At 54.1% G+C, this 40,741-nt stretch carries 35 protein-coding genes, 1 tRNA gene and 1 other RNA gene; 26 read left to right on the top strand and 11 right to left on the bottom strand.

From position 1 onward, the window contains the following. The first annotated feature begins 370 nt into the window (after positions 1 to 370). The 6 genes from epd (at position 371) to JJB97_RS13610 (ending at position 6,541) form a co-directional block, all read left to right on the top strand. On the top strand, positions 371 to 1,390 hold the full coding sequence (epd, locus tag JJB97_RS13635; RefSeq protein ID WP_238714541.1) for an erythrose-4-phosphate dehydrogenase: 1,020 nt from the start codon (positions 371 to 373) through the stop codon (positions 1,388 to 1,390). A 49-nt stretch (positions 1,391 to 1,439) separates the two neighbouring features. Then, entirely contained in the window at positions 1,440 to 2,603 is a 1,164-nt protein-coding gene (gene pgk / locus JJB97_RS13630) for a phosphoglycerate kinase (protein WP_238714540.1), read from the top strand. Between the two features lie 91 nt (positions 2,604 to 2,694). Next, positions 2,695 to 3,771 carry a class II fructose-bisphosphate aldolase gene (gene fbaA / locus JJB97_RS13625; protein ID WP_238714539.1) on the top strand — a complete coding sequence of 359 codons (1,077 nt, stop codon included), beginning with the start codon at positions 2,695 to 2,697 and terminating at the stop codon, positions 3,769 to 3,771. A 187-nt stretch (positions 3,772 to 3,958) separates the two neighbouring features. Continuing rightward, positions 3,959 to 4,828 (top strand): small-conductance mechanosensitive channel MscS, encoded by an 870-nt coding sequence (gene mscS, locus JJB97_RS13620; protein ID WP_238714538.1) that lies wholly within the window; start codon positions 3,959 to 3,961, stop codon positions 4,826 to 4,828. Positions 4,829 to 4,974: 146 nt separating this feature from the next. Further along, the gene (argO, locus tag JJB97_RS13615) at positions 4,975 to 5,610 is read left to right on the top strand and encodes an arginine exporter ArgO (protein WP_238714537.1); all 636 of its coding nucleotides are present in this window, start codon (positions 4,975 to 4,977) and stop codon (positions 5,608 to 5,610) included. Positions 5,611 to 5,779: 169 nt separating this feature from the next. Continuing rightward, entirely contained in the window at positions 5,780 to 6,541 is a 762-nt protein-coding gene (locus JJB97_RS13610) for an oxidative stress defense protein (protein WP_238714536.1), read from the top strand. 138 nt (positions 6,542 to 6,679) lie between these two features. Here JJB97_RS13610 and JJB97_RS13605 read toward each other — a convergent pair whose 3' ends face one another. Continuing rightward, positions 6,680 to 7,573: a LysR family transcriptional regulator ArgP gene (locus JJB97_RS13605; RefSeq protein ID WP_238714535.1), complete on the bottom strand. Its 894-nt coding sequence runs from the start codon at positions 7,571 to 7,573 to the stop codon at positions 6,680 to 6,682. Positions 7,574 to 7,743: 170 nt separating this feature from the next. Here JJB97_RS13605 and rpiA point away from each other — a divergent pair, with 170 nt between their 5' ends. Further along, entirely contained in the window at positions 7,744 to 8,403 is a 660-nt protein-coding gene (gene rpiA, locus JJB97_RS13600; protein ID WP_238714545.1) for a ribose-5-phosphate isomerase RpiA, read from the top strand. A 280-nt stretch (positions 8,404 to 8,683) separates the two neighbouring features. Then, entirely contained in the window at positions 8,684 to 9,922 is a 1,239-nt protein-coding gene (gene serA, locus JJB97_RS13595; RefSeq protein WP_238714534.1) for a phosphoglycerate dehydrogenase, read from the top strand. A 102-nt stretch (positions 9,923 to 10,024) separates the two neighbouring features. On the opposite strand, the gene JJB97_RS13590 is transcribed toward serA, so the two are convergent. The 3 genes from JJB97_RS13590 to zapA all read right to left on the bottom strand — a co-directional run bounded on the left by JJB97_RS13590 (position 10,025) and on the right by zapA (position 11,193). Continuing rightward, positions 10,025 to 10,621 carry a 5-formyltetrahydrofolate cyclo-ligase gene (locus JJB97_RS13590; RefSeq protein WP_238714533.1) on the bottom strand — a complete coding sequence of 199 codons (597 nt, stop codon included), beginning with the start codon at positions 10,619 to 10,621 and terminating at the stop codon, positions 10,025 to 10,027. A gap of 16 nt (positions 10,622 to 10,637) precedes the next feature. Then, a non-coding RNA gene (ssrS, locus tag JJB97_RS13585) (6S RNA) lies at positions 10,638 to 10,821 on the bottom strand. 42 nt (positions 10,822 to 10,863) lie between these two features. After that, complete coding sequence (gene zapA, locus JJB97_RS13580; protein ID WP_238714532.1) at positions 10,864 to 11,193, bottom strand: cell division protein ZapA; 330 nt, start codon at positions 11,191 to 11,193, stop codon at positions 10,864 to 10,866. A 164-nt stretch (positions 11,194 to 11,357) separates the two neighbouring features. Here zapA and JJB97_RS13575 point away from each other — a divergent pair, with 164 nt between their 5' ends. The 7 genes from JJB97_RS13575 to gcvP all read left to right on the top strand — a co-directional run bounded on the left by JJB97_RS13575 (position 11,358) and on the right by gcvP (position 20,780). Beyond that, a complete protein-coding gene (locus tag JJB97_RS13575) occupies positions 11,358 to 11,939 on the top strand; it encodes a YecA/YgfB family protein (protein WP_238714531.1) in 582 nt (193 codons plus the stop codon). Positions 11,940 to 12,179: 240 nt separating this feature from the next. Continuing rightward, complete coding sequence (pepP, locus tag JJB97_RS13570) at positions 12,180 to 13,493, top strand: Xaa-Pro aminopeptidase (protein WP_238714530.1); 1,314 nt, start codon at positions 12,180 to 12,182, stop codon at positions 13,491 to 13,493. Further along, on the top strand, positions 13,490 to 14,668 hold the full coding sequence (ubiH, locus tag JJB97_RS13565) for a 2-octaprenyl-6-methoxyphenyl hydroxylase (protein WP_238714529.1): 1,179 nt from the start codon (positions 13,490 to 13,492) through the stop codon (positions 14,666 to 14,668). Before pepP ends, ubiH begins: the two co-directional genes overlap by 4 nt. 16 nt (positions 14,669 to 14,684) lie before the next feature. Continuing rightward, complete coding sequence (gene ubiI, locus JJB97_RS13560; RefSeq protein ID WP_238714528.1) at positions 14,685 to 15,887, top strand: FAD-dependent 2-octaprenylphenol hydroxylase; 1,203 nt, start codon at positions 14,685 to 14,687, stop codon at positions 15,885 to 15,887. Positions 15,888 to 16,301: 414 nt separating this feature from the next. Further along, the gene (gcvT, locus tag JJB97_RS13555) at positions 16,302 to 17,396 is read left to right on the top strand and encodes a glycine cleavage system aminomethyltransferase GcvT (protein ID WP_238714527.1); all 1,095 of its coding nucleotides are present in this window, start codon (positions 16,302 to 16,304) and stop codon (positions 17,394 to 17,396) included. Positions 17,397 to 17,448: 52 nt separating this feature from the next. Beyond that, positions 17,449 to 17,838: a glycine cleavage system protein GcvH gene (gene gcvH / locus JJB97_RS13550; protein WP_238714526.1), complete on the top strand. Its 390-nt coding sequence runs from the start codon at positions 17,449 to 17,451 to the stop codon at positions 17,836 to 17,838. 68 nt (positions 17,839 to 17,906) lie between these two features. Beyond that, the gene (gene gcvP, locus JJB97_RS13545) at positions 17,907 to 20,780 is read left to right on the top strand and encodes an aminomethyl-transferring glycine dehydrogenase (RefSeq protein ID WP_238714525.1); all 2,874 of its coding nucleotides are present in this window, start codon (positions 17,907 to 17,909) and stop codon (positions 20,778 to 20,780) included. A gap of 951 nt (positions 20,781 to 21,731) precedes the next feature. On the opposite strand, the gene JJB97_RS13540 is transcribed toward gcvP, so the two are convergent. The 4 genes from JJB97_RS13540 to JJB97_RS13525 all read right to left on the bottom strand — a co-directional run bounded on the left by JJB97_RS13540 (position 21,732) and on the right by JJB97_RS13525 (position 26,589). Beyond that, positions 21,732 to 23,123: a cytochrome c peroxidase gene (locus tag JJB97_RS13540; RefSeq protein WP_238714524.1), complete on the bottom strand. Its 1,392-nt coding sequence runs from the start codon at positions 23,121 to 23,123 to the stop codon at positions 21,732 to 21,734. 287 nt (positions 23,124 to 23,410) lie between these two features. Continuing rightward, positions 23,411 to 24,844, bottom strand: a complete 1,434-nt coding sequence (locus JJB97_RS13535) for a 6-phospho-beta-glucosidase (RefSeq protein ID WP_238714544.1) — start codon at positions 24,842 to 24,844, stop codon at positions 23,411 to 23,413. A 338-nt stretch (positions 24,845 to 25,182) separates the two neighbouring features. Then, positions 25,183 to 25,920, bottom strand: coding sequence for a MurR/RpiR family transcriptional regulator (locus tag JJB97_RS13530; RefSeq protein ID WP_238714543.1), 738 nt, complete (start codon positions 25,918 to 25,920; stop codon positions 25,183 to 25,185). Between the two features lie 60 nt (positions 25,921 to 25,980). Next, positions 25,981 to 26,589: an HD domain-containing protein gene (locus tag JJB97_RS13525; RefSeq protein WP_238714523.1), complete on the bottom strand. Its 609-nt coding sequence runs from the start codon at positions 26,587 to 26,589 to the stop codon at positions 25,981 to 25,983. Positions 26,590 to 27,153: 564 nt separating this feature from the next. Between JJB97_RS13525 and trhA the strand changes: the two genes are divergently transcribed. Beyond that, positions 27,154 to 27,807, top strand: coding sequence for a PAQR family membrane homeostasis protein TrhA (gene trhA / locus JJB97_RS13520; RefSeq protein WP_238714522.1), 654 nt, complete (start codon positions 27,154 to 27,156; stop codon positions 27,805 to 27,807). 41 nt (positions 27,808 to 27,848) lie between these two features. Here trhA and ygfZ read toward each other — a convergent pair whose 3' ends face one another. Continuing rightward, complete coding sequence (ygfZ, locus tag JJB97_RS13515) at positions 27,849 to 28,835, bottom strand: tRNA-modifying protein YgfZ (protein WP_238714521.1); 987 nt, start codon at positions 28,833 to 28,835, stop codon at positions 27,849 to 27,851. 257 nt (positions 28,836 to 29,092) lie between these two features. Between ygfZ and sdhE the strand changes: the two genes are divergently transcribed. Then, on the top strand, positions 29,093 to 29,359 hold the full coding sequence (gene sdhE, locus JJB97_RS13510; RefSeq protein ID WP_238714520.1) for an FAD assembly factor SdhE: 267 nt from the start codon (positions 29,093 to 29,095) through the stop codon (positions 29,357 to 29,359). Further along, complete coding sequence (locus JJB97_RS13505; protein ID WP_238714519.1) at positions 29,340 to 29,735, top strand: protein YgfX; 396 nt, start codon at positions 29,340 to 29,342, stop codon at positions 29,733 to 29,735. The genes sdhE and JJB97_RS13505 overlap by 20 nt, the downstream gene beginning before the upstream one ends. An 11-nt stretch (positions 29,736 to 29,746) precedes the next feature. Here JJB97_RS13505 and fldB read toward each other — a convergent pair whose 3' ends face one another. Continuing rightward, complete coding sequence (gene fldB / locus JJB97_RS13500; RefSeq protein ID WP_238714518.1) at positions 29,747 to 30,268, bottom strand: flavodoxin FldB; 522 nt, start codon at positions 30,266 to 30,268, stop codon at positions 29,747 to 29,749. A gap of 281 nt (positions 30,269 to 30,549) precedes the next feature. Between fldB and xerD the strand changes: the two genes are divergently transcribed. From xerD to JJB97_RS13460, 8 genes are all read left to right on the top strand, one after another. Further along, a complete protein-coding gene (gene xerD, locus JJB97_RS13495; RefSeq protein WP_238714517.1) occupies positions 30,550 to 31,446 on the top strand; it encodes a site-specific tyrosine recombinase XerD in 897 nt (298 codons plus the stop codon). Positions 31,447 to 31,472: 26 nt separating this feature from the next. Further along, positions 31,473 to 32,192, top strand: coding sequence for a bifunctional protein-disulfide isomerase/oxidoreductase DsbC (gene dsbC, locus JJB97_RS13490; protein WP_238714516.1), 720 nt, complete (start codon positions 31,473 to 31,475; stop codon positions 32,190 to 32,192). 3 nt (positions 32,193 to 32,195) lie between these two features. Continuing rightward, positions 32,196 to 33,926, top strand: a complete 1,731-nt coding sequence (gene recJ, locus JJB97_RS13485) for a single-stranded-DNA-specific exonuclease RecJ (RefSeq protein ID WP_238714515.1) — start codon at positions 32,196 to 32,198, stop codon at positions 33,924 to 33,926. Positions 33,927 to 34,057: 131 nt separating this feature from the next. After that, positions 34,058 to 35,156, top strand: a protein-coding gene (prfB, locus tag JJB97_RS13480) for a peptide chain release factor 2 (protein WP_238714514.1) whose coding sequence is annotated in 2 segments (ribosomal slippage) — positions 34,058 to 34,132 and positions 34,134 to 35,156 — 1,098 coding nt in all. Because the reading frame shifts where the segments join, the coding sequence is not laid out codon by codon here. Positions 35,157 to 35,165: 9 nt separating this feature from the next. After that, entirely contained in the window at positions 35,166 to 36,683 is a 1,518-nt protein-coding gene (lysS, locus tag JJB97_RS13475) for a lysine--tRNA ligase (protein WP_238714513.1), read from the top strand. Positions 36,684 to 36,957: 274 nt separating this feature from the next. Next, the gene (locus JJB97_RS13470; protein WP_399198549.1) at positions 36,958 to 37,722 is read left to right on the top strand and encodes a peptidoglycan DD-metalloendopeptidase family protein; all 765 of its coding nucleotides are present in this window, start codon (positions 36,958 to 36,960) and stop codon (positions 37,720 to 37,722) included. A gap of 83 nt (positions 37,723 to 37,805) precedes the next feature. Beyond that, a tRNA-Gly gene (locus JJB97_RS13465) sits at positions 37,806 to 37,879 on the top strand. Between the two features lie 89 nt (positions 37,880 to 37,968). After that, on the top strand, positions 37,969 to 39,909 hold the full coding sequence (locus JJB97_RS13460; RefSeq protein ID WP_238714512.1) for a site-specific integrase: 1,941 nt from the start codon (positions 37,969 to 37,971) through the stop codon (positions 39,907 to 39,909). Positions 39,910 to 40,027: 118 nt separating this feature from the next. On the opposite strand, the gene JJB97_RS13455 is transcribed toward JJB97_RS13460, so the two are convergent. Next, positions 40,028 to 40,597, bottom strand: a complete 570-nt coding sequence (locus JJB97_RS13455; RefSeq protein WP_097364360.1) for a hypothetical protein — start codon at positions 40,595 to 40,597, stop codon at positions 40,028 to 40,030. Between the last annotated feature and the right edge of the window lie 144 nt (positions 40,598 to 40,741).

Genomic DNA, 40,741 nt, shown 5'->3' with positions numbered 1-40,741 from the left:
CCGCACGCCCCGCACGCCCCGCACGCCCCGCACGCCCCGGGAAAGCGTCATTCCCTAACGGAAGAAACCCTCTGCGCCAGCCCGTTTATACTTCGTTGGCGGCACGACTTACGGGCATGATCTCTGCGTTACCTTAAAATAATTCCTCTCTTATTCCGGTAAATTTGTGATGTATGTCGGATTTTTTTGCTGTATTCCCTGTGGAACGTTCCTTTTATTCCCCGTTTCGATTATTCTCGCTGAAGCGTTTCAGTCGAGTATTTGTTCGACAACTATTTAATCGCTGGCTGTTTCATCGTCGGCAAGGTTTCCCTGAAGAGCGGGCTGCATTACTCTGTCCATCTTTTTAGCGGATACCGGCAGGAGAGTTATGACCGTTCGCATTGCGATTAATGGCTTTGGTCGCATTGGGCGTAATGTGGTGCGCGCCCTCTACGAATCCGGGCGTCGTGCGGAATTTACCGTGGTGGCGATCAATGAGCTGGCCGATGCCGCAGGCATGGCGCATTTATTGAAATATGACACCAGTCATGGCCGCTTCGCCTGGGATGTGCGCCAGGAGCGCGATCGGCTGTGGGTTGGCGATGATTCGCTTCGCCTGCTGCATCTGCGTGAAATAGCGGATTTGCCGTGGCGCGAGCTGGACGTGGATATTGTGCTCGACTGTACGGGGGTTTACGGCAGCCGGGCGCACGGCAAGGCGCATATCGCAAGCGGCGCGAAAAAGGTGCTTTTCTCCCACCCCGGCGATAACGACCTTGATGCCACGGTGGTCTATGGCGTCAATCATAATGCGCTGCGTGCGCAGGACTGTATTGTATCTAACGCCTCCTGTACCACCAATTGCATCATCCCGATTATCAAGCTGCTGGACGATGCTTTCGGCATTGAGACTGGCACCGTCACCACGATTCACTCCGCCATGCACGATCAACAGGTTATTGATGCCTACCACCCGGACTTACGGCGTACGCGTGCGGCAAGCCAGTCGATCATTCCTGTGGATACCCGTCTGGCCGCCGGCATTACCCGAATTTTTCCGCAGTTTAATGACAGATTTGAAGCAATAGCGGTGCGCGTGCCGACAATTAATGTCACCGCTATTGATTTGAGCGTGACGCTGAAGAACTCAGTAAACGCTTTAGAAGTCAATCAGTTGCTGCAAAAAGCGGCGCTGGGAGCATTTCATGGTATAGTTGACTATACCGAATTGCCATTAGTGTCGACTGATTTTAACCACGATCCGCACAGCGCTATTGTAGATGGCACGCAGACGCGGGTCAGCGGTGGGCGTCTGGTCAAAACGCTGGTCTGGTGCGACAACGAATGGGGCTTTGCTAACCGGATGCTTGATACCGCGTTAGTCATGGCTGCGCAAGGTTTCAGGTAGGGCGCGGTTTGCGTCCGCAAAACTTTAAGAATCAATGAGAGGATTCACCATGTCTGTAATTAAGATGACCGATCTGGATCTGGCTGGGAAACGCGTACTGATCCGCGCCGATCTGAACGTGCCGGTTAAAGATGGCAAAGTGACGAGCGATGCCCGTATCCGCGCCTCCCTGCCGACCATCGAGCTGGCGTTGAAGCAGGGCGCGAAAGTGATGGTTACTTCCCATCTGGGTCGTCCAACCGAAGGCGAATATAACGAAGAATTCTCTCTGCTGCCGGTTGTTAACTACCTCAAAGACAAGCTCTCTAACCCGGTTCGCCTGGCTAAAGATTACCTTGATGGCGTTGACGTCGCCGCCGGTGAGCTGGTGGTGCTGGAAAACGTGCGTTTCAATAAAGGCGAAAAGAAAGACGACGAAATCCTGTCCAAAAAATACGCGGCGCTGTGCGACGTCTTTGTTATGGACGCTTTCGGCACCGCGCACCGCGCGCAGGCGTCAACCCACGGCGTGGGCAAATTTGCAGAGATTGCCTGCGCAGGCCCGCTGCTGGCCGCTGAGCTGGAGGCGCTGGGTAAAGCGCTCAAAGAGCCGGCGCGCCCGATGGTCGCTATTGTCGGCGGTTCTAAAGTCTCAACGAAACTGACCGTGCTGGATTCACTGTCCAAAATCGCCGATAAACTTATCGTCGGCGGCGGTATTGCGAATACCTTTGTTGCCGCTCAGGGCTATAACGTGGGTAAATCCCTGTACGAAGCGGACCTGGTGGGCGAAGCCAAACGCCTGCTTGGCGAGTGCGACATTCCTGTGCCGACTGACGTACGCGTTGCGACCGAGTTCTCTGAAACAGCGCCTGCAACGCTGAAATCGGTCAATGATATTAAAGACGACGAGCAGATCCTGGACCTGGGCGACGAGTCTGCGCAGAAGCTTGCCGACATTCTGAAAAACGCCAAAACTATCCTCTGGAACGGCCCGGTTGGCGTGTTCGAATTCCCGAACTTCCGCAAAGGCACCGAAATTATTGCCAACGCGATTGCCGACAGCGAAGGATTTTCCATCGCAGGCGGCGGCGATACGCTGGCGGCCATCGATCTGTTTGGTATCGCTGATAAGATCTCCTACATCTCCACCGGCGGCGGCGCATTCCTGGAGTTCGTGGAAGGCAAAGTGCTACCGGCGGTAGCCATGCTCGAAGAGCGCGCTAAAAAATAAGACTGTAAGGGCAGGCGAACCTGCCCTGTTTTTCGCGCGCTTTGATATCATGGCGCGCAACTCTTTTCTCTCGGCTGTAGGATTACGTAACATGTCTAAAATTTTTGATTTCGTAAAACCAGGCGTGATCACTGGTGATGACGTACAAAAAGTGTTCCAGGTAGCAAAAGAAAACAACTTTGCTCTGCCGGCGGTGAATTGTGTGGGCACCGATTCCATTAATGCCGTTCTGGAAACCGCAGCTAAAGTGAAAGCGCCGGTTATCGTTCAGTTCTCTAACGGCGGCGCGCAGTTTATTGCGGGTAAAGGCTTTAAAGGCGAAGGCCAGCAGGCTGCTATTCTGGGCGCAATTTCCGGCGCGCATCACGTCCATCAGATGGCGGAGCACTACGGCGTTCCTGTTATCCTGCACACCGACCACTGCGCGAAGAAATTGCTGCCGTGGATAGACGGTCTGCTGGATGCCGGCGAAAAACACTTTGCCGCCACCGGTAAACCGCTGTTCTCTTCTCACATGATCGACCTGTCTGAAGAGTCGCTGGAAGAAAACATCGAGATCTGTTCTAAGTATCTGGCGCGCATGGCTAAAATGGACATGACGTTGGAAATTGAGCTGGGCTGCACCGGCGGTGAAGAAGACGGCGTAGACAATAGCCACATGGACGCTTCCGCCCTGTATACTCAGCCGGAAGATGTCGATTATGCGTACACGAAACTGAACGCTATCAGCCCGCGTTTCACCATTGCGGCCTCCTTCGGCAACGTTCACGGCGTTTACAAGCCGGGCAATGTGGTCTTGACACCGACCATCCTGCGTGACTCTCAGAAATACGTTTCTGAAAAACACAACCTGCCGCACAACAGCCTGAACTTTGTTTTCCACGGCGGTTCGGGTTCTTCTGCGCAGGAGATTAAAGACTCCGTAAGCTATGGCGTAGTAAAAATGAATATCGATACCGATACCCAGTGGGCAACCTGGGAAGGTATCCTGAACTACTACAAAGAAAACGAAGCGTATCTGCAGGGGCAGTTGGGCAACCCGAAAGGCGAAGACCAGCCGAACAAGAAATACTACGATCCGCGCGTATGGCTGCGTGCAGGTCAGAACAGCATGATTGCGCGTCTGGAACAGGCGTTTAAAGAGCTCAACGCGGTTGACGTGCTGTAAATCATTGTTCGCTTAGCCATCAGGCCCGCCAAATACGGCGGGCTTTTTTATACCGTTTTGTCGCCGGGTCACAAAAGATGAAACAGTTGTAATCTGGTATACTACGCTGCTTTTGCTTACGCTTTACGGACGTGTTGCTTTAACGGGCAGCGATTTTTACCTGATTTAACGTAAGAAGGACTCGTGAATGGATGATCTTAACGTAATAAATGGTATTAATAATGCCGGGAGTTGGCTGGTGCGCCATCAGACGCTGCTGATTAGCTACGCGGTTAATATCGTTGCAGCGATCGCCATTATTATTGTCGGCCTGATTATTGCCCGCACGGTTTCCGCAGCGGTGGATCGCCTAATGCGCAAGCGCCACATTGACAGCACCGTGGCTGATTTCCTGTCGGTGCTGGTGCGTTATGGCATTATTGCTTTTACGCTGATTGCTGCGCTGGGACGCGTGGGCGTACAGACCGCATCCGTTATTGCCGTGCTCGGCGCTGCGGGTTTAGCCGTGGGGCTGGCGCTACAGGGGTCGCTGTCTAACCTGGCGGCGGGCGTGCTGCTGGTGACATTCCGCCCGTTTCGCGCAGGGGAGTATGTTGATCTCGGCGGCGTTGCCGGCACCGTTAACAATGTACAGATCTTTTCCACCACGTTGCGCACGGCTGACGGCAAAATGGTGGTGGTGCCAAACGGTAAAATTATCGCGGGTAATATTATTAATTTTTCCCGTGAACCGGAACGCCGCAATGAGTTTATCATTGGCGTTTCTTATGATGCCGATACCGATGAAGTCCTTAAGACTCTCAAAGATATTGTTGAAGCAGACGATCGTATTCTGAAAGAGCGCGGTATAACGGTTCGCCTGAATGAACTGGGGCCATCAACGGTAAATTATGTCGTGCGCACCTGGAGCAAAAGCGGCGATCTGCAGGAGGTTTACTGGGATGTGCTTGAGCGCATTAAGCGCGCCTTTGATGAGAAAGGCATCAGCTTTCCTTACCCACAAATGGATGTGCATGTAAGTCAGGCGCCGCAATCGACGCAATCCCGCCAGCCATAGCCTGTTTATCTGGGGGCCGCTTGCAACGGCCCTTTTCATTGCGCTTTAACATTAATTTTTTTTATCGTCGATTAAAATTAACTATTTCCGCTAATGTTTTTTGCCCGTTACACTTTGCCTCATTCTGTGAAGTGAGAGAACGTAGCGTGTTGTCATATTATTTTCAGGGCTTTACGCTGGGAGCGGCGATGATTTTGCCGCTGGGGCCGCAAAATGCTTTTGTGATGAATCAGGGTATACGCCGCCAGTATCATCTGATGGTGGCGTTGCTGTGCGCATTGAGTGATTTAGTGTTGATCTGCGCCGGGATATTTGGCGGCAGCGCGCTGCTGTCGCATTCGTCATGGTTGTTAATGCTGGTAACGTGGGGGGGCGTGGGCTTCCTGCTCTGGTACGGCTGGGGCGCGCTGCGCGCGGCAATGCGCCGTGACATTAATCTGTTGCAGACCGGGGTAATGAAGCAGGGGCGGCTCAGGATAATCATTTCCATGCTTGCGGTGACCTGGCTTAATCCCCACGTTTACCTTGATACCTTCGTCGTGCTGGGCAGTCTCGGCGGGCAACTGGAGATGGCGCCAAAGCGATGGTTCGCCATTGGCACCATCAGCGCCTCTTTCTTATGGTTTTTTAGCCTTGCGCTGCTTGCAGCCTGGCTTGCGCCAAAGCTGTGTACCGTACCGGCGCAGCGAATGATTAACGCGGCGGTAGGTATCATTATGATTGTTATCGCCTTGCGCCTGGCGCACGACGCAGCGCGCCACCTTATGCCGCTGTTCGCGTGACTATCTCCAATCCAATAGATTTTCTTTTCACGCAAGCTATGTTTTTGCGAGGCATTGTCCATCCTGGACGTTAAGCTATTCTGGTTCGGCGCCAGTAATGATACATTTTACGGACTTTTCTCCGCGCAGTGGGGGAAAACCATGTGGAACAAGGTACGGAGGTAATACAGTGAAGTTTAAACTTTTAGCGTTGGTCGCCGTGTTGGGGTTCGCAACATTTGCCGTGCAGGCAAATGAATTACCTGACGGGCCGCATGTCGTGACGTCAGGCGCCGCCAGCGTTGACGCTGCGCCGGATATCGCTACTGTTGCCATTGAGGTAAAAGTATCGGCGAAGGATGCCGCCAACGCCAAAAAACAGGCTGACGATCGTGTGGCCGAATACCTCACCTTCCTGCAAAAGAGCGGCGTGGAGAAAAAAGACATCAGCTCTGCGAATCTGCGTACGCAGCCGGAATATGACTACCTGAAAGATGGCAAATCTCAGCTTAAGGGGTACGCCGCAGTGCGTTCCGTTGAAGTGACTGTACGCCAGTTGGATCGGTTAAATGAGCTGCTGGACGGCGCGCTGAAGGCCGGGCTGAACGAAATTCGTTCGGTAACGATGGGGGTGGCGAATCCGGAACAGTACAAAGATAAAGCGCGCAAAGCGGCCATTGACGACGCGACAGCGCAGGCGCGCAAGCTGGCCCAGGGCTTTAACAGTAAACTCGGCCCGGTTTACAGCGTGCGCTATCACGTGGCGAACTATCGCCCGGTACCGATGGTACGCATGATGAAAGCCGCTGATTCCGCACCGGTTAGCGCGCAGGAAACTTACGATCAGCAGACGATACAGTTTGACGATCGGGTCGATGTAGTATTTGAACTGCAGCCGGGCGGGCAGCTTAGCGAGCAGCCTGCTGTTGCGAAAAACGACGGCGCGCAGTAACGCAATGCCCGTTCCGGGCGCGTAGCAGTCGTAAAAAGCCGCCTGTTAAACCACGCCATTATTCTGCGCGGTTTAACGGGCGGGCATTCAGGCCTGCGTGGGGATGCTGGCGGCGTCGGGCCTTTTTTTTCTGTTTATTCAATCCTGGCGCAATACGCGGTGGCCATAAGACAGCAGCGCGTCGGTAACATTTCGCATCATGCGGCTTTCAGGCGCAAAACGGTGCCAGAACAGCATGCGACGCTGGAAAAGCCCCGGCGTCAAATCAATCAACTCGCCGCTTGCCAGCTCGCGCTCAATTTGCAGATGCGGGATCATACAGCAGGTGGTGCCCTGGCGTGCAAGCTGAACAAAGGCTTCGGATGAATTAACGATATGACACGGTACGCTGCCGGGAGGCAGGTCGAAATTTTGCTGCAAAAAGGCCTGATGCATATCATCAAGATGATCAAAGGCCACGGCGGGCGCTTTCAGCAGCGCCGAACGGGTGACGCCGTTTGGGAAGTACCGCTCGGAAAACGCTTTTGAACCCACAAACAGATAATCGAGCGCGCCCAGTTTATCCACAAGGCAGCTTGGCAGCGGCTGGGGCTGGATACTGACGGCGCCCACCACTTCGCCGCGGCGCAGGCGCTCCTGCGTGCGGGTTTCGTCTTCCACCTGTAAATTCAGGCGAACCGGAGAATCGACCAGCACCGGCGCCAGCGCGGGCAGAAACCAGGTCGCCAGGCTATCGGCGTTAACCGCAAGCGACAGCAGCAGCGGCGTGGAGCCGGTTTGCTCATCTCCCAGCCATTCGTCTTCCAGAAGCTCCACCTGGCGCAGCAGCGCCAGCAGCCTCTGGCCCTGTTCGGTAGGGCGAGGCGGAATGGTGCGTACCAGCAGCGGTTGCCCGAACATATTTTCCAGTTGTTTGATGCGCTGCGATACCGCAGATTGGGTAATGCACAGCTTCTGCGCCGCGCGCTCAAAGCCACGCTCGCGGATAACCGCATCCAGCGCCTGTAATGTTCTGTAGTCCGGGCGTTTCATAATGATATTGCACTCCTTCTGGTCGCTTGCCAGGCCACTATGACACAATTTTGCTGACGATCCAGCAAATTACGTCCTGTGACGCAGGCGTTATTACCGCGATCCTGGCCGCAAATTTTTACCTGATGCTTTATAATGCGCGTCATATTTCATACCACGGGCAAAGAATGATGACGCAGGATGAACTGAAAAAAGCGGTTGGCTGGGCCGCGCTGGAATATGTGCAGCCGGGAACTATTGTCGGTGTAGGAACAGGCTCGACGGCCGCGCATTTTATCGATGCGCTTGGCACAATCAAACATCAGATTGATGGCGCGGTATCCAGTTCTGACGCTTCCACGGCGAAGCTTAAAGCGCTGGGTATTGCGGTTTACGATCTTAACGAGGTGGATAGCCTGGGGATTTATGTCGACGGCGCTGATGAGATCAACGGTAATATGCAGATGATCAAAGGCGGCGGCGCGGCGCTGACCCGTGAAAAAATTATTGCCTCGGTGGCGAAAACATTTGTTTGTATAGCCGACGCTTCCAAGCAGGTAGCGATACTTGGCCGCTTTCCGCTGCCGGTAGAGGTGATACCTATGGCGCGCAGCAGCGTCGCGCGTGAACTGGTCAAGCTTGGCGGACGCCCGGAGTATCGTCAGAACGTTGTAACGGATAATGGCAATGTGATTCTCGATGTACACGGGCTTGAAATTATCGATCCCGTAGCGCTTGAAGATGCCATTAACGCGCTTGCCGGCGTTGTGACCGTGGGGCTGTTTGCCCGCCGTGGCGCCGACATTGCGCTTATTGGCGGTGCCGATGGCGTAAAAACCATTAAAAAATGATTCAACCGGGGCGCAGGCGCGCCCCGGGCTGAAGAAATTTCCCCTCTCTGATATTTGGTGACTTCTGTCACATATTTTTGACCATTGCGGGTTTTGTTCTGTTCTTAATTTCTATGTTGGTTTTTTGTGCTGCTTTCTTCTTTTACTTGCCTCTTCTTCAGTAAAGTGACGCAAACGTTCATATTGCCGCAGTCACAAATTTTGATATGTTGAGGCAAGGCTGGTTTATTTCCGCCAGGTAGAACACAACAGAACAATTCAGATAAAACAGGGTCGGGTCATGGCAAAAGTATCGCTGGAGAAGGACAAGATTAAATTTCTTCTGGTTGAGGGGGTACACCAGAAGGCGATCGATAATCTGCGCGCGGCAGGTTATACCAACATCGAATTTCATAAAGGGGCGCTCGACAGCGAAGATCTGAAGGCCTCCGTACGCGATGCGCACTTTATTGGCATTCGCTCCCGAACGCACCTGAGCGAAGAAATTTTCGCTGCGGCTGAAAAACTGGTCGCAGTGGGCTGTTTTTGTATCGGTACGAATCAGGTCGATCTTAACGCAGCGGCAAAACGCGGTATCCCGGTGTTCAACGCGCCCTTTTCCAATACCCGCTCCGTGGCTGAGCTGGTCATTGGCGAACTGCTGCTTTTGCTGCGCGGGGTGCCGCAGGCGAATGCTAAAGCGCACCGCGGCGTGTGGCACAAGCAGGCCGTGGGGTGTTATGAAGCGCGCGGTAAAAAGCTTGGCATCATCGGCTATGGCCATATTGGCACCCAGCTTGGCATCCTGGCGGAATCGCTCGGTATGCACGTCTATTTCTATGATATTGAAAATAAACTGCCGCTTGGCAATGCCACGCAGGTAAACCATCTCTCGGATTTGCTGAATATGAGCGATGTGGTTACGCTGCATGTGCCGGAAAATGCCAGCACCAAAAATATGATTAGCGCGCGGGAGTTAACGCTGATGAAGCCGGGGGCGCTGTTGATTAATGCCTCGCGCGGTACGGTGGTGGATATCCCGTCACTGTGCGATGCGCTGGCGAGCGGGCATCTTTCCGGCGCGGCGATTGACGTGTTTCCGACGGAACCCGCCACAAACAGCGATCCGTTCACCTCGCCGCTGTGTGAGTTTGATAACGTAATTCTCACGCCGCACATTGGCGGCTCCACTCAGGAAGCGCAGGAGAATATTGGTATTGAAGTGGCGGGTAAACTCAGCAAGTATTCTGATAACGGCTCGACGCTCTCTGCTGTAAATTTTCCGGAAGTCTCTTTGCCGCAGCATAGCGCGAATACCAGCCGCCTGCTGCATATTCATGAAAACCGCCCGGGCGTGTTGACGGCAATCAACCAGATTTTCGCCGCACAGGGTGTGAACATTGCCGCGCAGTACCTGCAAACATCGCCGCAGGTGGGGTATGTCGTGATTGATATTGATGCGCAAAAAGAGACGGCTGATAAAGCGCTTGATGCGATGAAAGCGATTCCGGGAACGATTCGCGCGCGGCTGCTGTACTGATTGCGCGCCATAAGTTAAGCACAGGCCTTCGCAGCGCGGAGGCTTTTTTGTGGGGCAAAACACGCAGCGGTCGGGAAGTTAAGCCATTGAACGCCTGCGGTTTTACCACTGCCACAGGCGTGATGGCGTAATAATGGTCGGCAGCGGAATATCCCAGGATTCAGAAGGCAACGCTTCTACCTGCTGGCAGTCGTGGGCGTAGCCGACCGGCGTAAAGCCGTGTTGCCGCCAGTTTTGCAGCGTTCGATCATAAAAACCGCCGCCCATGCCAAGACGTTGGCCGGTTCGGTCGAAGGCCACCATTGGCACAATGATCGTATCCAGTTTATTGAGCGGTAAAACGGCGCGTACGTCGAGGCGGGGTTCGGCAATGTTCAGCACGTTATGCGTCATTGCCGTTTGCGGCGAGTAATGCACAAAGAGCAGATTACCCCGGCTGAAGGGGTGCAGTACCGGCAGGTAAACCTGTTGGCCGTTACGCCACAGCGCATCAATCAGCGGACGCGTGTTCAGTTCACCGTCGAAGGAGAGAAAAACCGCAAGGCGACGGGCCTGCGCTATTGGCGGATATGCCAGCGCGCGTGCGCAGGCCCTGCGGGCGTAAAGCCGTTGCGCGCGTGCCGAAAGGCCGCGGCGGCGCTGGCGTACCTGCTGGCGAATTTGTTGACGTGTCGGAAGGGAAAGTACGCTTTGCGTCATAAAAGCCGTAAAAAGAGGAATCTCCGGGATGCCGCCGTGGGCTGTAACCCTTGAACCCGTGGTTCAAGGTGAATGCGTCGTCACAAGCTTAAGGCTTCCCGGGCGAACCGGGCATGCACACCGCTCGTGGAGCGTCACATTCTTGTGGTATGAAATATCGGCTCAGGGGACTGGCCCACTTGCAAACATCCCAGAGAAATTTTGTTCTTCACAGTTACTCTACCATAGCCGACCATGAAGTATTATTCAAACTTTAGTCCGGTTCTTTCCGGATTGCGACCCTGTTCGAGCAACGCCTGCTCAAGGGTTTTCTGGAGCGTGCGGATACGTTGCTCCATACTGGCGGCATAGTCGCTGGTTTTGTGCTTTTCCTGTTCAAGCTCGTAGCAAATGTTCAGCGCGGCAATGAAAACCAGTTGCTCGGTGTTGCTTACCCGAGTACGGATTTTGAGATCCTGCAATCGCCGGTCCAGCTCTTCTGCGGCTTTGCTGAGCGCTTCCCGCTGTTCTGGCGGGCAGTTTACCCGCAGCGAGCGCCCAAAAATTTGGATATCGACTGGTTGTGCAGACATGCCACCTTCCTGCTGTTAATTCGCCAGCCATTTACCACCGCCAGGCGGCAAAGGGGCGTCACTATAGCTACCCTGATATGAAGATACAAGCCCTTTTCTGGTATCAGCGGGCTGCATGATGGTAGCATAACATGAACTCTTCCTCTCAACGACGATGAATGCGCATGTCTATAAAGAACAACGGTATGCCTGGTTATCACACACTGGGCCAACAGCTTAATCAACAGGGTGTGGGGTTAACGCCTGCGGAGATGCATGGCCTTATTAGCGGCATGCTGTGCGGCGGAAACAAAGACAGTAGCTGGCAGCCGCTGCTGCACGATTTGACCAATGAAGGAATGGCATTCAGTAAAAACCTCTCTGATACCCTGCAACAATTGCATTCCGTCACCAGCGATGCGCTGGAAGACGACGGCTTCCTGTTTCAGCTTTACCTGCCGCAAGGCGAAGATATCAGCGTATTTGAGCGCGCCGACGCGCTGGCGGGCTGGGTTAATCACTTCCTGCTTGGCCTGGGCGTAACGCAGCCGAAACTGGATAAGATAACCGGTGAAACCGCAGAAGCTATCGACGATCTGCGTAATATTGCCCAACTGGGCTATGACGAAGATGAAGATCAGGAAGAACTGGGAATGTCGCTGGAAGAGGTGATTGAATACGTGCGTGTTGCCGCCCTGCTGTGCCACGATTCATTTACGCGCCCGGCCCCGACGGCCCCCGAAGTGCAAAAACCCACGTTACATTAAAGTTGCCTGATTCAGGCGGCTAAAGGCACGGGCGCTTAAACGCCTCAGGTTGTTGACAAGGAAGGAAAAAACGGGGTTTTTCCTTCTTTAAGGTAAGCAGGAGAAAATCAATTCGTTGATTTTCCATGTTTTTATTGTGTTTCATCCATCTGTCTGCGACAGGATGGGGGTTGTCGGCAGTCTCAGGCGCTTAAACGCCTCTGTCTGACGTAGAAGAAATTGTAAAACTCAGGAGGTGCCATGACACAGCAGGAGTTTCTTCGCCGCCGCCAGACGCTGCTGGCGAAAATGGCGCCCGGCAGCGCGGCGCTGATTTTTGCCGCGCCGCAAGCGCCGCGCAGCGCCGATAGCGATTATCCTTACCGTCAGAACAGCGATTTCTGGTATTTCACCGGCTTTAATGAACCGGAAGCGGTACTGGTGCTGATTAAAAGCAGCGAAAACCATAGCCATAGCGTGCTGTTTAATCGCGTGCGCGATAAGAGCGCGGAGATCTGGTTTGGTCGTCGCATGGGGCAGGAGGCGGCGCCGGAGAAACTGGCGATTGACCGCGCTTTGCCATACAGCGAAATCGGCCAGCAACTCTGGCGACTGTTGAACGGACTGGATGTCGTCTATCATGCTCAGGGGCTGTATCCTTGCGCCGATAAAATCGTTTTCGCCGCGCTGGAGAAGCTGCGCGCGGGTACGCGCCAGAACCTGAGCGCGCCGGCGTCCATTACCGACTGGCGACCCTGGGTACACGAAATGCGCCTGTTTAAATCGCCAGAAGAGATTGCCGTGCTGCGCCGTGCGGGTGAAATTAGCGCGCTGGCCCATACGCGGGCAATGACGCATTGTCGTCCCGGCATGTTTGAATATCACCTTGAAGGCGAAATTCATCACGAATTTAATCGCCACGGCGCGCGTTACCCTTCATACAACACTATTGTTGGCGCGGGTGAAAACGCCTGCATTCTGCACTATACCGAAAATGAAAGCGAGATTCGCGACGGCTCTCTGGTCTTGATCGACGCAGGCTGTGAATACCAGGGCTATGCAGGCGATATTACCCGCACTTTTCCGGCAAACGGCAAATTTACCGCGCCGCAGCGGGAGATTTACGACATCGTGCTGGCGTCGCTGGAAAAGGCGCTTGCGCTGTATCGGCCCGGCACCTCTATTCAGGCCGTAACCGGCGAAGTGGTGCGCATTATGGTGAGCGGCCTGGTGCGCCTGGGTATACTTCATGGCGACGTTGAGCAACGGGTGGCGGAAAATGCGCATCGCCCCTTTTTCATGCATGGCCTGAGCCACTGGCTGGGACTGGATGTGCATGACGTCGGCAGCTATGACCAGGATCGCTCTCGCCTGCTGGAGCCGGGCATGGTGCTGACCGTCGAACCGGGTTTGTATATCTCGCCGGATGCCGATGTGCCCGCGCAATACCGCGGTATCGGCATTCGTATCGAAGACGATATTGTCATAACTGAAACCGGCAACGAAAATCTCACCGCCGGCGTGGTTAAGCGCGCTGATGATATCGAAGCGCTGATGGCGGCGGCGCGCGTATGAGCGTCATTATCGCAGGCGGCGGTATGAACGGCGCTACGCTTGCGCTTGCGCTTGCGCACTTTAGCGGCGGCAGGCTTCCCGTTCACCTGATAGAGGCGACGCAGCCGTCTTCTGAGCGCCATCCCGGCTTTGATGCGCGCGCTATCGCGCTGGCGCAAGGCACGTGTCAGCAACTGGCGAGTATCGGCGTCTGGCCTGCATTGGCCGACTGCGCCACGGCGATTAATACCGTTCACGTCAGCGATCGTGGCCATGCCGGTTTCGTTACGATTGACGCCGGGGATTATCAAACAAATGCGCTGGGTCAGGTTGTGGAGCTGCATGACGTTGGGCTGCGCTTGTTTGATCTGTTGCGTTGCGCGCCGGGTGTAACGTTGCATTGCCCGCAGCGCGTGATGCGCAGCAATCGCACGGCTGAGGGCGTTAGCGTGACGCTTGATAACGGCGAAACGCTGAGCGGCGCTCTTCTGGTCGCCGCCGACGGCAGCCGCTCGCCGCTGGCGACGCAGTGCGGGATTGACTGGCATAAAGAAGATTATGGTCAGGTTGCCGTTATCGCCAATATCAGCACGGCGCTGCCGCACGGCGGCCGCGCCTGGGAGCGTTTCACCGCCGAAGGGCCGCTGGCGATGCTGCCTATGTCCGGCGGGCGCTGCTCGCTGGTGTGGTGCCGGGCGGCGGAAAAGCGCGATGAGGTAATGAGCTGGCATGAGGCGCGCTTTTGTAATGAGTTACAGCGTGTTTTCGGCTGGCGGCTGGGGCGCATTACCCACGCAGGCGTACGCAGCGCTTATCCGCTGGCGCTCACCCGCGCCTCGCACAGCATCACGCATCGGCTGGCGCTGGTGGGGAACGCTGCGCAAACGCTCCACCCCATTGCCGGCCAGGGCTTTAACCTGGGTATGCGTGACGTAATGACGCTTGCTGAAACAGTGGCGGCAGGGTGGCTGCGTGGTCAGGATGTGGGGAGTCGGCCGGTGCTGGCGGCATATCAGGCGCGTCGCCGCCCCGATCGTGCGGCCACCGTTGGCGTAACCGACGGCCTGGCGCGGCTGTTTGCCAACCGCTGGGCGCCGCTGGTAGTCGGGCGCGGCGTTGGGCTGGCGGCGATGGATCATTTAACGCCAGCGCGCGATGCGCTGGCCAGACGTACCCTTGGCTGGGTTGCGCGTTAACGGGAGAGGCTAAAGAGTGCAAAGCGTGGATGTGGCGATTGTCGGTGGCGGAATGGTGGGGCTTGCGCTTGCCTGTGGATTACAGGGCAGCGGGTTGCGGGTTGCGGTGCTGGAGCGCTGCGTGCCGGAAACGCTGGATGGCGATGCGCCGCCGGCGTTGCGCGTATCCGCCATCAACAGCGCAAGCGAGAAGTTGCTTACGCGGCTTGGCGTCTGGAACGCAATTATCGCACAGCGCGCCAGTTGCTATCACGGCATGGAAGTGTGGGACCGCGACAGCTTTGGGCGCATCAGTTTTGACGATCGCCGCTTTGGCTTTAGCCATCTTGGGTACATTATCGAGAATGCCGTTATTCACCAGGCGTTGTGGGAAAAGGCGCAACGCTGCGCTGATATTACGCTACTGGCCCCGGTTGAGATGCAGCAGGTCGCCTGGGGGGAAAACGAAGCATTTCTGACGTTAAAAGATGGTACGATGCTAACGGCCCGGCTGGTGGTGGGGGCCGACGGCGCGCGTTCATGGCTGCGCCAACAGGCGGATATTCCGCTTGCGTCGTGGGATTATCGCCATCATGCGCTGGTGGCCACTATCCGCACGGCGCAGGCGCATCATGCGGTAGCGCGCCAGGTTTTTCACGGCGATGGTGTGCTGGCGTTTCTGCCGCTGAGCGATCCTTATTTGTGCTCTATTGTCTGGTCGCTTTCGCCGCAAGAGGCGGAGCGCATGCGGCTGGCTGATAATAAAATTTTTAATCAGGCGCTGACGGTGGCGTTTGATAATCGCCTGGGGCTTTGTCAGCTACAGAGCGAGCGGCAGGTCTTCCCGCTGGTTGGCCGCTATGCGCGCCAGTTTGCCGCCCACAGGCTGGCGCTGGTTGGCGATGCGGCGCATACTATTCATCCGCTGGCCGGCCAGGGGGCGAACCTTGGCTTTATGGATGCGGCGCAATTGATAGCTGAAGTGCGGCGTTTGCATGAGCAGGGCAAAGATATCGGACACTACCTGTATCTGCGCCGCTATGAGCGCAGCCGCAAGCACAGCGCCGCGCTGATGCTGGCGGGGATGCAGGGATTTCGTGAGCTGTTTGCAGGCAGCAATCCTGCGAAAAAGCTACTGCGCGATATTGGGTTAAAGCTTGCCGACACGCTGCCTGGCGTGAAGCCGCAGTTAATTCGCCAGGCGATGGGGTTAAGCGATCTTCCCGACTGGTTACGCTAACTATACCGCTTGCTCCTTTCGCTACCGTAAAGGAGCATTTTCTCATTTGAAATATTCTAATCTCACCCCTGGTTTCGCATTAGATTAACTAATCCGAGCGCAATTCTTTTGTATCATTTTTGTTTTTATTTTTATCAAAAATGTTAAGTTTGCCGGGTTTTAAGACGAAATATCGCGCGTATTTGTGCGCAGTTTCGCAATTATCTGGTTAAAGAACCTGTCTTTCATTACGCATTCTATCGCTTCGGGGTAATCCGATGGGCCGGTGCGGCTTATGGTTTAGCGCAGGTTTCGGTGATAAGTTCAGTGCAAAGGTAACGTTTGCGTCTGCGCCTTTTTAGGGCGGGCGCCGGGTTTCGCCCCGTTTCATAACGGGGCGAAAAGGAAACCCCCACCGTACTGAAAGAGGACAAAATGGCTCAACAGACCCCTTTGTTTGAACAACACACGCTGTGCGGCGCGCGCATGGTGGATTTTCATGGCTGGATGATGCCGCTGCACTATGGTTCTCAGCTTGATGAACACCACGCAGTACGCACGGATGCCGGGATGTTCGATGTTTCCCACATGACTATTGTCGATTTGCAGGGCGCCCGCACGCAGGCGTTTTTACGCTATTTGCTTGCTAACGATGTCGCAAAGCTGACCAAACCGGGCAAAGCGCTCTATACCCCCATGTTGAATGCGTCTGCGGGGGTTATCGACGACCTCATTGTTTACTACTTCTCTGAAGATCGCTTCCGTATGGTGGTGAATTCCGCTACGCGTGAAAAGGATCTGGCCTGGATTACCCGTCATGCGCAGCCTTACGGCGTTTCGCTCGCTGTGCGTGACGATTTGGCGCTGATCGCCGTTCAGGGGCCGCAGGCTAAAGAAAAAGCGGCAACGTTGTTTACGCCGCAGCAGCGTGATGCCGTAGCGCAGATGAAGCCGTTTTTTGGCGTTCAGACGGGGGAGTGGTTTATCGCAACAACCGGTTATACCGGCGAAGCGGGTTATGAGATTGCTATGCCTGCGCAACAGGCAGCCGCGTTCTGGCAGCAGCTTTTGAAAGCAGGCGTTAAGCCTTGCGGCCTTGGGGCGCGCGATACGCTGCGCCTGGAGGCAGGGATGAACCTCTACGGGCAGGAAATGGATGAGGGCGTATCGCCGCTGGCTGCCAATATGGGCTGGACTATCGCCTGGGAGCCGCAGGAGCGCGACTTTATTGGCCGTGACGCGCTGCTCCTCCAGCGCGAGCGCGGCACGGAGCAACTGGTTGGTCTGGTCATGACCGAAAAAGGGGTGCTGCGCGGTGAACTGCCGGTGCGTTTCACCGATGTCAACGGCAACCTGCAGGAAGGCGTTATCACCAGCGGAACGTTTTCCCCGACGCTGGGCTACAGCATTGCGCTGGCGCGCGTGCCGCAGGGTATTGGCGATACTGCCGTCGTGCAGATTCGTAACCGTGAAATGCCGGTAAAAGTGACCAAACCTGTCTTTGTTCGCGCCGGGAAAGCCGTCGTATAAATCAATACTTTTAATACCCATGCAAGAGCGCAGGGATATCAGGAGAGAAATAATGAGCAAAGTGCCGAGCGATCTGAAATACAGTAAAGAGCACGAGTGGCTGCGCAAGGAAGCCGATGGAACTTACACCGTAGGCATTACCGAACATGCGCAGCAACTGCTGGGCGACATGGTATTTGTTGACCTGCCTGAAGTGGGGGCGACAGTCAGCGCCGGGGATGACTGCGCGGTGGCGGAGTCGGTGAAGGCAGCGTCTGATGTTTATGCGCCAGTGAGCGGTGAAATTGTGGCGGTGAATGACGCCCTGAGCGACGAGCCGGAGCGGGTAAACAGCGCGCCTTACGGCGATGGCTGGATTTTCAGAATGAAAGCCAGCGATGAAAGCCAGATTGCCGCGTTGCTCAGCGCTGAAGCCTATGAGGCATTATTAGAAGATGAGTAATGTGAAGGGGCGGGCGAAAGCCCGACCTCTTTGTTCACCCCACAGCCAGTGACCCGGAAGCATAAGTCATGACCCAGACCTTAAGCCAACTGGAAAACAGCGAAGCCTTTATCAGCCGTCACATTGGCCCTACGCCCGAGCAGCAGCAGCAGATGCTCGACGCCGTGGGCGCGGCCTCGCTTGATGCGCTGATTGCGCAAATTGTCCCGACAGATATTCAACTGCCGCAGTTGCCGCAAACTGGCGAAGCCGCCAGCGAAGCTGCCGCGTTGGCGGAGCTAAAAGCCATCGCTGCCCGCAACAAGCGTTTTAAAACCTATATCGGCATGGGCTATGCCGCCGTGCATATGCCGCCGGTTATTCAGCGCAACATGCTGGAAAACCCGGGCTGGTATACCGCCTATACGCCGTATCAGCCTGAAGTTTCTCAGGGGCGGCTTGAAGCGCTACTTAACTTCCAGCAGGTAACGCTTGACCTGACCGGCATGGATGTGGCCTCCGCATCGCTGCTGGATGAAGCCACCGCCGCCGCTGAAGCAATGGCAATGTCAAAACGCATCAGCAAACTGAAAAACGCCAATCGTTTTTTCGTTGCCCGGGATATCCACCCACAAACGCTGGATGTTGTGCGCACCCGTGCTGAAACGTTCGGCTTCGAGGTCATTGTCGATGACGCGCAAAAAGCGTGCGATCATCAGGATCTGTTTGGCGCGTTGTTACAGCAGGTGGGGACGACCGGTGAGGTGCACGATTACCGCGCGCTTATCGCTGAGCTGCAGAGCCGGAAAGTGGTCGTCAGCGTGGCGGCCGATATAATGGCGTTGGTGCTGCTGGTCGCGCCAGGTAAGCAGGGCGCGGATATTGTCTTCGGCTCCGCCCAGCGTTTCGGCGTGCCGATGGGCTACGGCGGCCCCCATGCCGCCTTCTTTGCCGTGCGCGATGAGCACAAGCGCGCGATGCCGGGCCGCATTATCGGCGTTTCGCGCGATGCGGCGGGTAATACTGCGCTGCGTATGGCGATGCAGACGCGCGAGCAGCATATTCGCCGTGAAAAGGCGAATTCTAATATCTGTACTTCGCAGGTGCTGTTGGCGAATATCGCCGGGTTGTATGCCGTATGGCACGGGCCGGAAGGGCTTAAGCGCATTGCCCGACGTATTCACCGCTTTACTGATATTCTGGCCGTGGGGCTTCAGGGCAAGGGGCTGCGTCTGCGCCATACGAGTTGGTTCGATACGCTGTGCGTGGAAGTTGCCGACAAAGCTGGCGTTATGGCGCGGGCGCAGGCGCGGGAGATGAATTTGCGCAGCGATATTCCGGGCGCGGTGGGTATTACGCTTGATGAAACCACCACACGTCAGGACGTTATTGCCTTGTTTGATGTGCTGTTGGGCGAAGGTCACGGCCTTGAACCCGAAGAGCTTGATAAGGAAGTGGCGCTTGACAGCCGCTCCATCCCGCAGGCGATGCTGCGCGATGACGCAATCCTGACGCATCCGGTCTTTAATCGCTATCACAGCGAAACTGAAATGATGCGCTATATGCATAGCCTTGAGCGCAAAGACCTGGCGCTAAATCAGGCGATGATCCCGCTTGGCTCATGTACTATGAAGCTCAATGCCGCGGCGGAAATGATTCCGATTACCTGGCCTGAATTTGCTGAACTGCATCCGTTCTGCCCGGCAAGCCAGGCTGAAGGTTATCACCAGATGATAGCCCAGCTCTCGCAATGGCTGGTAAAGCTGACCGGCTATGATGCGTTTTGTATGCAGCCGAACTCCGGCGCCCAGGGGGAATACGCGGGCCTGCTGGCGATTCGCCGCTATCATGAAAGCCGCAATGAAGGCATGCGCGATATTTGTCTTATCCCCGGCTCCGCACATGGCACTAACCCCGCATCGGCACAGATGGCGGGCATGCAGGTAGTTGTGGTGGCCTGCGATAAAGACGGCAATATCGATCTTTGCGACCTGCGTGCGAAGGCTGAACAGGCGGGCGACAGGCTTTCGTGTATTATGGTGACTTATCCGTCTACGCATGGCGTGTACGAAGAGACTATCCGTGAGGTATGCGATGTCGTGCATCAGTCTGGCGGCCAGGTTTACCTTGACGGCGCAAACATGAACGCCCAGGTCGGTATTACCACTCCGGGCTTTATTGGCGCGGATGTATCGCATCTCAACCTGCATAAAACATTCTGTATTCCGCACGGCGGCGGCGGGCCGGGAATGGGGCCGATTGGCGTAAAAGCGCATCTGGCGCCGTTTGTGCCAGGCCACAGCGTGGTTCAGATTGAAGACAGGTTGACCACGCAGGGGGCCGTTGCTGCCGCGCCGTTTGGCAGTGCGTCTATACTGCCCATTAGCTGGATGTATATTCGTATGATGGGCGCGCAGGGGCTGAAGAAGGCAAGCCAGGTGGCTATTCTGAACGCTAACTATATTGCCAGCCGTCTGAAAAACGCCTGGCCGGTGCTGTATACCGGACGTGATGGCCGTGTGGCGCATGAGTGTATTCTGGATGTCCGCCCGCTCAAGGAGCAGACCGGTATCAGCGAGCTGGATATCGCCAAACGGCTGATTGATTACGGTTTCCATGCGCCTACTATGTCGTTCCCGGTGGCGGGTACGCTGATGGTGGAGCCGACCGAGTCTGAAAGTAAAGCGGAACTGGACAGATTTATTGATGCGATGCTGGCGATTCGGACTGAGATTGACCGCGTGGCGAAGGGCGAGTGGCCGGCTGAGGATAACCCGTTAGTCAATGCGCCGCATATTCAGCAGGAGCTGGTGGCGGAGTGGAGCCATCCCTACAGCCGTGAACTGGCGGTATTCCCGGCGGGCAGCAGTAATAAATACTGGCCGACGGTAAAGCGCCTGGATGATGTCTGGGGCGATCGCAATTTGTTTTGTTCATGTGTGCCGGTAAGCGAATATCAGTAGCGGTTTTGTTTATCTGTCAAATCAAGGGCGTCGCGGCGCCCTTGATACTACCGACAACCCCCATCCTGTCGTAGACAGGATGGCTGAAATACAATAAAAATAAGGAAAATCAAAACATTGATTTTCGCCTGCTTACCACTAAAGAAGGAAAAATCCCGTTTTTGCTTCTTTGTCAACAGACTGAGGGCGCTGCGGCGCCCTTGATACTACCGACAACTCCCATCCTGTCGTAGACAGGATGGCTGAAATACAAGAAAAAATAAGGAAAATCAAAACATTGATTTTCGCCTGCTTACCACTAAAGAAGGAAAACTCCCGTTTTTGCTTCTTTGTCAACAGACTGAGGGCGCTGCGGCGCCCCTGATACTACCGACAACTCCCATCCTGTCGTAGACAGGATGGCTGAAATACAAGAAAAAATAAGGAAAATCAAAACATTGATTTTCGCCTGCTTACCACTAAAGAAGGAAAACTCCCGTTTTTGCTTCTTTGTCAACAGACTGAGGGCGCTGCGGCGCCCCTGATACTACCGACAACTCCCATCCTGTCGTAGACAGGATGGCTGAAATACAAGAAAAAATAAGGAAAATCAAAATATTGATTTTCGCCTGCTTACCGCTAAAGAAGGAAAAATCCCGTTTTTTCCTTCTTTGTCAACAAACTGAGGGCGCCGCGGCGCCCTGTTTTATCAACTTTAACCTAACGACGACAAAGGGGCTTAAACGAGCGGGCCTGATGGCGTTTATTTACGTTTAGCCGCTTCCAGCGCCAATAAACGAGGCTTCATCAGCGGTGAACGGGTTAAGGGACGCTTGCTGCGCGTCCCTTAACAAAGCCGGCGGCCCGGCAACGTCACGCCGCATTACGGCGCGTTTGCCGCCAGGCTTTCAGCCTGATGATTTTAGCAGGTTAGCCTTGCTGCACCGTGAGCGCTTACTTTTTAATAACACGTTACGGCGCCGGATACGGCGTGTACACCCCGTTGAGGGTGTGCAAAAAGGCCACGATGTCATCAACGTCCTGCTGAGGCAGACTGGCGCCGACCTGATAACGCAGCATCAGTTTAACGGCTTCATCCAGCGTCTGCACATCGCCACGGTGGAAGTAGGGCGCGGTGAGCGCGACGTTACGCAGCGTCGGCACTTTCTGGCGCAGCCTGTCACGCTCGGCTTTGGTGACGTTCATTCGGCCTATATCGGTATCGGTCAGGGCGCCAAACGCGAAATCTTTTTTCAGACCCAGCGGTTCAAACGACTTGCCGCCCAGGATCATACCGCTATGGCAGGTGGCGCATTTGTTATCTTTAAACAACTGCCAGCCGCGTTTTTGTTGTGCGGTGAGCGCGCTATCGTCGCCGCGCAAATACTTGTCGAACGGCGCATCCGGCGTAATTAACGTTTTTTCAAATTCAGCGATAGCGTCGGTAATGGCTTCGCCGCTAAATCCTTGTGGATAGACTGCGGTAAAATCCTTCGTCAATACCGGATCCTGGCTGAGTTTGCCGATAATTTGCTCCCAGGAATCGGAAGCCATTTCGATCGGATTTAACGGCGGTCCGCCTGCCTGAGCCTGTAGCGTCGCCGCGCGGCCATCCCAGAACTGCTCAATGTTGAATACGGCGTTGAATACGGTCGGCGCGTTAATGGGGCCTGTCTGATTACGAACGCCAGACGAGGTTTTTTTACCATCTACGCCGCCTGCGCCTAACTGATGGCAATGCGCGCAGGAGATGGAGTTATCGCCGGACAGGCGCGGGTCATGATAGAGTCGCAGACCCAGCGCAACTTTCCGCGCGTTAACCGGCAGCGAGTGCGGGATAGGCTGCACGGGTTCGTTGCGGCGCTTTTCTGCCATATCAGGCGTTGTGTAATATTTCAGGCGCTGGCCTTTAATCCACTCCAGCATGTCTGCTCGTTCCTGCAGGCTGATTTTTCCTGCCCAGTGCAGCGCGATGTAGCGGGTAGGCGGCATGGTTTCGTGCGTCATTACCCATTCAAGCTTGGCCAGATCGTCCTGCGGCGCGGGGCCGTCTTTTAACAGGCTTTCTTTTACGGCGCTAAGGCTGAACGATTTGTAGCCCAGCGACATATCGTAGTCCATTAACTGCTTAGCGACAGGAAATGACGAATAAAATGGCAGATCAGAGGAGACGGTGTGGCAGTAATCGCAGCCTTTTTCGCGCAGGATGCTTAATACCCGGTTGTTAACTTCAGAAGCGGACTCTTCCGGCGGTGCGGCCGAGGCGCGCTGTGCGTCGTGATGCCATACATAGCCCACTAATCCTGCATAGCATACGGCGGCGACGGCGAATGCCGCTGCGCCCAGCTTTATTATTTTGCTCATTATTGTTTCCCTTCAGAGGCATAAGTACCGACCTTGTTCGGTACGTGCACAGTGTTAATGAAGAGAGAGGAGAAATATTGATAACAGTCAATATTTGTGACTTGCGTAGCCTATCAATATGATAAGTTTTACTGATGTAAGAAGTTCCTTAAATCAGGCGGTTGTAAACGTGACGCAGGCTAAAGCGTGAAAATTAACCGGGCGTTATTTGGCGGTTAGCGATAAAGAGGGCAAAAGCACGTTTGCCCGCTTTGCCATTAAACAGGGCCGCTTAAGCGGCCAGCGCGCTACAGGCTTTCACCGTTGGAGGCAATAACCTGTTTATACCAGTTAAAACTCTTTTTACGCGAGCGCGACATGTCGCCGGTGCCGTCATCGTGTTTATTCACATAAATAAAACCATAGCGTTTGCTGTACTGCCCGGTTGTGAATGACACGCAGTCGATGCAGCCCCACGGCGTGTAGCCCATTAAATTTACGCCGTCCCAGGTAACGGCTTTTATCATCTCTTCAATGTGAGCGCGCAGGTAATCAATACGATAATCGTCGTTAATGTTGCCCCCGGCATCGGCTTTATCAATAGCGCCAAAGCCGTTTTCAACAATAAACAGCGGCTTTTGATAGCGCTCCCACAGTTCGCACAGCGCGTAGCGCAGGCCTGCGGGATCAATTTGCCAACCCCAGTCAGACGCCTTAACGTACGGGTTCGGCACGCTGCCTTCAAAACCTGAAATGGCATCGCCGGTGCCGCCTTCGGCTTTTACTGCGTTAGACATGTAATAGCTAAAGCCAAGATAGGCGCAGGCGCCTTCGCGCAGGGTTTGTTCATCGCCCGGCTCCATGACGATATTAAAACCGCGACGTTCCCACTCATTAAGCACATAGGTTGGGTAGTAGCCGCGCAGTTGAACGTCGGTGAAAACATAACGTTCACGCATGGCTTCCTGGGCATACATGATGTCCTGTGGTTTACAGGAATAGGGATAAATCGGCACCATCGCCAGCATGCAGCCAACCTGCATGTGGGGGTTAATGCGGCGCGCGATTTTTACGGCCATTGCGCTGGCGACAAACTGATGATGCATTACCTGATACAGGGTTTCTTCCGGATTTTCGTAGTCGGTATAAACCACCCCGGAACAGCAATAGCCGAACAGCGGCTCGCGCCAGTTGCGCTGGTTGTTAATCTCGTTAAACGTCATCCAGTATTTTACTTTGTGCCTGTAGCGCTCGAAAACCACTTCAGCAAAGCGTACAAAGAAATCGACAACTTTACGGTTAGTCCAGCCGCCGTATTCTTTTACCAGATGTAGCGGCATTTCGAAGTGAGAAAGGGTAATAACCGGTTCGATATTATATTTCAGCAGCTCGTCAAACATGTCATCATAATACTTAAGGCCCTCTTCATTAGGCTGCTGTTCGTCTCCTTTCGGGAAAATACGCGTCCAGGCGATGGAAGTGCGAAAACATTTAAAGCCCATTTCGGCAAACAGCTTAATATCTTCTTTGTAACGGTTGTAAAAATCGCTGGCGAGATGGTTGGGGTAATATTTACCCGGCACGACGTCCTGCGTAATTTCACGCGGCACGCCGTGGGCGCCGCCGGTCAATACATCACATATGCTCAGGCCTTTACCACCTTGATCCCAGCCGCCTTCAACCTGGTGCGCGGCAACCGCGCCGCCCCACAGAAAATCTTTTGGAAGCATCCGTTTTTTCATATTCATCTTTCTCGTGTATGTTTGGGCAAGTAGAGTAACGTCATCGGCACAATTGCCTGGCAAGATAAAAGTCTAACAAAGTAAAATCAGAAGTCACGATATAACAAAGGCGCGCTTTTGTGATTTGTTACTTATATAAAACAAGCTGTTACTTTAGCGGCCATGTGAATAAAAGAAAGGCTTTGATAGATAACCTGGCGGGGTAAGCGGCTGTTTTATCAAAGTCATGCTTTTTTATTACGCAGGCATTTTTTATAATAAAGTATTTCAGGCGCCGGGAGGGGTAATGTTGTTTGTGAAAGCCTGTATATTATTAAAAATATCGCGCTTTTACGGCGTTAGTTTATCTGTTGCAGCCGTTTTGCCAGGCGGCGCCCCAGCGCTTCAAGTATATAGACCACGGGGATCTGGGTGGTGATATCGTATACGCCGGCGATACGCGTTTGCGGCAGGTGCCACGAAAGATTGAAGTCTGCAAGTTTTGCCAGCGCGGAACCTTCATGGGCGGTAACAGAAAGCACCTTACACTGATGCAGGCTAAACTGGCTGGCGAAACGTAACATTTCTGCTGTTTCACCGGAGACCGACAGTACGATCGCTAATGCGTTTTTGGCGATATCGCGGGTTACCGGAAAATAGGGATCGTCGATATGATTACTGAATTTTCCAACGTTGGAGAAAAAGCGAGCGCCATATTTTGCCAGTGCGCCGGAGGTGCCGGCTCCGACAAAGATAACGCGCTCAGCGGGGAGTATAATATCGATAGCGCTATCCAGGAGCGCGTCAAATTCCGCGTTATTTACGCTTTTAAAAAAACTGATAATTTCCCCTGCGCCGAAGTGATTCGGCTGCGTTTCATTTTGCTCAGGGTAGAGCTTAAAGCGCACGCGAAACTCAGAATAGCCGGCGCAGTTTAGCTTGCGGCAAAACCGCAGGACGGTGGTGGTGGACACGCCTGATGCTTCAGCCAGTTCGCGAATAGTCATATACGTAACTTTGTCGCGGTTTTTAATAACAAAGTTATAAACCGACATTTCCAGGTTATTCAGGCTGGCGATAGCGGCATGGGTAAACATCGACACGTGGCGTTCTCCGGATGAGTAAATCAGTCTGTAGCGAAAGGAGAAGACCGGGGGTTAACGCAGCCAGCCTTTTTCTTTGGCTTGCTGTAGCTGGGTTTCCACATAGCGCCACAGTTCGGGGAGGCTCTGTGCTACGCAGGCGTTACGCGTCAATACCTGTTCAAGCGAAATGGCATTTTCCAGCCAGCTTTTTCCCTCGTTATGCAGGTTTTGCAGCACAGGCAGCACCCGGTCGATGGCGCCGGCAAAGCGTGCGTCATCGCTGTCTGCGGCTTCGTATTCTCTCCAGAGCTGTAAAAACTCACTGGCCTGTGGTTCGGGCAATATGCTAAACAGGCGCTGCGCCGCAAGCGCTTCTTCCTGCGAAATCGCTTCCCGCTGTGCGAGATCGTAAACCATTACGTCGCCTGCATCGATTTCCACAATATCATGCAACAGCGCCATCTTTACCACGCGAGTAATATCCACGCCGGCGGGGGCAAAAGGTTTCAGGCTCAGCGCGGCCATAGCGAAATGCCAGCTATGCTCCGCAGAATTTTCATACCTGCTGTTGCCGATAATCCGCGTGCGCCGCTCCACGCGTTTGAGTTTGTCCAGCTCCATTAAAAAAGCGACAACCTGCTCAAGTGCGAAAAGCGACGTTGTGGGAGAGTATTCAGCCATATGAGATCTCCGTTGCGATAGATTTTTGAAGTAAGAAAGCGCGCCATTTTAACCAATCCCGCGCTTTTTTACTTCTTTAATCCGCGCGCTGAATGTCATGCCGATCGCTTAAATTTACGTAGGGGCCGTTCACGTAAATCCCGGTGATACACGGGACGCTAACAATGGTGAACGGGCAAAATGGCCGCGTCGCAAACGTGCGGTTAGCCGTTCTCAGCGGGCGTCAGCACCCCGCGCCGTAAGCCTGTACGCGTTAAAAGCGAACAGGGATGCTGAGCAGATAAAAAGAACAGAGGTCCGCTCCAGGCTTCAACGTGGCATGGTTTATTGGCATTAACAGGAATCGTTATTCACAAACAGGCTTCACTGACGGGCATTATGCCTGGGATAAGAGGTTTGCTGTCTGCCAGTGGCTGCGGTTGTGCATAAAATAGCGCCTGACGCGGGCTGCGTTTATCTTTTATAACCGTACACATAAAAATTTTAGCGAACAGGTGTTCACTGAAATCATTCTCAGTTACGCTGGTAGCGTTTGACTTTTTTATCAGCTTCCCGGAGTCGCCTATGGTTCGCAAACCGTTAATTGCACATGGATATACCCTGGCAGAGGAAATTGCCAATAGCATCAGCCACGGCGTGGGGCTGGTGTTTGGGATCGTCGGGTTAGTGTTGCTGCTGGTACAGGCGGCGGATACCAATGCAGGCGTAATGGCTATTACCAGCTATAGTCTTTACGGCGGCAGTATGATTCTGCTGTTTCTTGCCTCCACGCTCTATCACGCCATCCCCCATGAGCGCGCCAAACGCTGGCTTAAAAAACTTGACCACTGCGCAATCTATTTACTGATTGCCGGCACCTATACGCCGTTTTTATTAGTGGGGTTAAAGTCGCCCCTGGCAAAGGGGTTAATGATTGTTATCTGGAGTCTGGCGTTGTTGGGCATTCTGTTTAAGCTCACGGTTGCGCACCGCTTTAAGATTCTGTCGCTGGCGACGTACCTTGTGATGGGCTGGCTTTCGCTTATTGTGGTGTATCAGCTGGCGATGAAGCTGGACATTGGTGGCGTAACGCTGCTTGCTATAGGTGGTATCGTTTATTCGCTGGGCGTTATTTTTTATGTCTGCAAGCGTATCCCTTATAACCACGCTATCTGGCATGGTTTTGTGCTGGGCGGCAGCGTTTGCCACTTTCTGGCTATCTATTTGTATGTTCGATAACGGGCGCGTTCGCTCCCGCACGAGGGAGCGAACGATTCAGTTTACGCTTCTTCCAGCGAATAGGGCAGCGGCATAATCTTGAGCGTGCCGCCGTTGTCGTCACGCACGCGCAGGACGCTGTCTTGTTCTGTATCGTTATTCATGATGTGTTGCACCAGCACGCGCCCATCATCAAGACGCACCGCAGCTAACACAGTGCCGGTACGGCGCCAGTTTTCACCCATTTGCAATTCAAGGTCTTCTCCCGCCTGCGGTACACGGCTGGCTGCGCCTGCGAGCAGCCAGAGCGCGCGCTTATTCGCGCCGCGGTATTTTGCCCGGGCAACCATCTCCTGGCCGGTATAGCAGCCTTTTTTAAAGCTGATACCGCCAAGCGCCTGGATATTGGTGGCCTGGGGGATAAATTGCGCGCTGTTTGGCGTATCAATAACGGCCAGGCCGCCTTCAATCTCCAGCGCCAGCCACTGGGCGCTGTTGTTTAGTTCAGCCTCGCCCCTGAGCTGTTCGGTGAGGGCGACAGCCTGCGCTTGCTGCGTGATGATGAGAAAGCGCTCAGCCGGCAACCCCAGCCACAGCAATGCGGTATCGCCCTCATATACCAGCGGGTTGGTTTCATCCGGCAGAGTATTGAACACCTTCGCCAGCGCGGCGCGCGCCTGGAAACCTGCCAGCCCAAGCAACACCGCGCTGTCCTGGGCTCTAATGGTGACTTTGGAAAAGACGGCGTATTTTTTTAATTCGGTCAGTTGCGATTCCAGCACGCTGCGCCGTTCAAGCCAGGCAAACCCTTCTGCGGTGCGAAACAACCGCAGGTTGCTCCACATTTTGCCCTTTGCGTCGCAGTGAGCAACGAGCAAATGCTGGTTGTCCGCAAGAGCGGCGACATCTGCTGTGACCTGCCCCTGAAGATATTTTTCGCTATCGGCGCCTGCGGCGGTTGCCAGCGCCCAGTCTTCCAGCGAAATGAGCGTAAGCGGCAGACGCGAACTGGCTATTGCCTGGCGGGGGGGGAACGGATTGAAAGCCATAACAGGATCCCGGTTTTTTTACAGATAGTGAGTGCTACTAATGGTAAAAGAGCGCTCAACCATTGCAAGCGCTTTAATAACGCGTTTTGTGCCGTTGTTTTAACCCGCGCGTTCCACCGTAAAAAAATGAAAACGGCAGTTGAGCAAATTATATTTCATGAAGATTGCTTCCAGGCTGCAACATTGGGTAATGGTAAAGGTAAAAAAAGGTTACAATAACCGCCTGTCCCCGTTTCTCTGTAAGCAGGAAAGAGATTATGGATATCAATAATAAGGCGCGTATTCACTGGGCCTGCCGTCGCGGTATGCGCGAGCTCGATATTTCTGTTATGCCGTTTTTTGAACATGACTATGACACGCTTAGCGATGACGATAAGCGTTTGTTTGTTCGCCTGCTGGAATGTGACGATCCTGATTTATTTAACTGGCTAATGAACCACGGTACGCCAGGCGATGCCGGTTTACGGCGTATGGTGCAGTTAATCCAGCAGCGGAATCGGGATCGTGGTCCTGTGGCAATGTGATGTCCGGGTGTCCTGGCGTGCCCAGTGGCTTTCTTTACTCATACATGGCGTTGCGGCGACAGCGCTGCTTTTGCTGCCCTGGCCGCTGAGCTATACGCCTTTGTGGCTGCTGCTGCTGTCGCTGGTGGTGTTTGACTGCGTGTGCAGCCAGCGCCGCATTATCGCCCGGCAAGGCTCGCTGGCGCTGCTGGATGATTATCGGTTGAAGTGGCAGGGAAAAGAATGGGAAATTCAGGGGCGGCCCAGCGTATTGCCGGGCGGCGTGATGCTCAGGCTGCGCAACGGCAAGCAGAGCCAGCGCCTGTGGTTGGCCGCAGATAGCCTCAGCGTGCGGGAGTGGCGCGAGCTGCGTCGGCTATTGTTTAGCGGTGACTGAGCGGGCCGCCGTCAGGCAAACAGGCCGGCCATTTCATCCAGAATTTGCTCACACCAGGCGGCAATGCGCGCATCGCTGAGATCGTACTGATTGGTTTCATCGAGCGCCAGGCCGACAAACAGCTTGCCGTCTGCCGTTACCGCTTTTTGGCTGGTGAATTCATAGCCTTCCGTTGGCCAGTAGCCGATGAATTGTACGCCGCCTGGCGCCAGAAGGTCGTGCAACATACCCAGCGCGTCCAGAAACCATTCGCCGTAGCCCAACTGGTCGCCCATGCCGTATAACGCCACCGGCTTGCCGGCAAGATTAAGCGCGCTTAACCGATCCCAGACGGCTTCCCAGTCTTCCTGCAATTCGCCAAAATCCCAGGTGGGGATACCGAGTATCAACGCGTCGTACTGCTCCATCAGCATCGGCGCATCGTCTTTCAGGTTGTGTAGCTCGACCAGTTCAGAGCCGATGATGTCGCGGATTTTCTCAGCCGCCATTTCCGTATAACAGGTGCTGGAGCCATAGAAGAGGCCGATTTTCATAGCAATGACTATCCATTTTATCTGACAGGCTTGCGCGCCAGTGTATCACAACCGATATGCTGCGATCCGCCTGGCGGTGCGTGCGCATACTGGCGCGCAGGGCCTGAATAGTTGAATTAAGCCGTGTGGCTGTTGTCAGAAACGCGTGCGACGGGCGGGATATTTGCGCGCGACCCGGGCGTAGGTTTATTTATCGTACCCTGCATGAACCGTTGCGGTCCTGCAACATTCAGGAATTTGAGTATAATGCCCCCCCCTACCTGAAAAACGTTGAGGTCGCTTTGGAACAGGATTTAGCCCGAATCGAACAGTTTCTTGACGCTCTGTGGTTGGAAAGCAGCCTGGCGGAAAATACCCTTAACGCCTATCGCCGCGATCTCAAATCGGTGGTTGAGTGGCTGCACGGCCACGGGCAGACATTGCTGAGCGCCGGGCCGGACAATCTGCAGGCGCTGCTGGCCGAGCGCGTAGAGGGCGGTTATAAAGCGACCAGCTCTGCGCGGCTGCTGAGCGCGCTGCGCCGCCTGTTTCGTTATCTCTATCAGCAAAAGGCGCGTTCGGACGATCCGAGCGCGCCGCTCTCATCCCCCAAACTGCCCCAGCGGTTGCCTAAAGATCTGAGTGAGGCGATGGTGGAGCGGCTGCTTCAGGCGCCGCTGGTGGAAGAGCCGCTGGGGCTGCGTGATAAAGCAATGCTGGAAGTGCTTTATGCTACCGGCCTGCGCGTATCGGAACTGGTTAGCCTGCAAATGAGCGACATCAGCCTGCGACAGGGCGTTGTTCGGGTTATTGGCAAAGGCGATAAAGAGCGGCTGGTGCCTCTTGGCGAAGAGGCGCTGTATTGGGTTGAAAACTATCTCGCCCACGCTCGCCCCTGGCTGCTCAATGAACAGGCAAGCGATGTGCTGTTCCCCAGCCAGCGCGCCCGGCAGATGACGAGACAGACCTTCTGGCACCGCATAAAACATTATGCCCGCCTTGCGGGCATTGACAGCGATAAGCTGTCGCCCCATGTTTTACGTCATGCTTTCGCCACGCATCTGCTCAACCACGGCGCCGATCTGCGCGTGGTACAGATGCTGCTGGGCCACAGCGATCTTTCCACTACGCAAATATACACCCATGTAGCGACCCAACGATTGCGGTTGCTGCATCAACAGCACCACCCGAGAGCGTGAGTGCATACAATGATGAAGGAATCATTATGAAAAAACGTTTTTTGCTGCTCTCTTTACTGGCAGCCGCTTTCTCCGGTTTTGCTCACGCTGACGATGCGGCCATCAGGCAGGCGCTCGGCAAGCTGGGCATTACGAATGCGGACATTCAGGATGCGCCGGTTAAAGGAATGAAGACGGTTATTTCCGCCAACGGGGTGCTTTATCTGTCAGAAGACGGCAAACATCTGATTCAGGGGCCGATGTACGATATCAGCGGCGCTCAGGCGGTAAATGTGACCAATAAGCTGCTGATGGGCAAATTGAATGCGCTCGATAAAGAGATGATCGTCTATAAAGCGGCGCAGGAGAAATATGTCATTACGGTATTTACCGATATTACCTGCGGCTATTGCCATAAACTACACGAGCAGATGAGCGACTATAACAACCTGGGCATTACCGTGCGTTACCTGGCGTTCCCGCGTCAGGGGGTTAACAGCCAGACTGCAAACGAGATGAAATCTGTCTGGTGTGCTAAAGATCGTAACAAGGCGTTTAACAATGCGATTAAAGGCAGCCCGGTCGTGGCTGCAAGCTGCGATCTGGATATTAAAAAGCACTACGCGCTGGGCCTCCAGTTTGGTATTCAGGGCACGCCGGCGATTTTGCTGACAGACGGTACGGTTATTCCGGGCTACCAGGGGCCGAAAGAGATGAAGGCGTTTCTGGATGAACACCAGCGTCAAACGAAATCCGGCGGGCAGTAACGAGTGAAACGAGAATCGCAACTTCGCCGCCGAAAGCCGGATGCGTCCGTCCGGTTTTCGGCGGACGTACCGCCGCTGCTGGCAAGGCTTTATGCCAGCCGCGGCGTAAAGAGCATGCAGGAGCTTGAGCGCGGCGTGAAGGGCCTGTTGCCCTGGCAACAGCTTAGCGGGATAGATACGGCGGTCGCGCTGCTGCACTCGGCGTTTCGCGACGACCGGCACATTATTGTGGTGGGCGATTTTGACGCCGATGGCGCGACCAGTACCGCGCTAAGCGTGCTGGGCCTGCGCGCAATGGGCGGCAGACGCGTGAGCTATCTGGTGCCGAATCGTTTCGAAGATGGCTACGGCCTTAGCCCGGATGTGGTCGAGCAGGCGCACAATCGCGGCGCGCAGTTAATCATGACCGTGGATAACGGCATCTCATCTCACGCGGGCGTAAGCAGAGCGCATGAGCTGGGTATTCCGGTGCTGGTAACCGATCACCACCTCCCCGGCGATGTGCTTCCGGCCGCTGACGCGATTGTCAATCCTAACCTGGCAGACTGCCGCTTTCCTTCCAGGGCGCTGGCGGGCGTTGGCGTGGCGTTTTATTTGCTGATGGCGCTGCGCGCGCATTTGCGCGACGCGGGCTGGTTTGAACAGCAGGGGCTGGCGATGCCGAACCTTGCTGAATATCTCGATCTTGTCGCGCTTGGCACCGTTGCTGACGTGGTGCCGCTTGACGCCAATAACCGTATTCTGACCTGGCAAGGGCTGAGCCGCATTCGCGCCGGGCGCTGTCGGCCGGGGATTCGCGCGTTGCTGGAAGTCGCCCGGCGTGATGCGCAACGTTTGAACGCAAGCGATCTGGGTTTTGCGCTCGGGCCGCGCCTTAACGCGGCGGGGCGGCTGGATGATATGTCCGTTGGCGTAGCGCTATTGCTGTGCGATAACCCCGGCGAAGCGCGCGTGCTGGCTAATGAGCTGGATGCGCTGAACCAGACGCGCAAAGAGATTGAGCAGGGAATGCAGGCGGAGGCGATGGCGCTTTGTCAGACGCTAAGCCGCAGCGAAGATTTGCCTGCCGGGTTGGCGCTGTATCATCCTCAGTGGCACCAGGGCGTGGTGGGTATACTTGCCTCCCGGATAAAAGAGCGTTTTCACCGCCCGGTTATTGCCTTTGCGCCTGCGGGCGGCGGCGTGCTTAAAGGTTCCGGTCGCTCGGTGCAGGGGCTGCATATGCGCGATGCGCTGGAGCGCCTGGACACGCAAAACCCCGGCCTGATGTTGAAATTCGGCGGACATGCTATGGCGGCAGGGTTGTCGCTCGATGAGACGCGCTTTGATGAATTTAATCAGCGCTTTAGCGAGCTTGTTAACGACTGGCTGGACCCGGCGACGCTGCATGGCGAAATCTGGAGCGACGGCCCGCTGGCGCCCCAGGAGATGACGCTGGAAACCGCCGATCTGCTGCGCGATGCGGGGCCGTGGGGGCAGACCTTCCCGGAACCGCTGTTTGACGGGAAATTTCGTCTGCTCCAGCAGCGTATTGTTGGGGAGCGCCACCTGAAGGTTATGGTGGAGCCGGTAGGCGGCGGCCCGCTGCTCGATGGTATCGCGTTTAACGTCGATACCGCCTGCTGGCCCGACAACGGCGTGCGTGAAGTTGAAGTGGCCTACAGGTTAGATGTTAATGAGTTTCGCGGTAACCGCAGCGTGCAGCTATTAATAGACGCTATCTGGCCGCTGTAGCCCGTTTCCCGGCGCGCCGGGAAGAAAAACTTCGGCGCGAAGCAGTGCTATAAAAGGCGACGCAAATCCGGTAAACTTTCGCCCCTACGACCAGAATCTGACCACTCCACTAACAAAAAGATTTGCATACCATGTTTGAAATTAATCCGGTAAAAAACCGTATCCAGGATCTCACTGAGCGCTCCGACGTTCTTAGGGGGTATCTTTGACTATGATGCAAAGAAAGAGCGCCTTGAAGAAGTCAATGCCGAGCTAGAACAGCCGGACGTCTGGAACGAACCTGAGCGCGCGCAGGCGCTGGGCAAAGAGCGCTCTTCGCTCGAAGCCGTCGTGGATACGCTCGATCACATGACGCAGGGGCTGGAAGATGTTTCCGGTCTGCTGGAGCTGGCCGTTGAGGCCGAAGATGAAGAAACCTTTAATGAAGCGGTCGTGGAGCTGGATCAGCTTGAGGCCAAACTGGCGCAGTTGGAGTTTCGCCGCATGTTTTCCGGCGAATATGATAACGCCGACTGCTACCTCGATATCCAGGCCGGTTCCGGCGGCACCGAAGCGCAGGACTGGGCCAGCATGCTGCTGCGTATGTACCTGCGCTGGGCTGAAGCAAAAGGCTTTAAAACCGAAATTATCGAAGAGTCCGAAGGGGAAGTGGCCGGCCTTAAATCCGCGACTATAAAAATTATGGGCGATTACGCTTACGGCTGGCTGCGTACCGAAACCGGCGTTCACCGCCTGGTGCGTAAAAGCCCGTTTGATTCCGGCGGCCGTCGACACACCTCATTTAGCTCCGCATTCGTCTATCCGGAAGTGGACGACGATATTGATATTGATATTAACCCGGCAGACCTGCGTATTGATGTGTATCGCGCTTCCGGCGCGGGCGGCCAGCACGTTAACCGTACCGAATCTGCGGTGCGTATCACGCATATTCCCACCGGAACGGTGACCCAGTGCCAGAACGATCGCTCCCAGCACAAAAACAAAGATCAGGCGATGAAGCAGATGAAGGCCAAGCTGTACGAGCTGGAAATGCAGAAGAAAAACGCCGAAAAACAGGCTATGGAAGACAACAAATCTGATATTGGCTGGGGAAGCCAGATTCGTTCCTACGTACTGGACGATGCGCGCATAAAGGATCTGCGTACCGGGGTGGAAACCCGTAATACTCAGTCCGTGCTGGACGGCGATCTCGACAAATTTATTGAAGCAAGTTTGAAAGCAGGGCTATGAGGAGCCAACATGTCTGAACAACAACCACAGGGCAGCGAAGCGGCGGTCGAATTAAATAACGAGCTAATGAACCGTCGCGAGAAGCTGGCTGCGCTGCGTGAGCAGGGCGTTGCTTTCCCTAACGATTTTCGTCGCGACAGCACCTCTGACGCGCTGCACAGCGCGTTTGACGCAAAAGAAAACGACGAGCTGGAAGCGCTGAACGTTGAAGTGAGCGTAGCCGGGCGTATGATGACCCGCCGCATTATGGGTAAGGCGTCTTTCGTGACGCTTCAGGATGTGGGGGGCCGTATTCAGCTATACGTAGCGCGTGACGAACTGGCGGAGGGCGTCTACAACGAGCAGTTCAAAAAATGGGATCTGGGCGATATCCTGGGCGCGCGCGGTAAGTTGTTTAAGACGAAAACAGGCGAGCTGTCGATTCACTGCACCGAACTGCGTCTGCTGACCAAAGCGCTGCGCCCGTTGCCGGATAAGTTCCACGGCCTGGCAGACCAGGAAACCCGCTACCGCCAGCGTTATCTGGATCTTATTGCCAACGAAGAATCCCGCCATACTTTTATGGTGCGCTCCCGCATTCTGGCCGGTATTCGCCAGTTCATGGTGGGCCGTGGCTTTATGGAAGTGGAAACGCCGATGATGCAGGTGATTCCGGGCGGCGCGGCCGCGCGCCCGTTTATTACGCATCATAACGCGCTGGATCTTGACATGTATCTGCGTATTGCGCCGGAGCTGTATCTTAAACGCCTGGTAGTCGGCGGCTTTGAACGCGTGTTTGAGATCAACCGCAACTTCCGTAACGAAGGTATTTCTGTGCGCCATAACCCTGAGTTCACCATGATGGAGCTCTATATGGCGTATGCGGATTACCGGGATCTGATCGAACTGACGGAATCGCTGTTTCGCACGCTGGCGCAGGATGTACTGGGAAATACCCTGGTGCCATACGGTGAGGAAACGTTCGATTTCGGTAAGCCGTTTGAAAAGCTGACGATGCGCGAGGCTATTAAAAAGTACCGCCCGCAAACCGATATAGCCGATCTGGATAACTTTGACAGCGCCAGGGCGATTGCGGAAACGATCGGCATTAAGATTGAGAAAAGCTGGGGCCTGGGCCGTATTGTGACTGAGATCTTTGAGGAAGTGGCCGAAAGCCATCTGATTCAGCCGACCTTTATCACCGAGTATCCGGCGGAAGTGTCGCCGCTGGCGCGCCGCAACGACGTCAACCCCGACATCACCGATCGCTTTGAATTCTTTATCGGTGGTCGTGAAATTGGTAACGGCTTTTCAGAGCTGAATGATGCTGAAGATCAGGCGCAGCGCTTTGCAGACCAGGTTGCGGCGAAGGATGCGGGTGACGATGAAGCGATGTTCTTTGATGAAGATTATGTCACCGCCCTGGAGCACGGGCTGCCGCCAACCGCAGGGCTTGGTATCGGTATTGATCGCATGGTGATGTTGTTTACCAACAGCCACACTATCCGCGATGTGATTCTGTTCCCGGCGATGCGCCCGGTAAAATAAATTCGCTGAACATGCGATAATAAACGCCCTCACCATTGAGGGCTTCAGATTGTTGACAAAGAAGGAAAAAACGGGGTTTTTCCTTCTTTGTGGTAAGCAGGCGAAAATCAATGCTTTGATTTTCCTTATTTTTTATTGTGCTTCATCCATCCTGTCTGCGACAGGATGGGGTTTGTCAGCGGACTCCGCCCTCACCATTGAGGGCTTTTTTGTATCTGGTTTCGGGCAATGTTAAGATAAGTCGCTTTGTTGGGCGAACTGGAGAAGATGAGATTTGAGCACAGGACGCCGTAGCGTACACGGGCTTTTGAGCGCAGCCTGCCTGGCGTTGTGCCTGTTGCTGACGGCCTGTTCGTCCAGCAAAAAGCCCGTTCCCGTAAAGGGAAGCTACCAGGGAGCGACCTATACCGTAAAGCGTGGCGATACGCTGTGGCGTATCGCGCGCATAAGCGGCAGTAGCGTGCGTGAACTGGCACGCCTTAACGGTCTTCGTTCGCCCTATACGCTGGCCGTTGGGCAGTCGTTAAGGGTGAAACCCTCCGCCAGGAGCAAAGCCGCATCCTCCGCCCGAACCCGCAAAACGCTCCCAGCCCGCAGGAATACCGCCGCCACGCGTAAGGTAACAAACGCCAGCGCGCCGAAAGTTATTGTGCCGCCAGCGGGTTCGCGCTGCTGGCGTTGGCCCGCTAAGGGCAGGGTTGTACTGCCGTTTTCCCGCGCGGCGGGCGGTAATAAAGGCATTGATATTAGCGGCCAGCGCGGAGCGCCGGTTTATGCGGCAGGCGCAGGCAGGGTGGTGTATGCCGGCAGCCAACTGCGTGGCTATGGCAACCTGATTTTGATTAAACATAACGATGACTACATTACCGCCTATGGCCACAATGAGAAACTGTTGGTCAGCGACGGGCAGCAGGTGAGAGCAGGCCAGCAGATAGCCACTATGGGCAGCAGCGGCACGACGTCGGTGCGCCTGCATTTCCAGATTCGTTACCGGGCTAATGCTATCGATCCGCAGCGCTATCTTCCGCCGTCGTGCTAAGTATGCTTAAAATGCCATCACTTAGCGGCGTTAGGGCTTGCCAGCTTCTGTGGACTATCTATAATGTCACTCGCGCTTTCCGTGCGGGCGTAGTTCAATGGTAGAACGAGAGCTTCCCAAGCTCTATACGAGGGTTCGATTCCCTTCGCCCGCTCCAAAAACACCCTAACGTATTAATTCCCCAGTATTTTTCTAAACCATACGTGACGGCGCTCGTGATCCTCCTACAAGGAGTTCATACAGCCGATGGCGCAACGTGGTAATCTCTATCGACGTCCAAGCGGGATCTATGTTCTGCGGATCACCGTTCCGGTTCGTTATCGCGCCCTGATAGGGCAGCGCGAAATTCATGCATCTACCCGCACAACCCATCTTGCAAATGCCAGAGCTATTGCCGCGCGTTTGCTGGAGAAGTGGTATGCGTCTCTGGAAGAGTTCAGACAAGTGGATAAAGAGAAGATTCGGGGTAATGCGCCGCTGTTGGCTGGCGCTGGCAAAATCAGTTTGGCTCTGTTTTGCGAATCATTTGATGTGGGGCTTGAAACGGTTGTTCCGCATATTTTAGCAGACAATATTCCTCTGTATGCTTTTGTAGATAGCCAGCGGGGCTTCCTGATTGATGATTTTACTGCCATTGATCGTGACCCTGATACGCATGGTTTTGTTTTAGACGACGTTGCTCATTACGGCAGTGAGGCTATGGTTAACGGCTATATGCAGATTTACATGCCGCTGTATGCCCTCAATGAATTGAAGAAAGGGATATCAACGGAAATAACTGCATTCAGGGCTAACAACGGTAATCCCCTTGCTCTTTGGCTGCTGGACTTACCAGGGGTTGAGGTAGATGCAAGTTCACTGTTTATTAATAATGTGCAGGCTGAGAAGTTGCGCAGCATGTGGGATAGCGCGTTTGCGAAATCAGAGCCTGAACTGCCTCCGGCTCCTGTTGTGATTTCAGCCCCACCACCTCCGCCAGTTGTTATCACCAATCCGTATTGCAATCCTCTATCCGCTTCGAAAAGGGTTTCAGAAGTGCTGGAGGAGTTTATTGCGTATAAAAGATCAGGGGATCTCAAACTTGCCAGCGAGGAGAAAATTCGGTCGCGGATATCTCATTTTATCGACTTTATGGGTGACGTAACACTTGCTGAGTTAGATCGTAATGTTGTTAAAAATTACGTTTCCAGAATGCAGAGGATGCCCAGTAACTTGTATTTAATGCAACGCCGATACGCTGCCGAAGATTTAGAACAACTCATTGAAAAAGCACTTGATGCTGGTGAGTCGCTCATGACAAAAGATGCAATTGGGCGTCATATGGCATCATTAGGTTCAATGTTAAAGTGGGCCTGTAAAGAAAATTATTTAATTGCCAATCCAGTGGAAAATGTTCTGGCAAAGCGTAAGAAAACTGCACGATCTCAGGATAACCGTTATCAGTTCGACGATGATGAACTGGAACTCATATTCTCTGCATACTGGTTTAAAACTGGCGAAGGTGTGCCGAATAAATTCGGGCGTCATATTGACTTTCGACCTTATCGCTATTGGTTACCCCTATTAGCGTTATATAGCGGCGGGCGAATGAATGAGTTATGCCAACTTTATCTTTCTGATATCCGTATGAGTGAAAATGGTGTTGCGTATCTGGACTTCAATTTAGATTCACCGGATAAAGTTATGGACACTGAAGCTGAAGCGGATAAATCGCTGAAAACGCTCAATGCGTTGAGACAGGTTCCCATTCATCCAAGGCTGATCGAGCTTGGCTTTCTTGAATACGTTAAGGCTTTGAAAGCTGATGGACAGGAACGTGTTTTTCCAGAGTTAACCTTCAATAAAATTAAAGGTTATCGTGGTTATGCGTCAAAATGGTTCAATGAACTTTATTTTGGCAAGCAGCTTGGATTAGACCGTAATGGGAAAAAGGTTTTTCACTCATTCCGCCATAACTATGTGAATAGCCTTGACCGACTGGAGTTAAGTGAACGGATGATCGCCCAACTTGTCGGACATGTTCGAGGAAGCACTACAGCCATGACAACCTATCGTAAAGACAGGGCTGTTGAGGAGCAATTCCAAGCAATTTCCGGGCTTAAGCACAATTTGCCTGAGATAGCTCCGTTTAATGTTGAGGCGGGACTGAAAGCGATGAAAGACGGGGTTCGAAAACATAAGCAATGATCTCCCACCAGCGCCATGGGAAGCCCTATGGCGCATTTTTTCTCATAGGTAGTGGATTTATTGCTTTGTAAAATGTGGCGTTCCCATAGTGCGGCTGGCTAAGCCGGACGCTAATTGCTTAGCGAAAATGGAAATATGCGAGCACAGCTATAACAACGAGCGCGCCAAAACGTAATAACCCTTCGCGATGCTTGGTTGACCATTTGCGCTCGTAACGCAGCGGCTCGTAGCAAGGCGTGATCCACCTGAGATACTCTGCATTGATACTGTCCATGGTTTCTTTCGGTTCTTTTAGGTTGCTGGCCAGAATATATTGACGTTGTAGTAAATCAACCCGGCAACTCCTAATAGCTTCCTGGTCAGTCACTAGTTCATATTTATCAATAAAATCAAAGCGATCTATAACTATTTGATATGGGGATTGTATATGTTTATCGGTGACATAAGCATCACAAATAATTAGATCATCTTTAGCTATGAACCTTTGAAGATCAATGCTTTGCCTTGTTTGCAAATTATCAATGAGTTGCTGTCTGATTACTTTGTCAAAGGGGCGGATATATCCCACTTTGGGATCTATATCATCAAATGAATCATACCTGTAAAACTCACCTTCCATGGGTTTACCGAGCATTTCAAAACGCGCATAGCCATCTGGTTGGGTCTTATAGCAATTGAAGATCGACATACACTTCCTTGGTAAACGGAGATGAGGATATTCACAATAGTTTCATTGAACAACGCAGGGGAGAATTTTTCAACAGTGACTGTTATGCAACTATAAGGAGAAGCCTGGATTTGACCCTATATATCCAGACACCTTTTCTCTCTT

The organism is Tenebrionibacter intestinalis, assembly GCF_016632365.1.
GTDB lineage: Bacteria > Pseudomonadota > Gammaproteobacteria > Enterobacterales > Enterobacteriaceae > Tenebrionibacter > Tenebrionibacter intestinalis.
The sequence above is the reverse complement of the archived record's forward strand: the minus strand, read 5'-3'. Positions and strand labels throughout refer to the sequence as shown.

What these genes read in the sequence shown, in the direction of transcription:
- epd (WP_238714541.1), top strand. Translation starts at nt 371, where the DNA reads ATGACCGTTCGCATTGCGATTAATGGCTTTGGTCGCATTGGGCGTAAT.
- pgk (WP_238714540.1), top strand. Translation starts at nt 1,440, where the DNA reads ATGTCTGTAATTAAGATGACCGATCTGGATCTGGCTGGGAAACGCGTA.
- fbaA (WP_238714539.1), top strand. Translation starts at nt 2,695, where the DNA reads ATGTCTAAAATTTTTGATTTCGTAAAACCAGGCGTGATCACTGGTGAT.
- mscS (WP_238714538.1), top strand. Translation starts at nt 3,959, where the DNA reads ATGGATGATCTTAACGTAATAAATGGTATTAATAATGCCGGGAGTTGG.
- JJB97_RS13605 (WP_238714535.1), bottom strand. Translation starts at nt 7,573, where the DNA reads ATGAAACGCCCGGACTACAGAACATTACAGGCGCTGGATGCGGTTATC.
- rpiA (WP_238714545.1), top strand. Translation starts at nt 7,744, where the DNA reads ATGACGCAGGATGAACTGAAAAAAGCGGTTGGCTGGGCCGCGCTGGAA.
- serA (WP_238714534.1), top strand. Translation starts at nt 8,684, where the DNA reads ATGGCAAAAGTATCGCTGGAGAAGGACAAGATTAAATTTCTTCTGGTT.
- JJB97_RS13590 (WP_238714533.1), bottom strand. Translation starts at nt 10,621, where the DNA reads ATGACGCAAAGCGTACTTTCCCTTCCGACACGTCAACAAATTCGCCAG.
- zapA (WP_238714532.1), bottom strand. Translation starts at nt 11,193, where the DNA reads ATGTCTGCACAACCAGTCGATATCCAAATTTTTGGGCGCTCGCTGCGG.
- JJB97_RS13575 (WP_238714531.1), top strand. Translation starts at nt 11,358, where the DNA reads ATGTCTATAAAGAACAACGGTATGCCTGGTTATCACACACTGGGCCAA.
- pepP (WP_238714530.1), top strand. Translation starts at nt 12,180, where the DNA reads ATGACACAGCAGGAGTTTCTTCGCCGCCGCCAGACGCTGCTGGCGAAA.
- ubiH (WP_238714529.1), top strand. Translation starts at nt 13,490, where the DNA reads ATGAGCGTCATTATCGCAGGCGGCGGTATGAACGGCGCTACGCTTGCG.
- gcvT (WP_238714527.1), top strand. Translation starts at nt 16,302, where the DNA reads ATGGCTCAACAGACCCCTTTGTTTGAACAACACACGCTGTGCGGCGCG.
- gcvH (WP_238714526.1), top strand. Translation starts at nt 17,449, where the DNA reads ATGAGCAAAGTGCCGAGCGATCTGAAATACAGTAAAGAGCACGAGTGG.
- gcvP (WP_238714525.1), top strand. Translation starts at nt 17,907, where the DNA reads ATGACCCAGACCTTAAGCCAACTGGAAAACAGCGAAGCCTTTATCAGC.
- JJB97_RS13540 (WP_238714524.1), bottom strand. Translation starts at nt 23,123, where the DNA reads ATGAGCAAAATAATAAAGCTGGGCGCAGCGGCATTCGCCGTCGCCGCC.
- JJB97_RS13535 (WP_238714544.1), bottom strand. Translation starts at nt 24,844, where the DNA reads ATGAAAAAACGGATGCTTCCAAAAGATTTTCTGTGGGGCGGCGCGGTT.
- JJB97_RS13530 (WP_238714543.1), bottom strand. Translation starts at nt 25,920, where the DNA reads ATGTTTACCCATGCCGCTATCGCCAGCCTGAATAACCTGGAAATGTCG.
- JJB97_RS13525 (WP_238714523.1), bottom strand. Translation starts at nt 26,589, where the DNA reads ATGGCTGAATACTCTCCCACAACGTCGCTTTTCGCACTTGAGCAGGTT.
- trhA (WP_238714522.1), top strand. Translation starts at nt 27,154, where the DNA reads ATGGTTCGCAAACCGTTAATTGCACATGGATATACCCTGGCAGAGGAA.
- ygfZ (WP_238714521.1), bottom strand. Translation starts at nt 28,835, where the DNA reads ATGGCTTTCAATCCGTTCCCCCCCCGCCAGGCAATAGCCAGTTCGCGT.
- sdhE (WP_238714520.1), top strand. Translation starts at nt 29,093, where the DNA reads ATGGATATCAATAATAAGGCGCGTATTCACTGGGCCTGCCGTCGCGGT.
- fldB (WP_238714518.1), bottom strand. Translation starts at nt 30,268, where the DNA reads ATGAAAATCGGCCTCTTCTATGGCTCCAGCACCTGTTATACGGAAATG.
- dsbC (WP_238714516.1), top strand. Translation starts at nt 31,473, where the DNA reads ATGAAAAAACGTTTTTTGCTGCTCTCTTTACTGGCAGCCGCTTTCTCC.
- lysS (WP_238714513.1), top strand. Translation starts at nt 35,166, where the DNA reads ATGTCTGAACAACAACCACAGGGCAGCGAAGCGGCGGTCGAATTAAAT.
- JJB97_RS13460 (WP_238714512.1), top strand. Translation starts at nt 37,969, where the DNA reads ATGGCGCAACGTGGTAATCTCTATCGACGTCCAAGCGGGATCTATGTT.
- JJB97_RS13455 (WP_097364360.1), bottom strand. Translation starts at nt 40,597, where the DNA reads ATGTCGATCTTCAATTGCTATAAGACCCAACCAGATGGCTATGCGCGT.